The sequence below is a fragment of the Rhizobium gallicum bv. gallicum R602sp genome, assembly GCF_000816845.1.
Taxonomy (GTDB): Bacteria; Pseudomonadota; Alphaproteobacteria; order Rhizobiales; family Rhizobiaceae; genus Rhizobium; species Rhizobium gallicum.
In genome coordinates this window covers 2,001,642-2,058,549 of the sequence record NZ_CP006880.1, presented here as the reverse complement: position 1 = coordinate 2,058,549, position 56,908 = coordinate 2,001,642, and the positions used below count along the sequence as shown (strand labels likewise).

53 protein-coding genes and 1 pseudogene (2 of these 54 only partly in view) are annotated in these 56,908 nt (G+C 59.1%); 17 read left to right on the top strand and 37 right to left on the bottom strand.

Annotated features, from left to right (window positions below; translation table 11 throughout):
• Positions 1-694 carry the 3' portion of a 5-oxoprolinase subunit PxpA gene (locus RGR602_RS32810; protein WP_040116091.1) on the top strand. Its footprint begins 74 nt before the window's first position, so only the last 694 of its 768 coding nucleotides appear in the window; its start codon lies off the left edge, out of view; it ends in the stop codon at positions 692-694.
• A gap of 32 nt (positions 695-726) precedes the next feature.
• Complete coding sequence (locus RGR602_RS32805) at positions 727-1,938, top strand: pyridoxal phosphate-dependent aminotransferase (protein WP_040116090.1); 1,212 nt, start codon at positions 727-729, stop codon at positions 1,936-1,938.
• A gap of 63 nt (positions 1,939-2,001) precedes the next feature.
• On the opposite strand, the gene nac is transcribed toward RGR602_RS32805, so the two are convergent.
• Entirely contained in the window at positions 2,002-2,907 is a 906-nt protein-coding gene (nac, locus tag RGR602_RS32800; protein WP_040116089.1) for a nitrogen assimilation transcriptional regulator NAC, read from the bottom strand.
• Positions 2,908-3,147: 240 nt separating this feature from the next.
• Here nac and RGR602_RS32795 point away from each other — a divergent pair, with 240 nt between their 5' ends.
• The 6 genes from RGR602_RS32795 to RGR602_RS32770 all read left to right on the top strand — a co-directional run bounded on the left by RGR602_RS32795 (position 3,148) and on the right by RGR602_RS32770 (position 7,792).
• Complete coding sequence (locus tag RGR602_RS32795; RefSeq protein WP_040116088.1) at positions 3,148-3,930, top strand: SDR family oxidoreductase; 783 nt, start codon at positions 3,148-3,150, stop codon at positions 3,928-3,930.
• Positions 3,927-4,634, top strand: coding sequence for an amino acid ABC transporter permease (locus RGR602_RS32790; RefSeq protein WP_040116087.1), 708 nt, complete (start codon positions 3,927-3,929; stop codon positions 4,632-4,634). The genes RGR602_RS32795 and RGR602_RS32790 overlap by 4 nt, the downstream gene beginning before the upstream one ends.
• On the top strand, positions 4,631-5,389 hold the full coding sequence (locus tag RGR602_RS32785) for an amino acid ABC transporter permease (protein ID WP_040116086.1): 759 nt from the start codon (positions 4,631-4,633) through the stop codon (positions 5,387-5,389). The genes RGR602_RS32790 and RGR602_RS32785 overlap by 4 nt, the downstream gene beginning before the upstream one ends.
• A complete protein-coding gene (locus tag RGR602_RS32780; protein ID WP_040116085.1) occupies positions 5,386-6,153 on the top strand; it encodes an amino acid ABC transporter ATP-binding protein in 768 nt (255 codons plus the stop codon). Before RGR602_RS32785 ends, RGR602_RS32780 begins: the two co-directional genes overlap by 4 nt.
• Positions 6,154-6,182: 29 nt before the next feature.
• Positions 6,183-7,019: an ABC transporter substrate-binding protein gene (locus RGR602_RS32775; RefSeq protein WP_040116084.1), complete on the top strand. Its 837-nt coding sequence runs from the start codon at positions 6,183-6,185 to the stop codon at positions 7,017-7,019.
• Between the two features lie 98 nt (positions 7,020-7,117).
• Positions 7,118-7,792, top strand: coding sequence for a 4-carboxy-4-hydroxy-2-oxoadipate aldolase/oxaloacetate decarboxylase (locus RGR602_RS32770; protein ID WP_040116083.1), 675 nt, complete (start codon positions 7,118-7,120; stop codon positions 7,790-7,792).
• Between the two features lie 93 nt (positions 7,793-7,885).
• Here RGR602_RS32770 and RGR602_RS32765 read toward each other — a convergent pair whose 3' ends face one another.
• The 7 genes from RGR602_RS32765 to RGR602_RS32735 all read right to left on the bottom strand — a co-directional run bounded on the left by RGR602_RS32765 (position 7,886) and on the right by RGR602_RS32735 (position 12,758).
• The gene (locus tag RGR602_RS32765; RefSeq protein WP_170250231.1) at positions 7,886-8,284 is read right to left on the bottom strand and encodes a hypothetical protein; all 399 of its coding nucleotides are present in this window, start codon (positions 8,282-8,284) and stop codon (positions 7,886-7,888) included.
• A 229-nt stretch (positions 8,285-8,513) separates the two neighbouring features.
• A complete protein-coding gene (locus RGR602_RS32760) occupies positions 8,514-9,323 on the bottom strand; it encodes an IclR family transcriptional regulator (protein ID WP_040116082.1) in 810 nt (269 codons plus the stop codon).
• 20 nt (positions 9,324-9,343) lie between these two features.
• The gene (locus RGR602_RS32755; RefSeq protein ID WP_040116081.1) at positions 9,344-9,733 is read right to left on the bottom strand and encodes a RidA family protein; all 390 of its coding nucleotides are present in this window, start codon (positions 9,731-9,733) and stop codon (positions 9,344-9,346) included.
• A gap of 12 nt (positions 9,734-9,745) precedes the next feature.
• Positions 9,746-10,516 (bottom strand): amino acid ABC transporter ATP-binding protein, encoded by a 771-nt coding sequence (locus RGR602_RS32750; protein ID WP_040116080.1) that lies wholly within the window; start codon positions 10,514-10,516, stop codon positions 9,746-9,748.
• Between the two features lie 13 nt (positions 10,517-10,529).
• Positions 10,530-11,189, bottom strand: coding sequence for an amino acid ABC transporter permease (locus RGR602_RS32745; RefSeq protein WP_040116079.1), 660 nt, complete (start codon positions 11,187-11,189; stop codon positions 10,530-10,532).
• A gap of 6 nt (positions 11,190-11,195) precedes the next feature.
• Positions 11,196-11,858 (bottom strand): amino acid ABC transporter permease, encoded by a 663-nt coding sequence (locus RGR602_RS32740; protein WP_040116078.1) that lies wholly within the window; start codon positions 11,856-11,858, stop codon positions 11,196-11,198.
• Between the two features lie 57 nt (positions 11,859-11,915).
• Positions 11,916-12,758 carry a transporter substrate-binding domain-containing protein gene (locus RGR602_RS32735; RefSeq protein WP_040116077.1) on the bottom strand — a complete coding sequence of 281 codons (843 nt, stop codon included), beginning with the start codon at positions 12,756-12,758 and terminating at the stop codon, positions 11,916-11,918.
• Positions 12,759-12,944: 186 nt separating this feature from the next.
• On the opposite strand from RGR602_RS32735, the gene RGR602_RS32730 reads away from it, so the two are divergent.
• Together RGR602_RS32730 and RGR602_RS32720 are read left to right on the top strand one after the other, a co-directional pair.
• Positions 12,945-14,024 carry a D-TA family PLP-dependent enzyme gene (locus tag RGR602_RS32730; RefSeq protein ID WP_133938767.1) on the top strand — a complete coding sequence of 360 codons (1,080 nt, stop codon included), beginning with the start codon at positions 12,945-12,947 and terminating at the stop codon, positions 14,022-14,024.
• Positions 14,025-14,476: 452 nt separating this feature from the next.
• Complete coding sequence (locus RGR602_RS32720; protein ID WP_040116075.1) at positions 14,477-15,514, top strand: LacI family DNA-binding transcriptional regulator; 1,038 nt, start codon at positions 14,477-14,479, stop codon at positions 15,512-15,514.
• Positions 15,515-15,520: 6 nt separating this feature from the next.
• Here the strand turns inward: RGR602_RS32720 and RGR602_RS32715 are convergent, their stop codons facing one another.
• The 6 genes from RGR602_RS32715 to RGR602_RS32690 are packed head-to-tail and all read right to left on the bottom strand — an operon-like array spanning position 15,521 to position 23,652.
• A complete protein-coding gene (locus RGR602_RS32715) occupies positions 15,521-16,567 on the bottom strand; it encodes a carbohydrate ABC transporter permease (protein ID WP_170250234.1) in 1,047 nt (348 codons plus the stop codon).
• A gap of 13 nt (positions 16,568-16,580) precedes the next feature.
• Positions 16,581-17,576, bottom strand: coding sequence for a carbohydrate ABC transporter permease (locus RGR602_RS32710; RefSeq protein WP_040116690.1), 996 nt, complete (start codon positions 17,574-17,576; stop codon positions 16,581-16,583).
• A 1-nt stretch (position 17,577) separates the two neighbouring features.
• Complete coding sequence (locus RGR602_RS32705; RefSeq protein WP_040116073.1) at positions 17,578-18,684, bottom strand: ABC transporter ATP-binding protein; 1,107 nt, start codon at positions 18,682-18,684, stop codon at positions 17,578-17,580.
• The gene (gene pglB, locus RGR602_RS32700; protein WP_040116072.1) at positions 18,672-20,036 is read right to left on the bottom strand and encodes a polygalacturonase PglB; all 1,365 of its coding nucleotides are present in this window, start codon (positions 20,034-20,036) and stop codon (positions 18,672-18,674) included. The genes RGR602_RS32705 and pglB overlap by 13 nt, the downstream gene beginning before the upstream one ends.
• Complete coding sequence (gene bglB / locus RGR602_RS32695; protein WP_040116071.1) at positions 20,033-21,127, bottom strand: beta-galactosidase BglB; 1,095 nt, start codon at positions 21,125-21,127, stop codon at positions 20,033-20,035. The genes pglB and bglB overlap by 4 nt, the downstream gene beginning before the upstream one ends.
• 14 nt (positions 21,128-21,141) lie before the next feature.
• Positions 21,142-23,652 (bottom strand): hypothetical protein, encoded by a 2,511-nt coding sequence (locus RGR602_RS32690; RefSeq protein ID WP_040116070.1) that lies wholly within the window; start codon positions 23,650-23,652, stop codon positions 21,142-21,144.
• Between the two features lie 193 nt (positions 23,653-23,845).
• On the opposite strand from RGR602_RS32690, the gene RGR602_RS32685 reads away from it, so the two are divergent.
• Positions 23,846-25,129: an ABC transporter substrate-binding protein gene (locus tag RGR602_RS32685; protein WP_040116689.1), complete on the top strand. Its 1,284-nt coding sequence runs from the start codon at positions 23,846-23,848 to the stop codon at positions 25,127-25,129.
• Between the two features lie 301 nt (positions 25,130-25,430).
• Here RGR602_RS32685 and RGR602_RS32680 read toward each other — a convergent pair.
• Together RGR602_RS32680 and RGR602_RS32675 are read right to left on the bottom strand one after the other, a co-directional pair.
• Positions 25,431-25,935 (bottom strand): annotated as a pseudogene (locus RGR602_RS32680) (RES family NAD+ phosphorylase).
• Between the two features lie 9 nt (positions 25,936-25,944).
• Entirely contained in the window at positions 25,945-26,295 is a 351-nt protein-coding gene (locus RGR602_RS32675; protein WP_040116069.1) for an antitoxin Xre/MbcA/ParS toxin-binding domain-containing protein, read from the bottom strand.
• A 974-nt stretch (positions 26,296-27,269) separates the two neighbouring features.
• Between RGR602_RS32675 and RGR602_RS32670 the strand changes: the two genes are divergently transcribed.
• From RGR602_RS32670 to RGR602_RS32660, 3 genes are read left to right on the top strand one after another with little or no spacing between them, the layout of a single operon-like run.
• Positions 27,270-28,628, top strand: a complete 1,359-nt coding sequence (locus RGR602_RS32670) for an NfeD family protein (RefSeq protein WP_040116068.1) — start codon at positions 27,270-27,272, stop codon at positions 28,626-28,628.
• Positions 28,629-28,656: 28 nt separating this feature from the next.
• On the top strand, positions 28,657-29,442 hold the full coding sequence (locus RGR602_RS32665) for a slipin family protein (RefSeq protein WP_040116067.1): 786 nt from the start codon (positions 28,657-28,659) through the stop codon (positions 29,440-29,442).
• 3 nt (positions 29,443-29,445) lie between these two features.
• The gene (locus RGR602_RS32660) at positions 29,446-30,564 is read left to right on the top strand and encodes a site-2 protease family protein (protein ID WP_040116066.1); all 1,119 of its coding nucleotides are present in this window, start codon (positions 29,446-29,448) and stop codon (positions 30,562-30,564) included.
• 123 nt (positions 30,565-30,687) lie between these two features.
• Here RGR602_RS32660 and dhaL read toward each other — a convergent pair whose 3' ends face one another.
• The 12 genes from dhaL to oiaX all read right to left on the bottom strand — a co-directional run bounded on the left by dhaL (position 30,688) and on the right by oiaX (position 43,422).
• A complete protein-coding gene (gene dhaL / locus RGR602_RS32655; protein WP_040116065.1) occupies positions 30,688-31,335 on the bottom strand; it encodes a dihydroxyacetone kinase subunit DhaL in 648 nt (215 codons plus the stop codon).
• Between the two features lie 3 nt (positions 31,336-31,338).
• A complete protein-coding gene (locus tag RGR602_RS32650; protein WP_040116064.1) occupies positions 31,339-32,343 on the bottom strand; it encodes a dihydroxyacetone kinase subunit DhaK in 1,005 nt (334 codons plus the stop codon).
• Positions 32,344-32,399: 56 nt separating this feature from the next.
• The gene (gene apnL, locus RGR602_RS32645; RefSeq protein WP_040116063.1) at positions 32,400-34,265 is read right to left on the bottom strand and encodes a D-apionate lactonase; all 1,866 of its coding nucleotides are present in this window, start codon (positions 34,263-34,265) and stop codon (positions 32,400-32,402) included.
• Entirely contained in the window at positions 34,262-35,296 is a 1,035-nt protein-coding gene (locus RGR602_RS32640; RefSeq protein WP_040116062.1) for a Gfo/Idh/MocA family protein, read from the bottom strand. The genes apnL and RGR602_RS32640 overlap by 4 nt, the downstream gene beginning before the upstream one ends.
• A 1-nt stretch (position 35,297) precedes the next feature.
• Positions 35,298-36,362: an ABC transporter permease gene (locus RGR602_RS32635; protein WP_040116061.1), complete on the bottom strand. Its 1,065-nt coding sequence runs from the start codon at positions 36,360-36,362 to the stop codon at positions 35,298-35,300.
• A complete protein-coding gene (locus RGR602_RS32630; RefSeq protein ID WP_040116060.1) occupies positions 36,359-37,909 on the bottom strand; it encodes a sugar ABC transporter ATP-binding protein in 1,551 nt (516 codons plus the stop codon). Before RGR602_RS32630 ends, RGR602_RS32635 begins: the two co-directional genes overlap by 4 nt.
• A complete protein-coding gene (locus tag RGR602_RS32625; protein WP_040116059.1) occupies positions 37,906-38,550 on the bottom strand; it encodes a DUF2291 family protein in 645 nt (214 codons plus the stop codon). Before RGR602_RS32625 ends, RGR602_RS32630 begins: the two co-directional genes overlap by 4 nt.
• 71 nt (positions 38,551-38,621) lie before the next feature.
• Positions 38,622-39,563: a D-ribose ABC transporter substrate-binding protein gene (locus RGR602_RS32620; RefSeq protein ID WP_040116058.1), complete on the bottom strand. Its 942-nt coding sequence runs from the start codon at positions 39,561-39,563 to the stop codon at positions 38,622-38,624.
• Positions 39,564-39,648: 85 nt separating this feature from the next.
• Entirely contained in the window at positions 39,649-40,476 is an 828-nt protein-coding gene (locus tag RGR602_RS32615) for a phosphogluconate dehydrogenase C-terminal domain-containing protein (protein WP_040116057.1), read from the bottom strand.
• Between the two features lie 129 nt (positions 40,477-40,605).
• Positions 40,606-40,839: a hypothetical protein gene (locus tag RGR602_RS32610; RefSeq protein WP_040116056.1), complete on the bottom strand. Its 234-nt coding sequence runs from the start codon at positions 40,837-40,839 to the stop codon at positions 40,606-40,608.
• Positions 40,823-42,160: a four-carbon acid sugar kinase family protein gene (locus RGR602_RS32605; RefSeq protein ID WP_040116055.1), complete on the bottom strand. Its 1,338-nt coding sequence runs from the start codon at positions 42,158-42,160 to the stop codon at positions 40,823-40,825. Before RGR602_RS32605 ends, RGR602_RS32610 begins: the two co-directional genes overlap by 17 nt.
• 5 nt (positions 42,161-42,165) lie before the next feature.
• Entirely contained in the window at positions 42,166-43,422 is a 1,257-nt protein-coding gene (gene oiaX, locus RGR602_RS32600) for a 3-oxo-isoapionate-4-phosphate decarboxylase OiaX (protein WP_040116054.1), read from the bottom strand.
• 176 nt (positions 43,423-43,598) lie between these two features.
• On the opposite strand from oiaX, the gene RGR602_RS32595 reads away from it, so the two are divergent.
• On the top strand, positions 43,599-44,303 hold the full coding sequence (locus RGR602_RS32595; protein ID WP_040116053.1) for a transcriptional regulator NanR: 705 nt from the start codon (positions 43,599-43,601) through the stop codon (positions 44,301-44,303).
• 86 nt (positions 44,304-44,389) lie between these two features.
• Here the strand turns inward: RGR602_RS32595 and RGR602_RS32590 are convergent, their stop codons facing one another.
• On the bottom strand, positions 44,390-44,935 hold the full coding sequence (locus tag RGR602_RS32590; protein WP_040116052.1) for an RBBP9/YdeN family alpha/beta hydrolase: 546 nt from the start codon (positions 44,933-44,935) through the stop codon (positions 44,390-44,392).
• A 102-nt stretch (positions 44,936-45,037) separates the two neighbouring features.
• On the opposite strand from RGR602_RS32590, the gene RGR602_RS32585 reads away from it, so the two are divergent.
• The gene (locus RGR602_RS32585; protein WP_040116051.1) at positions 45,038-45,514 is read left to right on the top strand and encodes an Lrp/AsnC family transcriptional regulator; all 477 of its coding nucleotides are present in this window, start codon (positions 45,038-45,040) and stop codon (positions 45,512-45,514) included.
• Between the two features lie 93 nt (positions 45,515-45,607).
• Positions 45,608-46,504: an alpha/beta hydrolase gene (locus tag RGR602_RS32580; protein WP_040116050.1), complete on the top strand. Its 897-nt coding sequence runs from the start codon at positions 45,608-45,610 to the stop codon at positions 46,502-46,504.
• A 2-nt stretch (positions 46,505-46,506) separates the two neighbouring features.
• Here the strand turns inward: RGR602_RS32580 and RGR602_RS32575 are convergent, their stop codons facing one another.
• The 8 genes from RGR602_RS32575 to RGR602_RS32540 form a co-directional block, all read right to left on the bottom strand.
• A complete protein-coding gene (locus RGR602_RS32575) occupies positions 46,507-48,510 on the bottom strand; it encodes a CocE/NonD family hydrolase (protein ID WP_040116049.1) in 2,004 nt (667 codons plus the stop codon).
• 63 nt (positions 48,511-48,573) lie between these two features.
• On the bottom strand, positions 48,574-50,205 hold the full coding sequence (locus RGR602_RS32570; protein ID WP_040116048.1) for an ABC transporter ATP-binding protein: 1,632 nt from the start codon (positions 50,203-50,205) through the stop codon (positions 48,574-48,576).
• The gene (locus RGR602_RS32565) at positions 50,198-51,025 is read right to left on the bottom strand and encodes an ABC transporter permease (protein ID WP_040116047.1); all 828 of its coding nucleotides are present in this window, start codon (positions 51,023-51,025) and stop codon (positions 50,198-50,200) included. The genes RGR602_RS32570 and RGR602_RS32565 overlap by 8 nt, the downstream gene beginning before the upstream one ends.
• Positions 51,022-52,029: an ABC transporter permease gene (locus RGR602_RS32560; protein ID WP_040116688.1), complete on the bottom strand. Its 1,008-nt coding sequence runs from the start codon at positions 52,027-52,029 to the stop codon at positions 51,022-51,024. Before RGR602_RS32560 ends, RGR602_RS32565 begins: the two co-directional genes overlap by 4 nt.
• Positions 52,030-52,125: 96 nt before the next feature.
• On the bottom strand, positions 52,126-53,715 hold the full coding sequence (locus tag RGR602_RS32555; protein WP_040116046.1) for an ABC transporter substrate-binding protein: 1,590 nt from the start codon (positions 53,713-53,715) through the stop codon (positions 52,126-52,128).
• A gap of 120 nt (positions 53,716-53,835) precedes the next feature.
• Positions 53,836-54,618, bottom strand: a complete 783-nt coding sequence (locus RGR602_RS32550; RefSeq protein WP_040116045.1) for a carnitinyl-CoA dehydratase — start codon at positions 54,616-54,618, stop codon at positions 53,836-53,838.
• Positions 54,619-54,624: 6 nt separating this feature from the next.
• Positions 54,625-56,679, bottom strand: a complete 2,055-nt coding sequence (locus tag RGR602_RS32545) for an acetate--CoA ligase family protein (protein WP_040116044.1) — start codon at positions 56,677-56,679, stop codon at positions 54,625-54,627.
• Between the two features lie 4 nt (positions 56,680-56,683).
• Positions 56,684-56,908, bottom strand: partial view of an acyl-CoA dehydrogenase family protein gene (locus tag RGR602_RS32540; RefSeq protein WP_040116043.1) — the 3' end only. The gene runs 936 nt beyond the window's last position; the window shows 225 of its 1,161 coding nt (coding positions 937-1,161); its start codon lies beyond the right edge, outside the window; the stop codon is at positions 56,684-56,686.

Genomic DNA, 56,908 nt, shown 5'->3' with positions numbered 1-56,908 from the left:
GAAGATCGTATCATCCGCCAACATCGCCTGCGGCTTTCACGGCGGTGACCCGGACACGATGGCGCGCATGGTGCGTCTTGCGAAACAAAACGGCGTCGGCATCGGTGCGCATCCAGGCCTTCCGGATCGGGCCGGTTTCGGGCGGCGCGAGATTTCATTCCATCCGGATGAACTTCGCCAGCAGATGCTCTACCAGCTCGGCGCGCTGAGCGCGATCGCCAAGAGCGAAGGCGTGACCGTCGGCCATTTCAGCTTTCATGCAGCCATGGGCAATATGGTCAATCGCGATCCCGTGCTCGCCGATCTGATGATGGATGCCATTTCCACTGTAGACTCGCGCCTCGTGGTATTCGTTTCTCCTAAGAGCGAAATCGAAAGGGCGGCGAAACGTGCCGGGCTCAAGACGCTGGCGCTGTTTTTGGCAGACCGCGCCTATGACGGCGGTGGCAAGCTGGTGGCGCGCGGTCTGCCGGGCGCCCTGGTCAAGGACGAGGCCTCCGTGCGGGTGCGCGTTCGCCAGTTCCTGACCGACGGTACCGTCGAGGCCATCGACGGCACTGTCATCGCAATGACGGCCCGATCGATCCTCGTCCATAGCGATACGCCCGGCGCGCTGGAGCTTGCCCGCATCATCCGCAGCGAAATGGAGGCTTCCGGCGCTACCTTCGCGCCTGCGGCCGAACTTGCTTCCTGATTGAGCCCTACGGTTCATCTCACCGAAAGATCATGTCGATGTCTTCCATAGCCGACCGTCTAAAAAACGTTTCCATCTCCGCTTCCGCAGCCATGACCCAACGTGCCAGGGAGCTGGCCGCCAGGGGCATCAAGGTTGTCAGCCTTTCCTCCGGGGAGCCGGACTTTCCGACGCCGGCTCATGCGATCGAGGCGGCCCATGCAGCAGCACTCAGCGGCGACACCAAGTATCCACCGATGGATGGAACGCCGGCGCTCAAGGCCGCGGTCAGCAGGAAGTTCAAGCGGGACAACAATCTTGATTACAATGCCAGCCAGATCGTCGTTTCCGGCGGCGGCAAGCAGGTGATCTTCAATGCGATGCTCGCGACCTGCAATCCGGGCGATGAAGTCGTCATTCCCACACCGTCGTGGGTCAGCTATGCCGATATCGTCAAGTTCGCCGGCGGTATTCCGGTGGCCGTGCCGTGTTTCGAACAGGCCGGTTTCAAGCTGCGCCCCGAGGATCTCGAAGCGGCGATCACGCCGCGCACCAAGTGGCTTATCCTGAACTTCCCGAACAATCCGACAGGGGCGGCCTGCTCGCGTGCAGACATGGCCGCGATCGCGGAGGTCATGCACCGTCATCCGCAGGTCTGGATTCTCACCGACGACATCTACGAGTTTCTGATCTATGGTGAGTTCGAGTTTTGCACAATCGCCGATGCTGACCCCAGTCTCTACGATCGCGTCCTGACGATGAATGGTGTTTCCAAGGCCTATGCTATGACGGGCTGGCGGTTGGGGTATTGCGCCAGCGGTTCGAAGGAACTGATCGCCGCGATCAGCAACGTCAACGGTCAAAATGGTGGCGGGATCACCACCGTCACGCAGGCCGCGGCCATTGCCGCGCTGGACGGGCCTCAAGATCTCCTCAAGGAGCGGGCGGCAATCTACAGGGAAAGACGCGATTTCGTCCTCGGCCAGCTGGCGAAGATCGAAGGGCTGCGCTGCCACAAGCCCGACGGCGCCTTCTACATCTATCCCAACATCTCCGGATTGATCGGCAAGACCACGAAGGGCGGGCGCAAGATCGAGACCGACGTCGATTTCGTCATGGCGCTCGTGGACGAGCATCACGTCGCGACTGTACAGGGTGCCGCCTATGGCATGAGCCCCTATTTCCGCATTTCCTACGCGACAAGCATGGAAATGCTCAATGAGGGCTGCGCACGCATCGCCCAGTTCTGCGGGGATATGCGCTAACTCGTGACCGCAGCCTTCCGGTCCGGTTGCCGGGCCGGAGGGCATTCGTCCTGCTCGCGGGCTCTAAAGTTTCAGCCGCCCGGTCAGTTCGACGAGAATGTCCTTGACGGCGAATGCCGGCTCTGACAGCGAACTCTGATCGGACGTGCAAAGTGACAGCGTTTCCTCGAGCCTGGGAGAGAGCAGCCGGCAAACGAGAGGCTCGCTCGATTCCGACACGATGCGATCGGCAATGGCCTTCGGCATGATGGTCGCTCCGAGGCCCGTTCCTACAGCGCGGGCGAGCGTCCGCACGATTTCGACTTCCGCCACGACCTTGAGATTGATTCGACTGCGCGTGAATGCGGTATCCACCGCGCGGCGCACGAAATTGTAGATCGGCGGCAACAGCATCGGCAATCCGTCGAGCGCTCCAACCGGAATGGGTTTGGAATCCGCTTCGATGGCGAAGTCGCGATGTGCCACGAGGTAGAATTCTTCACTCAGAATCGGTTCGAACCGGACGCCCTTGATCGGGCCGACCCCGTGGATCAGGGCCATTTCCAGCCTGCCGTTCATGATCATCTGACTATAGGTCTGGCCGACGCTTTCGGTCAGGTGAAGCAGAATACCGGGATGCCGTTTTCTTGTCTCGGCCAGGAGTTCGACAGACAGCGTGGCGGCGCTGCTGAACGGCACGAGCCCCACGGAAACGCGCCCTGCAAGCGAATTACCGGCGGCCGCGGCGTCTGCCTGCGCCTGTTCCATCTGACGCAGGATGATCTGGGCATGCCGGTAGACCGCATGGCCTGCGTCGGTCATGGTGACGCCCTGCTGGCTGCGGATCAGCAGTTTCTGGCCGAAATGTTCCTCAAGTGCCGCCAGTTGCTGGCTCAGTGCCGGCTGGGCAAGATGCAGGATGTCCGCCGCACGCGTGATGCTGCCGCTGTCCACGATGACGATGAAGGATTTGAGGCGTCTTATATCCATGGGGAATTGGCATTGTGTGATCTTCGCTGGAGCATGTTTACAGACGCGCCCCTGTTTTGCAAAGCGACCCTGGACGAAAGCCGTCTTCACCCTCAATAAAGGCGATAATTCCGGTGTTTTGGATCGTCCGTCCGTCGCCCGCCGATCTCCATAAAAGTTGCTTATTACTCCAAAAGTAATCGGTCTTAGGCAGGGCGTTAAAGCTCCGTTATTGTCCACAGCAACGACAAGGGGATCAAAATGCCATTCTCCGATTACAGGACCGCATTGGTCACCGGCGCTTCCTCCGGCATTGGTGCCGCAGTCGTAGAGCGGCTTTGCCGAGAGAATCTCGAAGTGCATGCGATCGCTCGCAGCACCGGAGCCCTGAAGGAGCTGGCCGAGCGCACGGGCTGCATTGCGCACGTCATTGATGTGACTGATCGGGCGGCAATTGCCGATCTCGCGAACCGTGTGCAATTCGACATTCTGGTCAACAATGCCGGCGTCGACCGGCCGAAGAAGTTCCTCGAAGCGGACGAAGGAGATATCGATCTCCTGGTCGACGTCAATCTTCGTGCCGTCCTGCACCTTTGCCGTCTGATCGTGCCTGGAATGGTGGCGCGCGATTGCGGACACGTCATCAACATCTCCTCGATCGCCGGCAACTACAATTTCGGCGGCAATTCAACGTATCATGCTGTCAAGGCAGGTGTTGCCATGTTGTCGAACCAGTTGCGGATCGACGCATTCGGCAAGCGCGTGCGGGTGACGGAAATCTGTCCCGGCCGCGTCGCAACGGACATCTTTAACCACGTCCACGGCGATGATCCGAGCGTCCGCGAGCGCTTCATCGACGGTTTCGAATTGCCTCAGGCCGCTGACATCGCGGAGGCGATCGCATTCGCAATCGCCGCGCCTGTCGCGGTGAATATCGGCCACATGGAGATCACGCCGACGCTTCAGGTGATGGGCGGCTTGCAGACGGCCAAGCCGGAAAAGACTTTTCCCGAGGCGGGCAAATCCGGGGAGCCGAAGCGGTGAGCGGCTTCGATCTTTCGGCAATCTTGAGCAATCCGGAATACGTCGAGATGCTTCTGCACGGCATCGAAATGACGTTCGTCATCTATATAGGTTCGTGGCTGCTGGCGATGACGCTCGCGCTTTTGTTTTTGGGCCTGCGTTTTTCACCGCTGCGGTTCGGTGATCCGGTTGTCGCCGCCTATGTGTCCTATCATAGGAACGTTCCTACCCTCGTCCAGCTCATGCTTTGGTATTTCGGCATATTCACGCTGATGCCGCAGGGGTGGATAACCTGGCTCGCCGGCCACAATGCCGAAGCCATCTTTGCGATTATCGGACTGGGACTTTGCCAGGCCGCCTATTTCAGCGAGGATCTGCGTTCTGGCCTGCGCTCCGTCAATCCTGGTCAGATGGAAGCCGCCAAGGCCCTTGGGCACAGTTATATCTCGGCGATGCGTTTCGTGATCATGCCGCAGGGTGTTCGCAATGCGCTGCCGCCGCTCATAAACCACAGCGTTTCCCTCTTCAAGAATAGCAGCCTTGCTCTCGTCATCGGCGCATCGGAGCTCACGCATGCCGTGAAGGAAATTGAGAACTTGAGCTTCAGGACATTCGAAATCTACCTGGTCGGCACGGTTCTCTATCTCTTTTTCTCGCTCCTGATCATGACCGGCGGCGCCTACCTCTCGATGCGCGCAGATCCTGCACGGAGTGCACGCGCATGATCAACGACATCATCGCGATCATCAAAGACTACTGGCTGCTGCTGTTGATCGGCCAGTATCCAAACGGGCCGCTGGGCGGGCTCGCCAATACTCTCATCCTTTCGGCACTCAGCATCGCTCTCGCTTTTCCTGTCAGCATTCTTTTCGCGTTGGCCAGGTTGTCGAAATGGCCGATGCTGCGCTGGCCAGTCACCGCTCTCGTCTATGTCACGCGCGGCGTACCTTTGTTGATGCTCATCCTTTGGAGCTATTTCCTCGTCCCGCTCTGGACTGGGGCGGATGTTCCGAGTTTCGTGACCATGCTCACGACGCTTGTGGTCTATCAGGGCGCCTTCTTGAGTGAAGTGGTCCGTGCGGGGATTGTCGCGCTCGGGCACGGCCAAATGGAAGCCGCTCGAGCGCTTGGACACAGTTACCTTGGTGCGATGCGCTACATCATCCTGCCGCAGGCGCTCTACAACATGATACCGAGCATCATCTCGACGTTTGTCTCCACAATCAAGGACACGACGCTCGGATATGTGATCAACGTGCCGGATCTCACCTTCGCGGCCAGTCAGGTCAACAACCAGCTTCTGACGCAGCCTTTCCAGGTGTTCCTCATTCTCGCGATTGTCTACTACGCAATCTGCTGGAGCCTGACCCACGTCGCAAATCGTCTCGAGCGGCGCATCGCGCGCCGGCGCGCCGGTCCATCCAGCCTGCGCGCAGCACCCTTGGTTGCGACCTCAAAAATCGTATCGGAGCAGCTATGAGCACTTCAATTCCATCGACGCAGGAATTGCAGACGATCCGCCTTTCGAATGTCTGCAAGAGCTATGGCGACTATCCGGTCTTGAAGGACATTGATGCCGAAGTGTCCCAGGGAGAGGTCGTGGTCATATGCGGACCGTCTGGTTCGGGAAAGTCCACGCTGATCCGCACCATCAACCGGCTTGAGGAGATCAGCAGCGGATCGATAACACTCGAGGGGCGCAATATTCACGCGCCAATGCGTGCGAAAGAACTCAATCTTCTTCGTAGCCGCATCGGCTTCGTGTTCCAGAGCTTCAATCTTTTTCCGCATCTGTCGGTGCTCGACAACGTGTCGATGTCGCCGATCAGGGTGAAGGGTGTTGCGCCCGACGCGGCGCGCGACAAGGCGAACAAGCTTCTCGACCGTGTTGGTCTGGCCGACAAGGCCCATTCCTATCCAGGTCAATTGTCTGGCGGACAGCAGCAGCGCGTCGCCATTGCCCGCGCACTCGCCATGGAGCCGCCGGTGATGCTCTTCGATGAACCCACGAGCGCGCTCGATCCGGAAATGGTTGGCGAAGTGCTGAGCGTCATGAAAAGCCTGGCAGCCGAGGGCATGACCATGCTCTGCGTCACCCACGAAATGGGCTTCGCGCGTGATGTCGCAGACCGCATCTGGTTTATCGACGCGGGGCAGATCCTTGAGACGGCGTCTCCCGAAGGCTTCTTCAAGAGCCCGCGCCATCCTCGTGCCCAGCGCTTCCTGGCCGATCTACGGCATTAAACTAATCATCATAACAAAGGAGAACAGCAATGAACTGGAAATATCTTATCATGGGTGTCGTCTTAGCTGGCGCAAATGTGATCTCGCCGGCGAAAGCGGATCAGCTGGAGAAAATCAAATCCGCAGGAACGTTGCGCTGCGCGACCTTTGCCGACGTTCCACCCTTTGCGTCCCCCGATCTGAAGACGCGTCAAATGGCTGGCTTCGACGTCGATCTTTGCAACGCCATCGCCAAGGAACTGGGCGTCAAGGCCGAGATCAAGCCAGTCTCGGTCGAAGCGCGCGTGCCGGAGGTCAAGCTTGGCCGTGTCGACATTACCGTTGCCAATCTCGCTTATACATTGAGCCGGGCCGAGCAAATTCAGTTCAGTGATCCCTACTATCTCGCGAAGGAAATGCTCATCGTCCCGGCCTCCGATCCTGGCAAAAGCAAGGCGGATTTCGCGGGTCAGAGAATTGCCTCGACCAAGGGCTCCACATCCGAAATGTCGATCAAGCTCAACAAGTCCGAGCCCCTGACATTCCAGGACACGGCTTCGGCCTATCTTGCCGTTCAGCAGGGCAAGGCGAGGGGCATGGTGGCCAACACCATGACGACGACCAAGTTCGTCAATGAATCGAAGACCAAGGGCAAAGAAATGCGGATGATCGAGGAGCCGATGTTGTACCAGCCGATCGGCATCGGTATGGCCAAGGACAATCCGGACCTGACCGCCAAGATCAACGAGGTGCTTCGCAAGCTCGATACGTCGGGCGAGCTCAACAAGATCTGGGACAAGTGGCTTGGCCAGAACACCGAATACAAGATGACGCGGACCGACAAGGTCGTATCGCTCTCCGAGCTGAAATTCGATCCGATCCCGTAAATTGCCACTCGCTCGGCGCGGCCAGAACCTAATCGCAAAACACTGAAGACTGCAGGCGGCGCGACGTGCTCGCCGCCGGTCTTATCTAGGGGGTTTTTATGATCCACATCAGAGACATCGCTGAACGGCCAAGCAAGGCTGATGTCGCGGCACTTTCCAAATTCTCGCCGGCAACAATCCATGAAGCTCAAGGACGCAGGGGAGCACTTTCCTCTCGCCTTAAGCCGGTTGATTATCGCATGAAGCTGTGCGGTCCGGCCTTCACCGTGAAATGCGCGCCGCGTGACAACATCATGCTGCAGCTCGCCATCAACTACGCAAAGCCAGGCGACATCATCGTCGTGTCGGCCGGCGAATACGAGGAAGCCGGCTCTTTCGGCGACGTGCTGGCCAATGCCTGCCTTGCCAAGGGCATCGGCGGACTGGTGACCGATACCGGAGTGCGCGATACGCTTCAGCTGAGGGAACTCGGCTTCCCGGTTTTCTCGCTCAGTGTTTGCATCAAGGGCACCGTCAAAGAAACGATCGCCGCCGTGAATGATCCGATCATCGTCGGTGGGGAGATCGTTAATCCCGGCGATATCATCGTAGGGGATGCCGATGGCCTGGTCGTTGTCCGGCGCGCTGAAGTCCAGGAGGCAGCCCGGCTATCGCAGGCCCGCGAGGATGCCGAAGCCGGCTATATCGACGCCTATAAGCAGGGCAGGTCGGTGATCGAAGTCAGCAAGCTTGAAGCCGTCTTGAAAGCCAAGGGGCTGGTCGTCGACATCTGAGACCGGCCCGCGCCGAAGTCCTGCCGTTTGTTGCTGGCTTTATTTTATAGTCAAGCGGCGAACACAATTATTGCCGCGACACACCCCAATCTCCTACGTCAACGGGACATAGGCGCGGCTCCTTCTGTCAAGCCAATCGAGGTCGGTTTTGCCGCCTGCGCGCAGATAGGCTGCGGCCTTTATAAACAGCGGATGACAGAGATCCCGCCTTGTCAGAAGATGATGGTCTTGCCCTTCGATCCGCGCCATCATTGCCGCCTTTTCAGGCTCGTCGCTATATGCACGCGCTAAGAAGGTCACGGACCCATCTGTGAACTCAAACACATCGTACTCGTAATGGTAGTCACAAAACCCATCAGCGTCAGGCTCGGATGCATCGATGTGATGCGATACTTCCACCGTCATGGGCCAAGCGGTGGCCTCCCGCCCCAGGACGGCCCTGGTGCGCCACAAGGCCACTCGCGCTCGGTAAAACAGCTTTTCGATCTGCAACAAATCTACATGTCAGCGAGGTCTTCCTCGCCCTGGGTTTTTTCGCGGGCGCGCGGGGTGCCGCGCTTTTCCAATTCGCGCAATCGGCACGCTTGTGATCGAAACGCATCGTAGTCTCTAGCCCATCTTCCATCTCATCGGCAAGGGTTAGGAACCCGGGAAGGGTATCACACTCTTGAGCGCAACCGGTGCGGCCGTCGCGAAATCGAGGCTGGAGTGCTGTTACTCTTCAAACGCGCGATGTGGAAGCGCGTCTTGAAAGTGAATTGAATCCGAGCTTTTCGGAAATCTCTTGTGCTGCGTTCAACAGGCTATCGAGATAGGCAGCGCGATTGCGCAGCCCGTCTTCGCGCGGGGCAACCAGGCACAGCGTGGCGATGCAGGCACCATCAGCCTGATGAATCGGGACAGCCAAACAATGGGTGAAATTCTCCACTTCACTATTGAAGGTGAAATATCCATCGCGTGCTGCCTGCCTCACTTGGGCGATGAAATCCGCGGGCTCCAGCCGCCGGCCGTTTGGCAAAACGAAATCCTGCGGCGGGATAAGTTCAAGGATTTCCTGATCCGAAAGGTTTGACACCAGGAGGCGGCCTGACGCGGTCCAGGGAATGGAAACGAGTTCACCGACATTCGAGGAGATTCGGAACGGCCGGATGCCCTCGCGCATCATTGCAACCGTATATTTGTTGCCCTCGAGCAGACACATCTGCGCTGTCTCACGCGTTTCCTCGGCGAGATGGACCAGCATACGATCGCACTCGCGCATAAGGTCGAACTGCTCGGCATATGCGGTGCCGAGGAAATAGAGGCGGCGGCCGAGAAAGACCCTGCCGTCGCCGCCCTGATAATCCAACATTCCGTGGTTGAGCAGCAGGTTGACGAGTTCGTAGATTGAGGAGCGCGGCGCGCCGATTTCCGCAGCGATCTCATTCGGGCGCATCGGCCGACGCTTCACACGCAGGAACTCAAGAATCTCGAAGGCACGATCCAGTCCTCGCGTCCGTCGTGAAACCGTGTCGCCGGAGGCTTCCGTCATGTTCTTCTCCGGAGTTGCTGTCAGGTGCGATCGGCGCGATAGGCCACGCAATCGACTTCCACCTTGCAATCGACCATCATCCGCGACTGAACACAAGCACGTGCCGGTGCATTCCCGCCAAAAATTTCAGCATAGACGCCATTGAAGCTCCAGAAATCGCGGGGGTCATCGAGCCATACCCCAACGCGCACGACATCCTCCAGACCGTAGCCGGCTTCGTCGAGAATACGGATCATGTTCTCAATCGCCTTGCGACTCTGTGCGACAATACCGCCGGGCACGATTTCGCCCTTTTCCATGGGAACCTGGCCCGAGACATAGAGCCAGCCTGCTGCTTCCGTCGCCCGGGCAAAGGGCAGGGGTTGTCCGCCGGCCCCGGTTTCGCCAGCACCGTAACGCTTGATTGTCATGGGATCTCTCTTCTAGTTGAAACTTGAGGTTTTGAGAAACTCAGCGAGCCGCTCTGTCTTTGGAGTGACGAACATTTTCTTCGGGTCGCCTTCCTCGCAGATGACGCCTTGGTTCATGAAGATGACACGCGACGAAACTTCGTAGGCGAAGCGCATCTCGTGGGTGACGAGCAGCATGGTCATGCCGTCGGCGGCAAGCCCCTTGATGACCTGAAGCACTTCACCCACTAGTTCAGGGTCGAGCGCAGAGGTCACTTCATCAAACAGCATCAGCCGCGGCGACATGGCGATGGCACGGGCGATCGCGACGCGCTGCTGCTGGCCGCCGGAAAGCTGACCGGGATATTGGTCCATGCGAGCGGCGAGGCCAACGCGGTCGAGCCATTTTTCGGAAATGGCGCGGGCTTCCGGCTTCGTCATTTTCTTCACCTTGACGAGACCAAGCATGATGTTTTCAGCCGCACTCATGTGGGGGAAGAGATTGAACTGCTGAAACGCCATGCCGGTCAGTGCACGCTGGCGTGCGATTTCTTTCTCGCTCTTGCGGCGCCGGGTCACGCCTTCGACGCGATAGCCGATCTCCTCACCGTCCAGACTAATCGTGCCGCTTTGGAATTCTTCGAGCATGTTGATGCAGCGAAGCAAAGTCGTCTTGCCAGAGCCGGACGAGCCGATGATAGAAATGACTTCACCTTCCTGGACGCTACAATCGACGCCCTTGAGGACTTCGTGGGTGCCGTAGGTCTTACGCAGACCCTTGATGTCGAGAATGGTCTTGACCATTGGGGAAGCCTCTTCAGGACGGCAGGGCGGTCTTGCGCTCGACATATTTGCCGAACTGCTCGATGCCGTAGTTGACAATGAAATAAAGCGCGCCAGCCAGGAAATAGAACTGCAGGCTCATGAAATTGCGGGAGATGATCTCCTGCGTGCGCAGGAGAAGCTCCGCCACACCGATGACAGAAAGCAGGGTTGAGGCCTTTACCATCTCGGCCGCCGTGTTCACCCAGGACGGCAAGCACTGGCGCATGGCCTGCGGCCATAGCACGGAGGTGAAGGTCTGAGTGAAGGTCAGGCCGATCGCCTTGGCGGCTTCGGTCTGTCCCTTGGGGATTGCCTGAAGGGCTCCACGCACGATTTCGCCGACATGCGAGGAGCAGAAGATCGCAAGTGCGAGGACACCTGCCGAAAACGGCCCGAGATCAACTCCGGCGGCTGCGGAGACGTAATAGCTCGCCAGTACGAGCACGAGCACCGGCGTGCCGCGAATAACGTCCGTATAGGCGCGGACCACTAAGCGCAAAACAGTGCCGCCGTAGACGAGCGCCAAGCCGACGAAAACGCCGAGTACGGAACCCGCCAGGATGGCCAGCAGAGAGATCGACACAGTCATGGCGAGGCCGTTCATGATGACGTATCGGGCGATCCAGAGTTGCTCGAGAAAGGTGTGGGACATCCGGGCTTACCTCGGCAGGGCCAGGCGGCCCTCGACGAAACGCATCAAGGCGGCGATGAAAAAACAGGTTGCGACATAGAGGGCGGACGTGACCATCCAGGTTTCTACGACGCGGAAGCTCTCGACGTTGATCTTGCGGGCCGCAAATGTCAGCTCGGGCACGGCGATGGCGGCGGCGAGCGAAGTGTCCTTGAAGAGCGAAATGATCGTTGAAGACAGAGACGGCAGCACGTTACGCAGCATCAGTGGAGCAATGATGGAACTGCGGATCTGCAACCCCGTCAGGCCGATGGCGAGCCCGGCTTCCGTCAGACCTGCCGGAATTGACAATAATCCGGCCCGGAATACTTCGGCGAGATAAGCACCCGAGTATAGGGACAAAACCAGCACGAAGCTTTCCAATTTATCGAGGCGGACGCCCATCTGCGGCAGCGCGAAATAGGCAAATAGCACCAGAACGAGGATCGGCAGGTTGCGGATCACCGTGACATAGACCTGCGCTGCTGCGAGCCCGTAGCGGTTCTTCGCCGTCAGTGCGAAGGCCGAAAACAGGCCGATCACCGCTCCAATCACGATCGAGATCACCGCAAGGCCAAGGCTCAGCGCGAGCCCGCTCAACAGAAAATCGAAATTACGCCAAACGGCGGCGAAATTCAGAGTGTAACCCATGGCGTGCCTTCCCCTGAGGCCGAGGGAGCGGGAAACAGGTCCCGCTCCACACGGCTGTTATTTGAATTCGACCGGGAAGCCGATCTGAGGCGGGGTTAGATCTTTGCCGAACCAGGTTTTGAAAGACTTGGCGTAAGCGTCGAACTCAACGCCGGTCATGGCTTCGTGCAGAGCGGTGTTGACGAAGTTCAGCCAATCCTGATCGCCGCGCTTGACGCCGCAGGCGTAGGTTTGCGGGTTCCAGCCGTAGCCGGCATCCTTGTAACGGTCCGGATTCTGCGTCATGTACCAGGCGAGCGAAGACTGGTCTGTCGCAACTGTATCGGCGCGTCCAGATTCCAGCGCCTGATAAATGAGGTCCACGGATTCATACTGGTCTACCTTCGCCTCCGGCAGAGCAGCATGCACCATGGCCTCGGCATAGACATTTTGCAGGACCGAGACGGTGACGGACGAACCAGCCGCCTTCAGTGCGGCATAATCAGCATATTTTCCGTCCGCTTTGAGCATCAGACCCACACCTTCGCGATAGTAAGGAATGGTGAAGGCAACCTGCTGAGCGCGTTCGCCAGTTACGGTCATGAATTGGCAGGTGATGTCGACCTTGCCTGTCGTTATGTTTGGTATGCGGGCGTCGGAGGACTGGTTCACATATTCGATTTTTTCGGGATCGCCGAAGAGTGCCTTGGCGATGATATGACCCATATCGACGTCGAAGCCCTGAAGCTTGTCGTCTGCGCTCTTGAAGTGCCAGGGCGCGTTGGTGCTACCCGTGCCAAGGACAAGATGGCCGCGGGCGAGCACTTCGTCGAGCTTGCTGCCATCGGCGAGGACGGGGGTGGAAAACAGAGCTGTGGCGACGGCCAGCGACATCGTGCCGGCGAGGACGGAATTGGTCATCGTGTTCCCCTTGATTGACCGTTTTTCTGATAATCCAATATATCGGACATGTGTCTGTGTTATTGGATTGACATATCAAGAGGTATGAGGAATGACTTGTCAATAGGTTCTGCCATAAAGATGCAGCGTCGATTGACGACAGGTTTCCGGCAGTGCAGCATTCCCATACGGTTTTCAGAGGCTCCCATGCCCTTCTCGTCTAAAGATTTGACGGCGATCGACACGCCGGCGGTGCTTATCGATCTCGACATCGCGAAGCGGAACATCCAGCGCTTCCAGGATTATGCAGACAGCCACGGTCTGCGTGTGCGCCCTCACATCAAGACACACAAGTTGCCAGCCGTCGCAGAGATGCAGCTTGCAGCGGGCGCGATCGGCATCACCTGCCAGAAGGTTTCGGAAGCCGAGGCGATGGTTTGCGGCAGCAACGCCATACGCGACGTACTGATCACCTACAATATTATGGGTGCGGCCAAGCTGGAGCGCCTGAAGGCGTTGGCCGAAAAAGTAAATCTGTCGGTCGTCGCCGATAGCCGCGCGGTCGTCGACGGGTTGTCGTCGGCCTTCCATGCCGCGCCTGCGCCGCTGGCGGTGCTCGTGGAATGTAATACGGGCGCAAACCGCTGCGGCGTAGCCACGGTCGAGGAGGCCGAGAACTTGGCTGTCGCGATCCAGGCGGCTCCCGGCCTCGTTTTCGGCGGGTTGATGACTTATCCGCCGGCAGGCGGCGAGGCGCAGGTCGAACGTTTCATGCGGCAGGCCACTACTCGCATCAATGCGCGCGGCCTCACCGTTCCGGTTGTTTCCTCAGGCGGTACGCCGTCCATGATGCATGCGGCCGAGTCCCCGATAACGACGGAGTATCGTCCCGGAACCTATGTCTACAATGACCGATCGCTCGTGGCGCGCGGCGTCTGCGGCTGGGAGGACTGTGCACTGAACGTGCTCGCCACCGTCGTCTCCGTTCCCGCACCGGATCGAGCCGTGATCGACGCCGGATCCAAGACGCTGACCTCAGACTTGCTCGGCCTTGCAGGTTACGGTCATGTGCTCGGACGCGACGACGTTACGATCGACCAGCTTTCGGAAGAGCATGGAAGGCTGGTCAGCAGGGGCGCGATCGGCCTTAAGGTCGGGGACAAGGTGCGGATCGTGCCAAATCATGTCTGCGTCGTCACCAATATGGTTGACGCGGTCATGGTGACGAGTGGCGATCGGACTGGACCGGACATCTGGCCCGTCGTCGCACGTGGAAAAATTGTTTGACCAATTGGCGGGGCAGGAAGTCGCCTGATGCGCGCACGCTTCCCGAAGCCAAGCCTCTTGGTCAAGTCCTTACGAGGTCGTCCTTTCCTCTACTCGGGCTCTCGGACGGCATGGGCGCCAATATTGCGGCTCCGAGCGCCACAACACCCTCGTCGGCAGCGCTTCGATCTATGCCATGAACGGTCGTGACGAAAGCAGAGATCGCAGGGCGCCAGGCCTTCCTCGACGTCCTCCGCCAGCCCGAGCAACGACGGAAGACCGACCCACCTCAGCGTTGCGGCGACCGCAAAGATCGCCGCGACCAGATCTCCTTCGGCAGCTTTGCGGTCGATCTTCGTCGGAGAACGGCAAATTATTGGCATAATACACATGGCTTTTTGAAAGTTTTTATGTAAAAACATCGAGTTAGCTCACATGCCTTCGAAGGCGCGATTAGAACTCGTGACGGAAAAGTGGAACGCAAAGTCAATCTCAAAGATGTCGCGCGCGATGCGGATGTGTCCCTCAGCACGGCCTCGCACGCCCTGAACGGAACCGCCCCACTCACGATCGAAGTGCGTGAGAGGGTTTTGAATTCAGCAAAACGTCTGGGTTATCTCGAGCGCCGAAGGAAGAGGGCGACAATTGCCGCGTTGCGCGTCTTGCTTCTTGCAATTCCCGACGATGCCGCTCCGCAAAGTGACCTCAACTTGGTGAGTTGGACGATCCTCAACGGCCTTCGGAAGGAATGTGAGCGACGCGGGATCAGAACCGTACCCTTTGTCAGCACCGGCCGGAGAATCGATGGTAATCAGGTAAGACAGATTGCGCTTTCGGAGCGTGCTGATGGTATCGTGATCTTGAACGACGATCAGCCGGAACTCATCCGAAGTCTTGCTTCTGCCGGCATGCCCGTCGTCATCATAAACGGCGAGGATCCGGCCATGCTGGTCGATACGGTCACGCCGGAAAACCGCTTCGGAGCGCGACTGGCTATCGAACATCTGCTCGCGCTCGGACATCGTCGAATTCTGCACCTGACCTGGAAGGGCCGCACGACGATCCAGCGCAGATATGACGGCTTTTCCGACGCGTTTCTTGCCGCGCAGCTTCCTATTCTGGACGGCATGATCCTTGAGGCTGAAGGATATGAACCCAGACATGGCGAGGCGGCCATCAATGCGCTGCTTGATCAGGATCCTGAAATGCGCGGGGCGACCGCCATCTTTTGCGCCGCCGACAATCTGGCGCTTGGATGCCTGAAGGCATTGGCTGATCGTGACATTCGCGTGCCGGAGGCGATTTCCGTGCTGGGATTCGATGATATCGTCCGAGGCGAGTTCAGTCGTCCGCCATTGTCGACGATCAGTGTACCGGCCGACAGGCTCGGCGCTGCTGCCTTGTCCCTGATCGAACAGCGTCTGATCGCCAATGATCCGCAGCGGCCGGCTCACCGCCTGGAACTGGGATGCCATCTCGTTTTGCGTGGCAGCATTGCGTCGCCACGCTGACCGGGATCACTTCATCCCGGTTCCGGCAATACCTGTGGTGATGTATTTCTGCAGAAACACGAACACGATCGTCACAGGGAGCAGGCTGAGAAAAGTCATCGCAAGGATGTAATGCCACTGGACCGAGAATTCTCCCTGAAATGCATTCAGGCCGACCTGCAGTGTAAAATTCTCTCGACTATTGAGGACAATAAGCGGCCAGAGGAAATCATTCCAGCGCCAAAGGACGGAGAAGATCGCCAGCACCGCCAAGGCAGGTGCCGTCAGCGGCAAAATGATTCGCCAGAAGATGCAAAATTCGCTGGCCGCATCAACGCGTGCAGCCTCAATGAGTTCATCGGGAATTGTCAGCATATATTGTCGCAGCAAAAACACGGCCGTCGGAGAGGCGATCGTCGGAAGGATGACGCCCCACAGGTTATCGGCAAGACCAACGCCAACGACCACCAGATATGCCGGGACCATGACGACGGCGAGTGGGATCATCAAGGTTGAAATGATGATCACGAAAACCGTCTTGTCGCCGCGAAACCGGTATTTCGACAATGCGAAAGCTGCCATGGCGTTGACCAGGAGTGTCAAAACCGTTGCGACGAACGTGACGAACACCGAGTTCTTGAGGAAGGTCAGGAAGTTGAAACGCGTCAATGGATCGGCGTAGTTTTGGGTGGCCACGGTCAACCGCTGCACGGGCGTGATACTCTTTACATCGACGCTGACGGGCTTTTGCGGACTGACAGGGTCAACCATTTGGGCTTTGAGACCGATACGGCGGACCATCGCCATTTCGCGCTTCTCACCGTCAATGGTGACCTGCCAAAGGCTAAGCGGCTTGTCGAATCCCGCTACAGTCTGCTCGACGGCAGCGCGGGGAAGCAGCGTCGGCGGAAACCGGGTGATCTCAGCCGCCGGCTTCAGAGAGGAAAGGCCCGCCCAGACAACGGGAACAAGCACCGCAAGGGTTCCGGCAAATAGCCAGATCCATGACAGTATGTCGGTCATATCGATGCGTCCGGCCCGGCGCGTGCGCGTGAGAAAGCTGATGGGATTCATAAGGCTATTCATTTTATGACTCCATTCGCCGGCCAAGGCGCAGCTGTATCAGCGTCAGTACCAAAAGCACCAATCCCATGAGAACCGATGCCGCGGATGCAAGGCCGAAGAGGCGCAGATCGCTGCTGAAAGCCATCTGGTAGATGTATTGCACGATAAAGCTGTTGGCTGTGCCCGGGCCACCGCCATTCGTAAGAACCCAGGCTTCGTCGAAAATCTGGACGGACCTGATCATCAGAAGTATCAGAACGACCAGAAGGTTCGGCCCCAGCAGGGGCAGCGTGATCCTGAAGAGCGTGCGGCGAGGCGAGGCTGCATCGATTGAGGCGGCTTCATAAAGCTCCTTCGGGATGGCCTGGAGACCGGCAAGGAGGATGAGGGTGTAAAAACCCATGTGAAACCAGACGGAGACGACCACGACGAAGAAGCGCGACCAACCGACATCCAAAAGGAAGATTTCCGGGGGTACGCCGACCATCTGCAGGAAGGCGTTCAGCAGCCCATTCCGATCAAGGAACCATTTCCAGATCAGGCCGATGACGACGGGAGACAGCAATACCGGATAGAAGAAGATTGCTCTAAAGAAGCCTCGCGCGGCGATTGCTCGATTGAGTATCAGTGCTGTTACAAGGGCGACGAGCAATGTTGCGACGACGTTGAATGCCACGAACCAAAGCGTATTCCACACAGCCGTCCAGAAAAGCGATTCCCGGCAAGTTCCGGGCCTCAGATAGTCATCGCAGGCAAGCAGGGTGCGAAAATTGTCCAAGCCGACAAACGGCCGGTCCGACACGAAAAGGTTCGTCCCGCCCGTAAAGGCGTAACCCACGGCGATTGCGATGGGGAGGAACGTGAATATGCCGAACAGAACCAAATTCGGTGCCAGAAACAGCCATGGCATGCGTTTCCGGCCAAGCACGCGCTCCATTCCGTTTACGGGGGCCTCGATCACTCGCATGATCGTTTCGCCTGCCTGATAAAGGACCGCACCTTTCTTGGGCGTCGTCATATCAGCGCCTCCCTTGGCCTTGCCGCCGGCCAAACGCCAGGCCGCTTTCAGGATCGAAGAGATGAACGCGCACAGGCATGGAGTTGATCAGGACGCGGTCACCTGGTGACGGCGCGAAATGACCTGGCTCGTGAATGATGATCTGCTCGTCTTGCCCCTCCAGGTTGCCATAGACATAGGTTTCGGTTCCAAGCCCCTCATGATACTGGACGACGAACGGCAACCCATCTTGACCGGAGCGTGAAAAATGCGCGGGCCTGACGCCGGCAAGCACTGCCTGGCCGACCTGAATCCCGGAAAGGTCCACGTCACTGATCAGCTTGCCGCCGTTGCCGACGTCGACGATAACGCCGCTTTCCCCGATACTGGCGACCTTACCCTTTATGATATTCATGCGTGGAGAACCGAGAAAGCCTGCCACAAAGAGATTTCGCGGGTGATCAAACAATTCCAGCGGGGCGCCCACCTGCTCTACCTGTCCGCTGCGCAGCACGACGATCTTGTCGGCCATCGTCATCGCCTCGACCTGGTCATGGGTGACGTAGATCATCGTGGTTTTGATCTCACGATGGAGTTTTGTGATCTCGGCTCGCGTCTGGACGCGCAGTGCGGCGTCGAGGTTCGAAAGCGGCTCGTCGAAGAGAAAGATGTCGGGTTCGCGCACGATTGCCCGGCCGATCGCCACGCGCTGGCGCTGCCCGCCTGAAAGTTGCTTCGGACGCCGGTCCAGATAGGGTTCGATTGCCAGCATCCTGGCCGCTTCGGCAATCCGCGCCTCGATCTCGACGCGCTTGAACTTGAGGTTCTCCAAGCCGAAAGCGAGGTTCTTGCGAACGCTCATATGCGGATAAAGCGCGTAGGACTGGAAGACCATGGCGATCTTGCGTTCGGCGGGCGAAAGCTGGCCTACATTGCGCCCTCCGATTGAGATTGCGCCGGATGTTATGTCTTCGAGACCCGCGATGATGCGCAGCAAGGTCGACTTGCCGCATCCGGAGGGACCCACAAAAACGACGAACTCGCCATCCTTGATATCAAGTTCCACATCATGCAGGACCTTGATGGCGCCATATGACTTGTTGACGGTGGAAAGCTTCAGTTCTGCCATGTCCTGCTCCCATCAGGTGCCGCCGTTTCGAAGGCGACGTCAATCTTGTTCCATCCCTGCGGCAGGGGTGCTGGCCTTTTGATGAGCACCTCTTCCAGAAAGATACCCGTGACCCCGGAAAGATAGGCGGCTGGCATCCCTCCCGGATAGCGCTCAAGACCGATCACCCGTCCGTCCGAACCGCGCGTCCAGGCATTGGCGCGCCCGCCTCCATCGGCGCGCGGCGCCAAATCCGCATTCGTCGGGCGCAGGTCATAGAATTGCCCTGTGCCCAGTTGCCCGGGCTGCTGGACCAGGTTTATGCGCGCCAGCCGGATGTTTCGAATGCCGGCGGAAGACGTCGAAATCAAAGTGATCGCCCCCTCCATTCGGCCGGTTATATCTTCGACGATCAGGTTCTCGATCGCCCCGGCAGTCCGCGCCGCGACGCGGTCGACAACATTGATCGTCAAGGCTTCTCCCGAACCCCAGAAGCCGTCGAGCGTTTCATGGCACTCTACTCCAATTCTTAAAAATCTGACGTTCGATATCCGACCGCCGTCGCGCGAGAAAACGCCGAGCGCACGGTTGGAGGCCGAGACATTGCAATCCTCGAATACGGCATTTGTGATATCGCCATGCGTTTCCGTTCCGATCTTAAGGGCGCAACTCAAGCTTTGGATCGAGCATCGGCGAACGAGAATATTTTCGCATTGCCCTATGGCGGCACCCGCCGGACCCATACTCGTCTTCAGGCAAATGCCGTCGTCCGCGGTCGATATCAGGCAATCTTCGATGATGGCGCCGCGGCATGCATCGAGAACAATACCGTCCGTATTGGGAAGACGATGGTCGTTCTCGATCCTCACTCCCCTGACCGCAACGTCCGTGCAGTCGACAAAGTGCAGCGTCCACATCGGCGAGCGGCATATATGGATGGAACTGATCTCAACCCCGTCACACGCCTCGAAGACGACAACGCGCGGTCGAAAATCGGCCGGGATGAATGTCCCGACCGTCTTGTCGTCGCCGACGATGAAGCTGTCGCAACCGGCTTCGAGGCGGCCGAAGCCGGTCAGGCTTATCCGCCGCGCATTTTTGGCGACGATCATGCCGCGGTTTGATTTTTCTGCAATGACCGAAACGGTCGTATGTGCATAGGCGTCATAGTCCGCGACCGGACGCAGGATCGCGCCGGCGGCCAGATGAAGATCCACGCCGGATTTGAGCTGGAGCCCCCGGCAAATATGGATGCCGGCCTCAAGCACCACGCGCCCGCCGCCTGAAGCCGACGCTTTGTCGATCGCTGCTTGTAGTCGAGCGGTATCGTCGCTGCCGGCCGCATCAATCGAGATTGGAGATGCCGCGCTCATTGCTGGAGACCGCGCTCCAGAAGGACTTCCGTCAGGAGCAGCATGGTGAGCGCCTGGCCGTAAGGCGTCGGCACATTCGGTATGCGCCGATAGAAATCGAGGTCGTGGCCCATCGGTGTGCCGTCCGAAACACCATGGACCACACCTTCCTCGTCGATGCGCGCCAGCACGGCCGAAAGCGCCCGCTCGGCGTAGATCCGGTCGTTGGTATCCAGAATGCCGGCATCGACGCCACGCAGGATGCCGTAGGCAATTCCGGCGGTGGCTGATGTCTCCAGTGGCGACGAGGGGTCGTCCAACAAGGTTGTGAACATTCCGTCCGGCCTCTGACACGCCTTAAGCGAACGTACCTGGCTGGCAAGAACATTGGAAAGGTAACGCCGGTCCTTTTCCCCCAGCATCGGCACAAGCTCGAACAGCTCCGGGATGGCCACCGTGATCCAGGCATTGCCGCGAGCCCAAAAGGCATTGGCAAAATTGTGCCGTCCATTGAAGGTCCAGCCATGATACCATAGCCCACTCACCGGATCCGACAGGTAGCGCGTGTGGATCACGAACTGATAGACAGCTTCGTCGATCCATTCGCTGCGTTTGCAAAGCACGCCAGCGCGCGCGAGAAAGAGGCAGGCCATGAACAGCGTGTCGTCCCAAAGCTCGCCCTCGTTGAGGCGTTCTTTGACAACGTGTTGAAAGCCACCGTCCTCGGTTTTGGGCAGTTCCTTCACCAACCATTCGGCCCAGTCTTCGACAAGGGCGCGAAAATCGGGACGATCGACATGCTGAACGAGGATGGCAAGCGGCAGCATCGGAGCCGTGCTGTTGATCTGGCGTGGCGGTAGGCCCCGCTCGATCTGGCTGCTGTACCACGCCACAAGGTCCTGGAGCGCTTTTTGATCATTGGTGGAAATCGCGCGTCTTAGGAAGCCGTAAAGACCAACGCCGACTTCCCAATCCCACTCGTCGAACTGGATCCCCGAGGTGGACTCGGCGGTCACCAGGCCTTCCCGAATGCCCTTGAGACGGCTGAAAGCCATCGCGACCCGATCGATGGTCGAAAGGAGGACGGCATTGTCGACAGATGTTGGGTTCATGCTGGCACCTATATTCAAGAGTAGAACGGTCCTTCAGTGCCAGCGTCGGATGCTGCACTGTCGTAGGTAAGGATTGGGTGTGGTTGATCGTAAGCGAAGGGCCTGGCCTGCCCACCGAGCGACAGCCCGTCGGCATAAGACAGACTGATGGCCGGACCGCCCCCTGGCGTCAGCTCAAGACGTCGACGCTCACGGTCGAAGGAGACTCCCGTCTGGCGGATGCGCTCGACGAAGGTCGTGAACGCGTCGCCATCGCCGCATCCGACAATTGCTGCCCAGCCACAAAGCGACCCATAGGAACGCACTTCGCGGCCAGCCGTTGGACCGTCCGAGATCAGGTCCAGTCCGTTCGATGCGTAGATGGCAGAAAAACCGTTGCCCGAGCGCGCCATCAGCCAATTGGCGTCGATGACGAGATCGTCCAGACCGTCGCGGCCGATATAGGCGTGCGTCCATGCATGCCGTGCGTCGCGGGTTTCCTCAATCAGAAGGGCGACGTCACGATACTGGGCGACGCGCGGCAGAATGCCGTTGCCGGCCCAATAGGACGGCCTTTGGTTGCCCCATGGATCATCTTCGCCAGGATGGTTGATCCAGAGCCTTGCCATGGGATGGCCAGCCAGGCGCACATCGATGACATGCTGCTGATGTCCCTTCTGCCCGGTCTTGTGATCGATGACGGTCGAAAGCTGTGCCGCTTCGTTCTTGAAGAGGACGAGCTTTGCGCTCTCCAGGCCCTGACTATAGCGGGCCTCCACGCTTCTGCCCGCAACCAGGTTTGCAAGATCGGCGAGATCGGCAGGCGGTTCGTAGCTGCTCGCGCAAAACAACGGCAACGAGGCCACCCCGCTGTTGAGCCAACCGGTTCCGAAAGCGACTTGTGCAAAGGGGGCGAGCTCGGTCAAAGGGCCGGCGCGCAGCTCCTTGTCATAGGCGCGGCCCTGCGATCCAGCCGGAACACCCGAAAGCGTGTGCAGAGCGATCATCCGGAAAATGAGATCGAGCTGCGCACGTGCGCGGTCGGCAATCGACGCCTCAGCCCAGCGCTCCAGCGCCAGCAGCCCGATGAAGTCGACCGGGTAGTATGCCGCTGAATTCCATTCCGCAAGGCCGTGTGCTTCCACGCTGTCGAACCAGCGCGCCAGACGCGCGGCGGCAAGCTCTGCCTGCTCACTTCCTGTCCTGCCCGAAGCTGAAAAGGTCTCCTCCGGCAAGAACAGCCCTGCCAACAGCTGGCTTGTGTGAAAGCACAGCACGTGGTTTTCGCTCCAAAACCACATTGCGTCATTGCCCGGCTCGTCGACCCAATAGCGGTAGGACAGAACGGAGCGCTTTATGCGATCGACGGTGTCGGCCGGCATTTGAGCGGCATAGGCGCCAAGCAGCCAAAGAAGCGGCACCATGATGAAATCCGAGCAATCTTCACGCGCATCGATTGAGGCGAGCGTTGCTTCCATGATGCGGTCAAAGCTCGCCTGGTCTTGGTAGCCGGTTTCCATCATTGCAATGATGCGCGCCACGCGATCAGCTCCGAAGCGGGCGCTGTATTCGAGCGCTTGCCGCTTGCGATCCTTCAGTTTCGCCTTGAGTGACGATGGAGAAATGTTTGCAAGAAAGGCGGCATCGATGACGCGCGTGACCGATCCCGGCCCGCTGCCGATCGTCAGATGCACGCCGTGATAGCCATCTGCAATGCGGCACACATTATCGGCTATCAGACGGCTTTGATGGGCACGCAGGGTCAAGAGAGAATGTGCGAGAACAGGCCGCTCATGGCCGTGGCCGATGACCTTCAGCTCCACCGGCACGTCGCGCTGGGGTGCGGTATCGAATACCAGTTCCAATGGCTGGTCGACGAAGACGTCGCGTGCAGGGCGCACGCCGCGCGCAAGGTTTTCCAGTTCGCGGATTTCGTCCTGATCCAGCGCCACAGGCAACAGCACGCATAGCGGCTCCTTGTCCAGTACTTCAAGTTCGAAGAACCAGGTCGTGTCGCGTTCGGCAAGATCCTCGGAGTGAACGAGAATCTGGTTGTCGCCGGCTTCCAGCGACAGAGCGATGTCCGTTGAACTTTCCAGATTGCGCCTGAACGGTTCGAAACGCACCGCTTCCTGCCCATTGACCCATATGCGAACCCCGCCGCAGGTCTTGAGCCTGAGATGCAGGAGGCGGGGCGATGCCGTCCTGAAGGTGCCCCTCAGCCATCGACGCAGATGGGTCGGCACGTGCCAGAACCCGGTGAACTCGACGCGGCGGTTTGAGCCCGGTAGGTAGAGGCTCTTTGTCGGCCACGAGGTATCGGCAACGAGTTCCCGCCCGACCATTGTTGACCAGAAAGCCTTGCGGCACGGCAGATCCCCGACGTCGACGAAACCATTGACGAAACGATAGTCGACGCGATCTTCCGCCGGCGCAGCGATACCTGGAAAATAGCTGGCGATGAGGTCAGAAACCGCCCAAGCCGTCACGGTCTGACCTTCACCAACAGAGTATGCAGGCGCCTCGATGCCCGGCCCTTCGTTCACAGATCGCCTCCTCCGCAACCGAATGAAAATGTTTTCATTTCCAATTTTATGCGGGTTTCTTTTTGAGTTTTGCTGTAGTAACCGCATAATTGCCGGAGAAAATAGCTTGACGACAGGAATGTCAAGTATATGAAATTCGTTTATCGACGATCCCAATCGCGATTTATGAAAATGTTTTCATGGGAGGATGGAAATGAAGCACTCTCTTTCGGCAGCATTCGGGCTCGCTCTGACGGCCGGTTCCTTCGCGTGGTCCAGCATGGCCATGGCGGAAACCAAGACGATTACGTTCCTGTTCACCGACGACGACCAGGCTTACGTCGAGCGAATGGAAGGACTGAGCAAAGAATTCGAGGCCGCGCATCCCGACGTCAAGGTCAACTTTGTGTCGTCCGGCTATGACGCCGTTTCCAAGCAGCTGCCTGTGCAGCTTGCCGTCGGCGAGGGCCCGGATGTCGCCAAGATTTCCGACTGGCAGCTCGCGCCATATTACCTCGACATGCGTCCTTACATGAAAGATCCCGAAGGCTTCGCCAAGCTGCATGGCGACAGCCTCAACATTCTTCGCTTCCCGGGCGTCAATGATCCGCAGTCGATCAACGGATATGTCGCGTCGCAGACATTCAATCTGCCGTTTGTAAACAAGACGCTTTTCGAACAGGCAGGCGAACCGCTTCCGAAGTCCGGCGCCACGTTGAAGGAAATCGTGGAAGCGTCCGCGCGTGTTGCCAAGGCCACAGGTGCTCAAATTCCCTTCACGATGGATCGATCGGGGCATCGCTTTTCCGGCGCCGCATTTTCGTATGGAGCGACCTACGTCAAGGACGGCAAGTTCTCGTTTCCCGACGATGCCGCCAAGCGTTACATTGCGGATCTTTACAACTGGACACAGGATGGTTCCTTCCCGAAGGAAATGTGGGGAGCGGCCGGCGGATCCCAGTACAAGAATATGGGCGACGAATTCGTCAACGGTAACGTCGTGACCTATCTTGCCGGCAACTGGATGGTGAACCCGTTCCAGCAGAAGATTGGCGATGCTTTCGATTGGACCGCGATCAGCGCGCCGTGCGGCGATGCCGGCTGCTACGCCATGCCGGGCGGCACCGCGATTGTTGGCTTCAAGCGCACCAAGTATCCGCAGACCGTCGCCGCGTTCATCGAGTTTCTCGGTTCGGAAAAAATTCAGCGTGAGGTCGCCGAGAATTACGTCATTCTGACAGGCGCCGACATCAAGAACCCGCAGTACAAGCTCGCGAGCAACAATGCTAAGGATGCGATGGCCGTCTTCCTGGCGAGCCGCAAGAACGTGCCGCAGGCAGCGCGCGACATGGAGCGCATGAAGGGATCCTCAGCGATCTACCAGTTGATCGTCCAGAGAATGAGCCAGTTGATCGTCGGCGAACTCTCGCTCGACGAAACCTATGCGGCGATGAGCGCCGACGTCGACAAGACCAACCAGGCAATAGCTGCCAAATAGCTGGCCACACTTACTGCTGCAGAATGACAATCATCCACGGCCTTGACCGAAGGCCGTGGATAGCGCGCAAACGGTCGGTGCGGGCTGTGCGAATACTCGACAGTTTGGCGGTGATCCTTCTACAGACTGCGTGCGGGTTTTCGTTGTTTATCAAGCTTTTCACGACTTCGAGCAATTGCCCAAAGATGCCGAAGCGCAACCTGCTCAATCCGAAACGAAGTTCCACCTAAGAAGAGCGACATGTTAGACAGCGCAGGCACGTGGCGGCCGCGTGAGCTTCGCTTCCCATGAGTTGGACGAGCTATTCCGGACGACCTAGGCGGTTCTCGTCGTCGATCAAGATCAGTCGCGCCGGCGCGCGCTCAGTCCATTCCCAAAGGACAAGGTTCAGATCCTCGCCGGTCGCGCCCGCGGCGAAGCTTCGGACGAGCAGACCATGATAGCCGGCGGCGGCGAGCCGCCTGGCGAAGCTCTGCGTTCTAGCCTCGCCGCTGGCCTTCATCTGGTCGCGCCACGTCGGATCTGACATTGCGGCGGCGTCCATCCCTTCGGCCTTGAGCGCATCTTCGTCGCGACTATCGAAGACGCGCTCGGAAAAAAGCGTCATAGGAGACGAGCGTTGTAGGCTGCAGGTTGCCGACCTGATTGGCCTCGCGCAACGCGGTCATCACTGATAGCGACGTGTAGAGTGCCGGCATCCGCTTTGGATTGAACCGGCCACCATAGAGTTCGGCTCCCCGACCCGAGAGTGGCTGGCGAGCATAGATCGGGTTCACCGCCCGGAAGAGCTTGCCTTCATATCGCATTGGCTGGAACTATGCATGTATGCCGGCGTCGACCGCGTCGATATAATCGAGCACCTCATCCGAACGGCCGTCGCGCACCAGCTGCATGGCTGTCTGGCCCGAGAAGCCGGACAGGGGCTCTGAGCGGTACCAGGCATAGGCCATCAGAGGCGAGCCGAAACGCGGCTCGACCTTGTTGACGACTTCGATCATCTCGCGCAGACGCCGCTGCGTCTTGCCGGAGCGGATACGGTCCTTGCGTTGGATTGCGTCCTTGCCGAGACCGGCCGTGCGGGCGATCTCTTCTCTGGTCGTGCGGAAGGCGTCCGCGATCTTGCGCGGTGCAAACAGCCCGTTATCCGCATATTGGGCGAGATCCATCTCCTCACCTCCGTTCAAGTGTGCCAATCTCTCTGACGGTGTATAGCGTCAGAAGCGCCGGCATTCAATCTGCGGAAGGGAACTGATCGCAATCGATAGACTGGCCGATGCTAGACAACGCGAGCTGATCCGGATTGGGCTGCATGGAAACACCCCGTTGAGAGCGGCTGCAAGGGCCTGCGCGCTGTTCGCTCGGGACTTCTGCTTTCAACGTTCTGAGAAAGCCGAACGGTCCTACCGCCCAACGGTTTCCGTTTGAAGCGAGCTCTGGAGCGGGCAACGCGGCAATGCAACCGTCAATTCGCAGCCAAAGGGAAAGCAAATCCCTGTCGACGTTCGCTCGCAGCCTGACGGGATCGTTCGGGCTAGGATTGACCGTTAACCTCAGCGACTGCTGCCCGATGGGCTTCGTGCTTCTTAGCCGTCCCTGCCCACAAGGCCACCAAAATGACAGCAATGATCAGGTAACAAATCTTGCTCGATAAGGTTTGCAACGCACTGTTGCCACGCGTACACTCGAACTCGCTCAATTATTCGCGCTCCTGATTGTTGGGCGTTGTTTGACGCCATACTTAATGCTTTAGAAAGGTTGCATGAACGCCCAAATGTGGGACCCTAATGTGCGTGAGGCGTATGGCTTCAACGTCGCTTCTTGGATGAAGCGGCGTTATCCTGCGTCTCGTGCAGTCCCTTGATGGCGAATGCCACAGCCTCCCGTCATGCGTCCATGGCCGGGATTCGATTTCGGCAATCGGCGTCGGCCTCACCCAGACAATTCCTTGAGCCGATCGGAGTATTCGACGGGTGGTCTTCTCAGCCTAAAGCGATCAAAGACGAACGGAGCCTAGGACCGGTCGTTAGGTTCGTGCTTGGCGGGAAAAGTGGTTCGCCTTACCATTTGGCTGCCCCGCCATATATTCTCGAATATGAATATCCTATGGAAGAGGCCAAGGAGCTTAGGGATTTGGCGGCGAATGTCGCCAATACTCGCCTTGTCGTTGATCCTGATTTCGCCGTTCGCCCCCACAGCTTCTGTGTCTGCGGCAGAGCGCGTTGCCATCGTGCTGAAATTGAACGGTGCTGTCGGACCGGCGATGGCTGACTATGTGAAACGCGGTCTCCAACATGGCGATGAAACCAGTGCGAGCCTGGTCGTCCTGCAGATGGACACGCCCGGTGGCCTTGACACTTCGATGCGCGACATCATCCGCGCGATCATCGCCTCGCCAGTGCCCGTGGCAGGTTTTGTGGCACCGAGCGGCGCACGTGCTGCCAGTGCCGGTACATATATTCTCTACGCCAGCCACATTGCAGCCATGGCCCCGGGCACCAATCTGGGCGCAGCCACACCGATTTCGCTTGGCGGAAGCCCTTTCGATGGCGAGACGGAACCGGGCAAGGATGAACCGGGCGAGCCCGGCAGGCAGCCGCAGTCACCACGTAATGCCAGTGAAGCGAAAGCCGTCAACGACGCAGTCGCCTATATTCGCGGACTTGCCGAACTGCGCGGTCGCAATGCCGACTGGGCAGAACGCGCCGTGCGCGAAGCTGCGAGCCTTTCATCATCCGCCGCTGCACGAGAGCATGTCATCGATTTTACGGCAGCCACCATCGAGGATCTCCTGAGGCAGGCTCAAGGGCGCATGGTGCGGGTCGGCCAAAGGGATATCCCGCTCGAAACCGCAGGGCTTGTTGTTCACGAACTCGAACCGGATTGGCGGACGCGTCTGCTTTCCGTGATAACCGATCCGAACATTGCTCTCATCCTCATGGTGGTTGGCATATACGGGCTGATCTTCGAATTTCTTGCCCCGGGGACACTGATGCCCGGTACAATCGGCAGCATCTGCCTGCTCCTTGGACTTTATGCCCTGGCATTGCTGCCGGTCAGCTACGCCGGCGTTGGATTGCTCGCCCTTGGTGCCGGCTTGACAGTGGCCGAGGCGCATGCGCCCTCTTTTGGTGCCCTCGGTATCAGCGGCGGGATTGCACTGGTGCTCGGTGCGGCTCTTCTGTTCGACACGGATCTCCCCGAGCTCGAAGTCTCCTCGTCCGTACTGGCCGGCATCGCCATTGCCTGTTTTGCTTTCAGCCTCGTCATTGCCCGGCTCGCAATCGTTTCGCATCGGCGCAAAGTCGGCACCGGCACCGAGCAGATGATCGGTATTTCGGGCAAAGTCGACAGTTGGAAGGGCGCCTCGGGATATGTCATCGCGCATGGCGAACGCTGGAGGGCAACCTCCAGCGAACCGCTCATCGCCGGCGATAGCGTCAGGGTGACCGGTCGAAACGGACTGACTTTAGACGTCGTCCGCCGGGCGCAGGAGACTTAGCGGCTTTCAGAAAGCAGGAGCAAGCGTCATGGGCATCTTTGCAGAACTCGCATTTTATCTTGTGGTCATCCTCGTTTTGCTGCTCGTGATCGCATCGGCGATCAAGATCCTGCGCGAATATGAGCGCGGCGTCGTGTTCACGCTCGGCCGCTTCACCGGCGTCAAGGGCCCCGGCTTGATCCTGTTGATCCCCTATGTCCAGCAAATGATCCGCGTGGACTTGCGCACGCGGGTCCTCGACGTGCCGGGTCAGGATGTTATCTCACATGACAATGTCTCTGTCCGCGTCAGCGCTGTCATTTATTTCAGGGTCATCGATCCGGAAAGATCGACGATCCAGGTCGAGGACTTCATGGCGGCGACGAGCCAGCTCGCTCAAACAACGCTGCGTTCGGTCCTCGGCAAGCATGATCTAGACGAGATGCTGGCTGAACGCGACAAGCTCAACAGCGATATTCAGGAAATCCTCGATGCCCAGACCGACGCATGGGGCATCAAGGTCGCCAATGTCGAGATCAAGCATGTCGACATCAATGAATCCATGGTCCGCGCGATCGCCCGGCAGGCGGAGGCTGAACGCGAACGGCGCGCCAAGGTCATCAATGCCGAAGGTGAGCAGCAGGCTGCGGCAAAGCTACTCGAAGCAGCCGAAATCCTCGCAAGGCAGCCGGAGGCCATGCAGCTTCGCTATCTAAGTACGCTGAACGTGATCGCCGGCGAGAAGAGCTCGACAATCATATTTCCCTTTCCGATGGAGTTCGGCAATCTGATGCCTGTAAGATCGGACCCGTCTTCGCAAAGCTCAAGGGGATGATCGATGGGTTGGTCCTTCAAGATCGGAACGATCGCCGGCACGGCTCTGCGCGTTCACATTACCTTTGCGCTGCTGCTGGTCTGGATTTGGATGACGCATTACCGGATCGGGGGCATGCAGGCGGCCTGGGGCGGCATCGCCTTCATTATCGCCGTCTTCGTCTGCGTCGTGCTGCACGAGTTCGGTCACATTGCCGTTGCGCGCTACTTCGGGATCAAGACGCCCGACATCACGCTGCTACCGATCGGCGGCGTCGCCCGTCTTGAACGCATGCCCGACGTGCCTCATCAGGAGCTGCTGATTGCCATCGCCGGCCCGCTCGTCAACGTCGCGATTGCGGCGCTGATCATTCTTGCCATCGGCGCGTCAGCGGGCATCGAGCAGATGACCGATGTCGAGGATCCTGGGGGCGGTTTCCTGGCTAGGCTTGCCGGCGTCAATATCTTCCTCGTGCTTTTCAACATGATCCCCGCCTTTCCGATGGATGGAGGCCGGGTGCTGCGTGCCGCCCTCGCATCGCGCTTCACCTGGTCACGCGCGACGCAGATAGCCGCTACGATCGGCCAAGGCCTTGCCTTTGTTTTTGGTTTCGTCGGTCTTCTTTACAACCCACTGCTGATTTTCATCGGCATCTTCGTCTACCTGGCCGCAACGGCGGAAGCACAAAATGCGCAGATCCGGGAGCTCTCCAGCAGAGTTCTAATCAGCGACGTAATGGTCACCAAATTCGTAGAACTTAAACGCTCGGCGAGTATCGACGAGGCGATTGAGATGCTGCTTGCGACAACCCAGCGCGAATTTCCGGTAACCGATTCCGCCGGCCACTTTGAAGGGCTGCTGACGCGCGACGACATGATACGCGCCTTGAAGGACAAAGGTCCCGACACGTCAGTTGCAAGCGCGATGCGTACCGACATTCCGCGAATCCATCATCGCAAAAGCCTGGAGGACAGCCTGCGTTTGATGCAGCAGGGAAATGTGCCGGCGATCGCGGTCGTGGACGGTGCGGATCATCTCATCGGTCTTCTGACGCATGAAACGATCGGAGAAATGATGATGGTCCGTGCCGCCGTAACCGACGGTTTCCGATTCGGCCGCCTGCGCAGATCCAAGTCCTTGTAGGCTCCGAAAAGCCGACGCGAGCGAAAGAGATGGAACGGGCATTGCCGGCCGTTCGGCTGATGCTGGATGAGTGGCATCTTCCCCTTTTCGGTCAGGATCTCGAGCATCCCGAGCAATAATGAGCTAATCATCACGCCTAGATGCGAACCCCGCCATCGCTTCAATCATGATGACGGCCGACGCCGCGCCCGGATCGACGTGTCCCACTGCCCGATCACCCAACCGGGCTGCGCGACCCTTGCCCGCGATCATGCCGCTCGTCGCCTTACAGCCTTCGCGCGCTGCTTGAACGGCCGCCGCCAGGCACTGAGAAAGGGAAGCTCCCTGACGCCGGGCATCCAGCGCAGCGTTTGCCGCCGGGCTCCAGGCGTCCATCATTGTTTTCTCGCCGAGCTCTGCCTTGCCGCGCTCATGGATGCCTTGAACCATCGCCGCGACAACAGACAGGAAGTCGTCGTCGCTCAATGCCTGCTTGTCCTTCGCCGCAGTTCCAGCGCGCATGAATGCCGTGGCATACAAGGGCCCCGATGAAGCGCCGACCGCGTTCAAAAATGCCTTTGCGGCGGAGTTGAACACAGTCGTCGGCGCCGTCTGGGTGGAGTCGAGTGCGCCAACGGCCTTCGCGACCGCCAGACAACCAGCGTCCATCGCGAGACCATGGTCCCCATCGCCGATGACACCGTCCAACTCGCAAAGACGGTCGCGGTTCTTCGTCATCTCCTCGGCGATGAGCGCAAACAGGAGCTGCAGATCCCTGGTTGTGATCGCCATTGGTCACCTCGCAAACATAGCGCAATCGCAGGGGTGATCGATCAAGCGCTGAAGCTCCTGATCGAGGTGGATAACGGTGATCGACGCGCCGGCCATCTCAAGCGACGTGCAGTAATTTCCCACGAGTGACGTGTGGATGACAAGTCCGGTATCATCAAGCCGGGACTTCACGCGACGCATCATGATGTAGAGTTCCATCATCGGCGTCGAACCCAAAGAGTTGACCAGGACGGCGACACGATCGCCGGGACTCGCATTCATCTCCCGAAGAATACTGTCCATGAGTTCGTCAGTCACCTCGTCGGCCGTTTTCAGCGGCCCGCGAGCCACGCCGGGCTCGCCGTGAATTCCCATCCCGATCTCCATCTCGTCTTCGCCGATCAGGAAGTTCGGTCTGAGCGTCTGAGGCAGCGAGCACGGCGAGAGCGCGACGCCCATCGTGTAGGTTCGCGAATTCCCGTGTCGAGCGGCGCGCTCGACGTCGTCGAGGGAATACAGGAGATCGCATGCCGCACCAGCGACCTTGAATATGAAAACGTTGCCCGCCACGCCGCGTCGCTTGTGCATTTGATCCGAAGGGGCCGAAGCAACGTCGTCCGTCGTCAGAACGGTCCGCACTTCTATGTCGTCCAGGGCAAGCATTTCGGCGGCCATATCGAAGTTCATGACGTCGCCGGCATAATTGCCATACATGAACAGAACACCGGCACCGCCGTCGACGGCTTTGGCACACGCGATAATGGGATCGGGCGGCGGCGATGCGAATACGTTGCCTATCGCAGCGGCGTCTGCGAGCCCTTTGCCGACAAAACCGAGGAATGTCGGTTCGTGCCCGGATCCGCCGCCGATGACCAGCCCGACCTTGCCCTTGCGAGGCCCGTTCTTGGCAATGATCGCCCGTGGCATGTCCTCGGCCGCATAAAGATGGTCCGGATGAGCCGCCAGGACACCTTGCAGCATCTCATCGACGACGTTTGCACCGGAATTGATAAGCTTCTTGGTCTTCACGCCGATCCTCCCCTGATCCAGGCACGATGTCATAGATGCAGTTGCGACGCTGAAGGTCAATCGGCGAGTGGAAAGACCGCTGTCGCGAGGGGGGCGAGTTGAAGGATTGCGCTCGCATCCCCTGATACTCTCGTGCACGCGCCACGATCGATGGTTTGTTCGCTGCCCGTCAGGTTGACAATGTGAAGCCTTGCCCCTGTGGTGCCGTTAACGACAAACGCCAGGACCTCGGAGGGGGAGGAGGACAGGCACTCTTGCCAGGATGAACCAGCCAATGCAGACAGCGTCCGCACCGTATTGAACAGCGGGCGCCGGCCGCCTTCCTCGATCGGTTCAGTCGGACCGGCGATCAAACCAAACGGACCGGTCAACGCCGATAGCGTCAGGCATTCGAGATCGGCATCCAGCACGCGGATGGCGTAACCAAGGGCAAAGGCCTCCGCGAAACGTCCGTTATGGCGCGGGTCGCGGTTGGCCATGGGGATGCGTGCACCCGACGGATTATCCATCGTGCGGCTGCCATAGGGGTTCTGTCGCATTGCGATGGTCGATGGGCCGATCCGGTAGGGCTTCCGGCCGTAGATGGCCCGCACGGAACGGGTAATGAAAGGCAGGGCCTCCAATGTCTGCATGACGCTGAGATCGTCGGCCGCATGCACGATCGGGTTGGTGCAGTGGCTGATGAAGTCAAGCGGTCCCTCCGGTACCTGTTTGCGGTTGAGTTCCGTAAAATAGCTGAGCATGCCGCCGCCGAGGCGAATGCCTGAAAAGGCGGAGCGGGCTCCCGCGTAGACCTCTTCAAGAGGCGGGCAGTCCGGCCATTTGCTGCCGGGCGGCGTTGATTGCCGGTCGACCGAGGGCGAGATCATGATCGCATCCGGTTTGAATTCCGCCGACTCAACCTGCCGGGCAATCTTGGCCGCCTCGAAGGCAGGAGATTGCTTGCAGGCAAGTGCGATCTCCAGCGTCGAGCGTCCGCGGTGAATGGCGGCGATTGCGGCGAACCGGTTGAGCGCTTCGACGCCGTGTCCGGAACCGGGATCGAAATGGAAGAGGAGTTCCTGGGGCGCGATTTCCGATAGTATCGCCTTTGACGACAGCGTCGCATCGGCTTCCTCGGGTGTAATGATTAGACCGATTGCCGGCATCGTACCGGTCCGCAGCCCGAGGTTGAGTTTTATAATTTTGTCGAAGGCCGCAGCCGAGGGGTGTCGCGCGCGGCGGCCATCCCTGATGATGAGCGATGCTTTCTGCCGGACGGGCTGATTTTCCGGAATTGCATAAGGCCACGGAAGGGCGAGTGGCCTGACGTAAGTCTTGAATGACGCATCCGACCAGTTTCTCTGGTCTTCCATTTCAAAGGTGTCGCCCTCCATCCTGCATTCAGCCATGACGTCGGGCCTGACGTCATGGCTGATGGCGCGCATCTCCTTGAACGGTTGCCACGGCTCGATCAAATCAGGAAACCTTGTCGCGACGATCCTGCCGTCGACGTGCTCGATGGCAGCCCGCGTTCCGGCTATTCCAACGATCGGATGCAGGATACAGAAGCCGCAGCGGTTGGTCTCGAAGCCTGTTTCCGAGACAGCTTCGGCCTCGAAGTCGAGGCCGTCGGTGCTTCCAAGGATGCGAACGTCGATGACGAGAGTCGAGTTCTGCGGTCCGTCGCACAGTGCCCGGTAGCCGACCTCGAAATGATCGTCCTTCTGGCTGATCTTGAGGTCGGAGATCTCCGGGCTGTAGGTGCCCCAGTCACGGTCGCGCACAAGGTAGGAGACTGCTCTCAGCACCTCGGTTCCGTCATAGCGAATGGTGCGGAGGCTGCCATTGGCAAGATCGGCCTCCAGTTTTCCGGCACGCAGTCGGACCGGCTTCGGTTCGACGAAATGCGTGCCGTAGAGCAGAAATGGATCGACAGTCATTGCAGCATCGCTCCGACATCGATCGTCTGACCCTTCGCCGCGCTTTCATAGGCTCCCTCGACGAGTGCGAATGTCCTTAAATTGTCGGCGCCGGAGGTCGAGTGTTCCATGCCGCGCTTCAACTGGTCGACCCAGTGCTGCTGGATCGCGTACACGCTCTCCTGAATGTTATGCCAGGGCCGTGACGCCCAGGGCAGCAGCTTCGGAGACACGTTCGTGGTGGTGGTGCCCTCAGCATTGGTCACTTTGAGGCCGTAACCTTGGGTGAGCCGGATTGTGCCTTCGGAGCCATCAAGCTCGACCAACGTCTCGGGGAACGGTTCGGTCAAGAGTCTCGTGGCATAGCTGACGTCGACGACCGATGTGGCGCCGTTTTTGTGGTCAAGCAGGATAGTCGCGACGTCCTCGCCCTTGATTTTGGGGTTGACCCGCTTCGTGCGGGCCGTGACTGCCGAGACGTCGCCGAGGATGTAACGCGCAATGTCGAGTACATGGATGCCGAGGTCCTCGATGATGAATCTCTCACCTTCTGCCAGATACGGCTGTCCCGAGAAGACGTCATAGCCGGAGCGAAAGGAGAAACGTCCCCAGAAGGGCGTGCCGATTGCGCCCACCTCCAGCGCCTTTCGAACCGCCTGGATCGGCGTCTGCCAGCGGAAATTCTCGTGCACCATCAGCGCTACGCCGGCATTGCGGCACGTCTCGACCATGATCTTTGCGTCTGACAGCGTCTTGGCAAATGGCTTCTGGCAGATGGCCGGCACCTTGTGCCGGGCCGCCATTTCCACCAGGGCGCGATGGCTCTCTACCGTCGTGGCAATATCGACGAAATCGAAACCGCCGTCTGCAAACAGTGCTTCGGCATCGCGGTAGCGACGATCGATGCCGAACTGATCTCCGACGACCTTCAACCTTGCCGGATCGCGGTCACAGATCGCGACGATCCTGGCTCCTTCGACATCGTTCCATGCGTGCATCTGGTTGATCGCGAAAAAGCCGCAGCCGATCAATGCACCTTGCAATTCGGTCATTTCAACCCGCCTTTGCCATCTGCATGAGGGTAACGCGTTGCTGCAGTCGACGCTGGGCCTGATCGACAACCACGGCAATGATAATCACCAGTCCCTTGATGACCATCTGCCAGAAGGACGAGACGCCCATCATGACCAGCCCGTCCGACAGGATGCCTATGACGAAGGCGCCAATAATCGTTCCGCCGATCGTCCCGCGGCCGCCCGACATCGATGTTCCGCCAAGAACCGCCGCAGCGATCGCGTTGAGTTCGAAGCTCTCACCAGTCGCCGGGTGCGAGGCCATGAGTTCCGATGAGATGACGACGCCGACGATGGCCGCGCAAAGGCCGGAGAACATATAGACGAAGATCTTTACGAGATCGACGCGGATCCCCGACATGCGCGCTGCGCGCTCGTTGCCACCGACGGCGAAGATATGACGCCCGATCGGCGTCGAGCGCGCGACATAAGCTGCAAGCAAGGCGAGCGCGATGAGGATCCAGATCGATACCGGCAAGCCGAGCACCCGACCTGCGCCAAAGAAGTCGAAGCCGGTCGTGGCATAATCAGGCCGGCCGACGAGGTTCGGAAAGGTCTGACCGTCTGAGGAAAGCAGCGCGAGACCGCGGGCGATATACAGGGTGCCGAGCGTCGCAATGAACGGGGCAACGTTGAGCTTCGTGATGAGCAGCCCGTTGATCAGCCCGATTGCGAGACCAATCGAGAGCGTGATCAATACGATCTCGAACAGGTTGAAATAGATGGTGTAGCCGATTGGCAGCTCGATCCCGTAAAGGATCAAACCGCCGGCGACCATGCCGCAAAGCCCGACGATCGATCCGACCGACAGGTCGATGCCGCCGGTGATGATGACGAACGTCATGCCCATCGCCAGGAAGGCATTGAGCGCGACGTGTTTTGACATCAGGATCATGTTCGCAGTCGAGGTGAAGTTCGGTGCGAAGATCGCGAAGAAGACGATGACGGCGAAGAGCGCGATGAAGGTTCTGAGCTTCATCAGCGTCAGAAGGAAAGAGCCGTTCGCGCTCGCCGGCGATGAGGTGGATGAAGTAGCGGCCGTCATGAGGCGAGTTTCCCTTGATGTCCATGTCCCTTGGCCGAAGCCTGGACAATGGCTTCTTCCTTTGCCTCACTGCGATCGAAAACGGCCACCAGTTGGCCGTTGCTCAACACCGCGATGCGATCGGAAAGCGCCATGACCTCTTCGAGGTCAGAAGTCGAAAACAGAATGGCGAGCCCGTTTGCCGCCAGCCGGCGCATGGTGCGGAAGACATCGGCCTTGGCGCCTACATCGATGCCGCGGCTTGGCTCGTCCATCAAAAGCACTTTTGGGTTGGTCATCAGCGCCTTGCCGATGACCACCTTTTGCTGGTTGCCGCCCGACATCGAGGTCACTTCGAAATCCGGGTTGGGCGCCTTGATCGAGAGGTCCCGGATCGCATCGCGAATGGCGTTCTTCTCGGCGCCGCTGTCGATGTGGAAGAGGCGGGTAAAGCGACCAAGGCTTGCCAAGGTCAGGTTGGAGGCGATGGAGAGCACCTGGACCAGTCCCTCCCGCTGCCGGTCTTCCGGAATGAGCGCAAGGCCGCGGCGGATGCGCCTGGTGGTATCGCGGGCGCGTACTTCCTTGCCTTCGATGAAGATCTTGCCCGTAGAGTGCAGGTGACGTCCGATCACGCATTCGAAGAATTCGCTGCGCCCGGCGCCCATGAGACCATAGATGCCGAGAATTTCACCCGCTTTGACCGATAGCGAGACGTTGTCGACCGCAAGTCCGCCCGTCGGTCGCGGCAGGCTGATGTTTTCGGCGCGGAACACCTCGTCTCCGACGGCGTGATCTGCCGACTTTGCGAAATCCTTGGCATCAGAGCCGATCATGGAGCGCACGATCCAGCGTGTATCGATATCGCGAACCATCGCCTGGCCGGTGATCTGGCCGTCGCGCAGGACAGTGATGTAATCGCCGATGCGCATCAGCTCTTCAAGCCGGTGTGAAATGTAGATGATCGCCACCCCTTGAGCCTTCAACTCGGCAATCACCTTAAAGAGGACTTCAACTTCGGCGGCCGAGAGGGCAGAGGTTGGTTCATCCATGATCAGGATGCGGGCATTCAGCGACATCGCCTTGGCGATTTCGACGAGCTGCTGCTGGCCAATCGGCAGATCCTCGACCATCGCTTCGGCCTCGATTCCGGCATCCAGACGCTTCAGAAATTCATTGGCTTTCGCGGCCTGTGCCTTGTGGTCGATGCCGAATAGGCCGCGTGTGATCTCGCGAGTGGCGAAGATGTTCTCCGCGACCGACATGTTGGCGAAGAGATTGAGCTCTTGAAAGATCATGCCGATTCCGTAGGCTTGCGCATCGGCCGGGCTGGCGAACGAGACCGGCTCACCATCCAGGATGATGCGGCCGAGTGTGGGGCGCTCGACGCCTGCGATAATCTTCATCAGCGTCGATTTGCCCGCGCCGTTTTCGCCGACCAGGACGTTAACGGCACCTTGGTGCAGCTCGAGATTGGCGCGCTTGACCGCGACGATGCCGGAATAGACCTTCGACACGTCGTCGAGGCGCAGGATAATGTCGTCCTTCGGTGTGGCGGTCGCCGTCATGATGCCACCGTCAGTTGGCAAGGCGTAACAAGTGGAAGCTGTCCGCTGTTTGGCAGAGGGAAGGCCCCGATGACGGTCACTGTCTTGCCGGCTAGGCCGTCGCGTGGGATAGCGGACAGGAAGGCGGTATTGGCCTTCTCGTTGAACGCCTTGCCAAACTGCGCCCACTCGATCTGGTTCTTGAATTCGTTGAAATTGACGAAGTCGAGGGTGTCGCGCAACGCCGTGCCGCGCAGAGCCGGCCCGATCTGGACCTTTGCATCGGCTTTTCCGTCGCCATCGGCGTCGACATCGAGCGTTGCTGCACGCGATGCCGTGTCGGCCGCAATGACCTTGCCGGTGAATTTCACCGCATAGGTCCACGGCGAGCTGCTCTGCTTGCGCGGGTTGCCATACCTCCCTCCCGCCTGGTCTGGGCTGGAGGTGGCCAGCTGCAAGACTTCTTTCAGTTCGCCTGCGCGCTTCTCGAAATAGGGTACGACCTGGGGCTGCCAGATCGCCTCGACCCTTGCATTCGGATCGAAGGCGGTCTTGGCCGCTGCCGCCGCCTTTTCCTCTGCGGTCGGTGTCTTGATGATCTTGCAACCGGGCAAGGCCGCCGCCACGACTGCAGCGAGCAGAGCGCCCTTCATTCTCAACATGCAATGAACCTCGACATACAATATGCACTGCAGAGGGCGCAGTGCTGCGCCCTCTGCAAGACTCGGTGCGGTTAGTTCGTGAGCGCGAAGGTCTCGAGCTTGTCAGCATTGTCTGCGTTAACGAGAACGCAGTCCATGAGCTGCTTTTCTTCTTTGGGTGTCGTCCTGTTCTTGATGTAGGCGTCTGCCTGTTCGACGGCCAATTGCGCCTGGGCATAGGCCGGCTGCAGGACGGTCGCCTTGATGCCGCCGGATTTGATGGAGTCGCGGACATCGTTGGAACCGTCAAAGCCGACGACGATCACGTCCTTGCGACCGGCAGCCTGGAGGGCTGCGATCGCCCCCATGGCCATCGTGTCGTTGCCCGAAATCACGCCGTTGATGTCGGGATTGGCCTGGAGGATTGTCTCCATCTTCGAATAGGCTTCCGTCTGGCTCCAGTTCGCCGACTGCTTGGCGACAAGTTTCAGGTCCGGATAGTCGTCGATAACGTCATGGTATCCCTGGGAGCGGATGCCGGCATTGGTGTCGGACTCCTTGCCCACCAGCTCGACATAATTTCCCTTTTCACCCATCAACTTGACGAACTCCTGCGCACCAAGCTGGGCACCCTGGTAGTTGTTGGAAACGATCTGGGCAACGGCGACGCCCGTCGCATTGATTTCGCGGTCAATCAGGAAAGAGGGGATGCCCGCATCCTTGGCCTTCTTGACGGCCGCGACAGAGGCGTCTGCACCGGCATTATCGAGGATGATGGCCTTGGCACCCCTTCCGATTGCGGTGTCGATCATTTCGGACTGCTTGTTGGCGTCATCGTCATGCGTCATGACGAGGGCTTCGTAGCCAAGTTCCTTTGCCTTGGCCTCAGCACCGACGGCTTCGGCCTTGAAGAAGGGATTATCATGGGCCGGCGTGATGATGGCGATAAGGTCGGCCGAATATGCCGGAATGGCCGTTGCGAGCGCCATTGCGCCGGCGAAGGCCGCAATTGTCAATTTACGTGTCAGTCTCATTTTCTCCTCCCGGGTGTGAATGTGAATAGCGCGCCCCGTCTCCCTTGGGGCGGTTGAGGGGAGGCGTTGCCTCCCCAGGCCAGTATCAGGTGATACGCCGGATGCTTTCGGCGATCTCCTGTGGTTCGAAAACCTTCTTCCAATCTTCGCGCATCAGCGCAGGAATGCCGAACTCGATCGCCTTGTTGCAGGCATCTGAAAACACGCCGTCAACTTCCTTGAAGATGACCGCGCCAAGCACGTTCATATGGCCGAGCAGGAAGTCGCGGGCAGCTTCTTCGGGCACGCCGCGCGCGACGCATTCGTCCATGGCCTGTCGCATGACGACGAGGAGCGATGCGCAGACGGTTTCGGACAAGCCAGGTTCGAGCATTGCAAGTTGGTCGACTGTAACCCGGTGCGAGCGCATGACGGGCGCCCAGATGACCTTGGCGATCTCCTCGCCGAGCGCGTATGCGCTTTCTGGTCCTTGCATCAGCGCCGAAACAATGTGCTGCTTGGCGAATAACCCCCCGAAATGGTCCTTCTTCGCCTGCATCTCCGTCTCGTCATTGAATATTGGCGGATGGCAGGGATGGGTAACAAAATAGGTGAGATCGTCGCGCTTTGGCAGATGACCGGCAAAGGGAGCCGCAGCGTCCAGGGCCATGACCATGGTTCCGGGCTTGAGCTTGTCGACGATGCCTGCCGCGACTTTTCCGATCGCCGAGTCCGGCACGGCAAGGATGACCACTTGCGCGCCATCAAGGGCGGCATCAACCGGCATGCATTCGAGGTTGAGGTCATTCTTCAGTCGGACTTTGCCGGCGTCGCTAACCTCAACATGGCGCACATCGAAACGTGAACCCTTGAGGTTCTTGGCAAGCCGATATCCCATTTTTCCGCCTGCGCCGAATAGGGCAATTCTAGTCATGTTTCCCTCACCTTCTTCTCAGTCCGATAGGACCATATACTGGTATAATGAGTCAATCACCATATCATCAATAAAGTATCACGATGCGTGGTTTTCTTCGTCGAGCCGATTAATTGGCGGTCCTTCAGCCTAAGGACGGCCAGAAGTATCGAAGCCCGACGTTTTATCCGCCCCACCAAAATGCTCGCGCTGGAACTCCTTCCACATCATTGGCAAGACTTCGCCCGACCACGCGCCGGATGCGAATACAAGTTCACGGTCCGCATCGGCAAGGCGGTTCGCGAAGGCGAGCGCTTCGTCTACGATCTTGTTCATCTTGAAGCTGGTGCGGACCCGGAAGCTTATCTCAGTTCTTCCTTCCATCGCGGATCTGCGCGAAATAGCCGTCGGATCCAACCTGGCCGCCCTTAAGAGCGATCTGCAGGCCATTCGTCGGCCCATAGCTGCCATGCGCGAGGCAAAGCGGAGAACCCGGTGTGTGGGGAAGCGGAAGTAGCGTCGTCAGAGCATCGATCTTCAACTGCCTGAGTGCATGACTGGAGGTATCGCCACCGGCAATGACGGCACGTGAAAGCCCTTCGCTCTCGATCAAACGGCGCAAGACCGAGCCGAGCACATTTCCGAGCTTGTGACGAGCGCCCGCGACCATGTCGATGTGGACGCCAACGTCTGCCGACGGGCCAAGGGCGGTATAGAAAATGACGCTCTTTCCCTGCTTCAGCTTTCGGGTGCCGGACTGTACCGCCTCATCCGCACAGCGTTCGCTATCCTCCGACACCAGTGCAAGAGGGTCGATTGCAATGGTTTCAAAGCCGTCATGGACCGCATTTCGGATTTGACGCTCGGTCGTCGGAGATACGCTGCCGGAGACGACGGCGAGGCGGTCGACCGGGCCCACATCGGCAAACTCGATGCTGCCTTGGCCGATAACGCCGTTTTGCCGCCAGGCACTGAGAAGCGCGTATTCGACCCCCGACGAGCCGGCAACGAAACTTGAGGATTTGCTGGTCAGACGGAGTAGCTGTTTACCTGCAGCCACCTGCGTCGCCTCGGATTCGACATCGATGAGCACAATCCCTTCTGAATTCGACGCGAGTTCGTCAATACGCGCGTCGGCGTTTGCCGATGTGAGTGCAACAAGATCGGCGACGGCAACGGGAAGGCGGGTCTGCTTTGCCAGGTGGGCGGCAAGGTCGGCCTCATCCATCGGAGTTACCGGATGACAGCGCATCACCGGGTGCCGGTCGATGCGATAGATATGGCCCTGGTAGGCGGCAAAAAGGTTGCCGAAGGCGGTATAACGCTTCAATTGCGGCGCACCAACGATGACAGGCACAATGGGCTGAGCGAAGGTCGTCCGGCCGATTTCGATCGCCTTGCCGATGCTGCCGATCTCAGCACTGGAATCGAAGGTCGAGCAGACCTTGTAGTGGCATATCTCGGCGCCCAGCGACTTCAGCCATTCGAAAGCGGGCGTCAGGTGCTGTTGCATCCATGCGGTTGTCTCGCTGCGACTTGTTCCCGCAATACCGATCGCCTGGCAACCCTTGAAGCGGGCGAGAATATCGGCCGTAGGGATGTCGAGAAAGAGCGCAGTCGCTATGCCGTTCGACGCCAAGGCCTCCATGACATCGGTGGAGCCGGTAAAGTCATCGCCGTAGTAGCTGATGAGAAGCTTGTCCATCGCGATCAGGCGCCTTTTCCGTCGCTGAACTTTGCAATGGAAGCCGCAAGCTCGGGATGATCTTTTGCGTAGGCCTCCAATGGTATGTCGGCGACTGCGGCCTGCCAGGCCTGCTGTACCGCCCGAACGCCGGCTGCCGGTCCGCCGGGATGACTGACGATGCCGCCGCCGCAAAGGTAGAGAAGGTCGGTGGTACGGCCGGTTCGTTGGTAGGTCTCCGGCGCCTGTCCTCCCCACTGACCGGATCCAGCAACCGGAAGCGGGCAGTCGGAGGCGTCGAAGAGGGGCGTGGTGACGGCCTTGAACGATGCGATGAAGCTTTCGTCCGGTTCCCAGTATTTTACCCGGATGCCGTTGATCTGGAACTGGTCGACGCCGAGCAGTCGCCAAAACTGCTGGTAGACCTTGAAGTCCATGCCGGCGCCCGGGTCGCGCGTCAGGACGTCCCAACCGTTGCGATGCGCATGCAGCACCAGATTGGAACGCTTTCGAAGAAAACTCATGCCGCCGAAGCCGATCGAGTTGATGTTGACGACGGCGCAGTTGCCGCCGGCCTTGGCGACGATGTCGTGGTTGCGCATCATTTCGTCGGGGTCGGCATGCGAGATGCCGAACGCATACATGACCTTCTTGCCGGTCTTCTGTTCATGGTCCAGAATACGCGGCATGATCGCCGCGACACGCTCCTTGAGTGGCGAATAGGCCGGGCTCATCAGCTTCTCGTCATCCTTGATGAAGTCGACGCCGGATTTGATGAGTTCGCCGACAAGCTCCGCCGTTTCCAGCGGCCGCAGGCCAAGGGCCGGCTTGACGATCGTTCCGATGATCGGACGGGCCTCTACCCCGGTCAGGCGGCGACTTCCGGGAATGCCGAACTGCGGTCCAGGATGGGCACCCCTGAAGGCGTCCGGCAGTTTCATGTCGACGATGCGAATGCCGGTCATGCCCTTGATGGAATAGACGCCGCTAATCGCGATGGTCATCAGCGCCGAAAGATCTGTGCCGATCGCGTCCAGCGGAAAGGCGATGTCGACCTCGGCGCGGTGGAGCAGAGTGCCGGGCCCAACCTCCGGCCATGTTGGGCGGCCTGCATCGCCGAGGCGGCGGATCGCCAGAACTCGGGCGGCGACACGCGATTTCAGCTCCTCGGTTTCACCCGGAACGGGCACGAAGGTTCCGGTCGACTGGTCGCTTGCGATCTTGTCCGCCATTGATTCGACGCTCCCAGGCGTCTCGATGCGGTAGGTGAGCGTAATCATCATGGCGGGCGGTTTGCTCCTGTCGCCACGAAAGTTTGGCATGGCGTCAACTTATGATCTGGTATAATCAGTATTCCAATCGATGAAAAGTGGAATCTTTCAATACGCGAATTTCGGGCTGAGCTTTGTTCTCGGCATGGAAGATGGTAGGAGGAGACATTTTGAGCCAGCGAGATCTTATGACACATCCCATCGAACAAATCGTCCGCCGGAAACTGTCCGACGAAGTGTTTGATCGACTCGAGCGGATGATTACGTCAGGCGAACTACAGCCTGGGGATGAAATGCCGTCCGAACGCGTTCTCATGGAGCGCTTTGGCGTTGGTCGTCCTGCAATCCGCGAAGCGATGCAGTCACTTGCCAATAAGGGGCTCGTGAACATTTCCCATGGTGAACGAGCCAAGGTACTGCAACTGACGGCGCAATCAATCTTCCGTCAGGTCGATTTGACAGCGAAGATCATGCTGTCCCAGTCGGCCGATTCTCTGGAGCATCTGAAGAGCGCCCGAATTTTCTTCGAACGGGGCATGGCGCGGGAGGCCGCTCAACGTACCAAGCAGAGCGACGTCGACGCGCTTCGCGACATTATCGACCGCCAGCGCCGCGCGTTGGGACACGCAGAAGAGTTCATTGCCGCGGATATGCATTTTCATACGCGCATCGCTCAGATTTCCGGCAATCCGATATTCGTCGCAGTGAGTGAGGCAATGCTCGCATGGCTGAAGGAATATCACACCGAAATGCTCATCTGGACCGGCAAGGAAAAGCTTACACTGGTCGAGCACGAGGAAATTCTTGAGCGGCTTGCCGCAAACGACGCCGATGGTGCCGAGGCAGCGGTTCTGAAGCATCTCGAACGCTCGCGGGCCCTCTACACGAAGTAGTTCACTCACGTGGCTCCATCACTATGGTCTGCGAGGCCTTGCGGATGAAGTTTCGCTCGAGCCGCCAATCGGCAGCAGTCGCTTGCTCATGCTCTCTTGGGAATGCTTTCGGCAAATGCCTGGAACAAGGCTTGCCCATTCGGCCAGTCCTCAAGCCCACTGCGGCCGTTGATATGGCCGAGTGCTCCGACCTCGACAATGTGGCTGCCCCATTCGGCCGCCCGCATGCGGGCATGTTCAATCTTGCCATAAGGATCGTCGGAACTTGCAATGACGAGAGAGGGGAAACGGAGCCTGCCTTCCGGTGGGTTGGTGAAATCGGCAGCCTCCGCTGGAAAGGCATCGGACTGCGGATCGGGAACCGCCACAAGGAAGGCGCCTGCTACGGGAAGAGAAGAAACGCGCTGCCAATGGACGACCAGAAGGCACGCCAGGCTGTGCGCCACCAGCAGCGGCGCATTTTTCGTGGCGGCGACGGTTCGCTCCAGCGCCGCGGCCCAGTCCGGTAAATCCGGCCTATCCCAGCTCCTCGGTTGAAAACGGATCGCTCGGGGATTTGTCCGCTCCCAATGCGTTTGCCAATGTGTCTCCCCTGATCCTCCAATACCGGGCAGAATGATGATGTCGGCCATGATTTCTCCTTTCACGTCGGGAAGATGGCGTCTTCCATCTGTCTCTGGAATAGGCAATCATCGGAAAACACATCCGATTTCCGATGAACTAACGGTCAAAGCATGCCACCTGCCCAAAACGGACGCTTCCTGCTCGATCCGACCGATATCGCCATCATTGAAGCATTGCAGGAGGACGGACGGATTGCGATTTCGGAACTTGGGCGCAAGATTGGATTGTCTCAACCGGCGACGTCGGAGAGGGTAAAGCGGCTGGAAGAACGTGGCATCATCGCTGGGTACGGAGCACGTATCGATGCCGCCCGGCTAGGATTGGGAATGATGGCGGTCGTACGCCTTCGTACGACGCACGAGCACATCCGCGCATGTTTGAAGCAATTTTCCGAAATGCCACATATTATAGAAGTGCTGCGGCTGACGGGAGAGGACTGCTTTTTCTTGAAGGTTCTGGTCCCGTCACCGGGAGACCTCGCAACGATTGTGGATTCGATCGCGCGGTTCGGAGCGGTCACAACGTCCCTCGTTTTGCGCGACGAGCCGCCGAAATTCATCGGGCGCACACTGATCCAGCAGGTTTAGGAATTCCAGCACAAAGCCGATCAGGCGTATTTCGCGAGTGCAAAAAAACGAACGCAACGTCGACCAAGAAGAGGTACGCCCGTGCATCAACCGATGCCGACAGAGAAAGGGATTACGCAGTTCCTTGCAATCTGTGACAGCTTCTATCCCGCTGATGCGGTGGCTGCTCCCATTTCCCAGCAAAGGCAATGGTACGATGCTCTTTGTGTGGGTTTCGACCAGCCCCTGCCGGAGGGCCTGACGACTGAGGATGCCCGCGTTCTCGACCGGATTGCGATACGGCATTATCGGCCGAAGGCGATCAGGACAGAGACCGTCCTGCTTTATCTGCATGGCGGCGGCTTTGTGGTGGGATCGCTTGAGAGCCATCATGCGATCTGCGCAGAGATTGCCGATTTTGCCGGTGCCGAGCTAATTTCGGTCGATTATCGCCTTGCGCCCGAATATCGATGGCCGGCGCAAACGGATGATTGTTTCGAGGTGTTGAAACACCTGCTCGTCTCAGACAGGCAGGTCGTGCTGATCGGCGACAGTGCTGGCGGCAATCTCGCCGCTGGATTGGCGATCAGGGCGCAGCAGCAGCGATTGCTCGGCATTGCCGGCCAGGTGCTGATCTATCCGACGCTTGGTGGAGACCTTGTATCCGGTTCCTTCATTGAAATGGAAAATGCACCGGGGCTGAGAACGTCGGACGTCGCCTATTACCGCGCAAGCCTGAAGGCTCCGCCAGGCGATCCCGTCGCCGAACCCCTTGCCGCCGCCTCATTTGCGGAGCTGCCGCCCGCCTTCATCACCGTCGCTCATTTCGATCCGCTGCGCGACGATGGCCGCCACTACGCGGCCAAGCTTGCAATGGCCGGTGTGGAGGTCTGGTTCCGCGAAGAGCCGCAATTGGTACACGCCTGGCTAAGAGCGCGTCATATGAGCGATGGAGCCCGCATCGGCTTTCGGGCAGTGTGCGAGGCCGCCAGCCGCTTTGCTGCAGCATGACATTACATCAGGTCCCGCGGGATCTGCTTTTCTGCGAAGATCTTTTCGAAGACCTGAGCCTCGCCTTCATAGGCCGTGACAACGGCGCTGATCATCCAACTCGTCTTAGTGCAGGAGATCCTGGCCGTCGACACGGTGCGGATCGACCAGCCGGGGCGCTGCATGTCGCATGTCCATGTGGAAGTGCCGGTCATCGAGAGAGGATCGTCGGGCGCGATCGACCAGACTTCTTGCCTCAGCTGCCGTGTCGAAAGCCCAGTCTCGGGATGCTCGAAAAGACCGGTGTCCTCATGGATCTGATAATGGGTAAAATTGCCGGACAGATCACGGACGACCTGTCTTTTCGTGGCAGCAGGAGCGTGCTCGATATACTTCGGCAGTGGATCAGGATCCTCAGGCGCCTTCATCTCGATCTGTTGATGGTCGCCGAGTTTGGGAAGCGCAAGGCCGATCGAAGCTGTATCGATGCTCACGCCAGCGTCTTCCGGAGGCGGCAGTATCAGCGGCCAATAGGCAGTCGAGAGTGAAAGGCGGATGCGGTGACCGCGGCCGACGCGATAGCCCAAGGCATCAAGGACGACGCGCACCGTGGTCGGTTCTCCCGTCTTCAGCGGTTCCGGCTCGGCATTGCCGTCACGATGAGCAAGGTTGAGCACGCCGAACGAGATGCGTGTCGCTGTCCCATCGGGATGAACATCGACCAGACGCACGCAAAGATTGGCGGTCGCCGCCTCTGAGCGAAGAGACAGAGTAACTTCCGGCCGGCCGAGATAGTCATGGTCTTCGGCAATCGGCACGGTCTCGAAAACGAGTGACCCCGCATCGTCGCCGCGCTGGTCGAGAGCCATCTCCGCATCCGGCTTCAGCGTGAAATATTCGCCTGACGCAGTGCCGGTATCGAGCGGTGAACGGAGATGGAGGCGATGCTCCGGCGCCTGGGGGATCGGCATCCCCTCAGTCAGCCGGCCGAACTGCTCGACATAAAAACACTGCATCTTTGGCGGCTCCCAGACATCCTTGGCGATCCAGAAGCCAGGGTCGAAATCGCGGCGCGGCGCCGGCCGGATGGCGTCGAGGATATAGGCGCGCACCTGCGGCAGCGCATCGGCGCCGTTTTTGTCGCCACGCAGCCAGCGGTTCCACCAGGCGATTGCCTCCCCGTGAAAGTCGGCGCGTGGCTTTGGCCAGGCGAAATGCGGGTATTTGTGAACCCAGGGCCCGATGAGCGCCTTCGCCTTGCCGCCCAGACCTTCCACCGCCATCAGCGGCGTATTGCGGTAGCCATCGGCCCAACCGGCGATGACCAGTGCGGGAATGTCGACGCGGGAAAAATCTTCCGAGATCGAGCCATGACGCCAGAAGTCATCCTTGCGCTGATGCTTGAGCCACTCGTCCATGAAGAAGGGTTCGCGCTTAAGGCGCTGCAGCCACATTTCCTTCCAGCGGTCGCCGACGATTGCAGGATCCGGCGGGCGCGATTGATAACCGAGCATGGTTGCCGCCCAGGAAAGCTGAGCCGAAAGATGGCATCCGTTTTTGTAATGTATGTCATCGTTAAAACGATCGACCGTCGAAGCGATGGAGATGATCGCTTTAAGAGCCGGCGGGCGAAGGGCTGCGACCTGGAGACTGTTGAAACCGCCCCAGGAGATACCCATCATGCCGACAGAACCATTCGACCATGGCTGAGCAGCGATCCAAGCGATCAGTTCGCAGGCGTTGGCGAGTTCGAGCTCAGTATATTCGCCGTCGATGACATCGTCGGATTCGCCTGACCCTCTGATGTCGACGCGTACCCCAGCAATCCCCGCAGCGGCGAAGACGGGATAGGTCGATTCATCACGAAGGCTGGTTCCGTCGCGCTTGCGGTAAGGCAGGAACTCGAAGACTGCCGGAACGGGATCGGCCACCGCGTCGTCAGGCATCCAGATGCGCGCGGCAAGCTGCGTGCCGTCCTTGAGGGCGATCCAATGGTTTTCGATGGTCGTGAAGCCGCGTTCGGTCATGGTGTCCTGGTCAGCAAATGCGGGGGAATGGTGAACCTAGAAGAACAACCCGCCCCCCTGAATTCAGTTGCCGGCGCTCTCCATCCTGCGTGTGGTGAGCACCCGCTCAAGCCAGCCGATTTCCATCTCGGGTACGGATTTGAGCAAGAGATCGGTATAGTCGTCGAATGGCGGGGAGAGCACCTTGGATTTTGGTCCGAAGCGGACGAGCTTGCCGCGATGCATCACTGCAACGCTGTCGGCGATCGCCCGCACGATGGCGATATCGTGGGTGATGAAGATGTAGGAAAGCTGCGTATCTTCCTGCAGCCGCAGAAGAAGGTTCAAGATGCCTTCTGCGACCAGCGGATCGAGCGCTGAAGTGGGCTCGTCACAGAGTATGAGTTGCGGTTTTGCGGCAAGTGCCCGCGCAATGGCGACACGTTGCTTCTGCCCCCCTGAAAGCTCTGCCGGGTAGCGATCGATGAAGCCGCTGCCCATCTCGATCTGCTCGAGCAGTTCCTTGACCCGAGCGGTCTTGGCTGCCCCGCGCAGGCCGTAATAGAACGCTAGTGGCCGGCCGATGATGTCGCGCACGGTCTGGCGCGGGTTCATCGCCGTGTCGGCCATCTGGTAGATCAGCTGGATGCGCCTCAGGTCGTCATGCGAGCGACTTTTGACATTCGGCGTCAAAGCATTGCCGTTGAAATACACCTTGCCCTCGCTTGGCGGCAGAAGACCGGTGATGACGCGCGCAAGCGTCGACTTTCCGGAACCGGATTCGCCGACGACGGCAAGCGTCTGGCCCCTTGGAACATGCAGCGAGACATCGTGCAGTACCTTGAAGCCGTTGGAATATTCAGCGCTGACATGGTCGACCTTCAAGAGCGTATCTGACTGGTCGGGTGCTTCTTCTCGAACAGCCTGCCGCACATTGACGAGGGCACGCGTATACTCTTGCCGCGGCGCCTCGATGATCTGCTGCACGCTGCCATACTCGACCTGCTTTCCATGGCGCAGCACCATGATGTCGTCGGAAATCTGAGCAACCACGGCGAGGTCGTGGGTGATATAGAGTGCTGCCGTGCGGGTCTTTTCGATCGCATGCTTGATAGCGGCAAGGACATCGATCTGGGTCGTGACGTCGAGCGCTGTCGTCGGCTCGTCAAAGACGATGAGTTCGGGATTGGGGCAGAGCGCCATGGCCGTCATGGCGCGCTGCAGCTGGCCGCCGGAGACCTGATGGGGAAAGCGATCCCCAAAGGTCTGCGGGTTCGGCAGGCCAAGCACCCGAAACAGGTACATTGCCCTTTCCTTCGCTTCCTCTTTGGTCACGAGCCCATGTTTCACCGCGGCCTCGATCACCTGATCGCCAAGCCGGTGTGCGGGATTGAAAGCGGCCGCCGCCGACTGTGCGACATAGCAGACACGCGCTCCGCGGATCCGGCGGATACCGTCCGTGTTGAGTGCAAGAATATTCTGGCCGTCGAGACGAACCTCGCCGCCTGTAATTTCTGCACCGCCTCGACCATAGGCCAGGGCAGAAAGCCCGATCGTCGATTTGCCCGCGCCGGATTCGCCGATGAGGCCAAGAACCTTGCCCCTTTTCAGGTCGAAGGACACGTCATCGACGATCGTCACGCGCTTCGGCGGCTCGCCGGGGGGATAGCTGGTCGCTTCGATTTTCAGATTGCGGACGCAAAGAAGCTCAGGCATCGCCGCGCCCTCCCTTGAGGCTGGACGTACGTTTCAACAGCCAGTCCACGACGAGATTGACGCAGACGGCAAGGGCCGCGATCGCCGAACCGGGAACAAGGGCTGCAGATATTCCGAAGATGATGCCGTCCTTGTTATCCTTGACCATGCCGCCCCAATCGGCCGCTGGCGGTTGAATGCCGAGACCGAGGAAAGAAAGCGTCGACAAGAACAGGATCGAGAAGGCGAAACGCAAGCCAAATTCGGCAAGCAGTGGTGTCAGCGTATTTGGCAGGATCTCGCGGAAGATGATCCAGGTCTTGCCTTCGCCACGCAGTTTCGCGGCTTCGACGAAGTCCATGACGGCGACATCAAGCGCGACCGCCCGACCGAGCCGGTAAACGCGGGTGGAATCGAGAATCGCCATCACGACAATCAGCACGATCAGGTTCTGTGGCAACACGGCGAGAACGACGAGCGCGAAGATCAGCGTCGGGATCGACATCATCAGATCGTTGAATCGTGAGAAGACCATATCGATCCATCCGCGCGAGACGGCCGCTGTGAAGCTCAAGATGATGCCGAGCGAAAAGGAGATGATCGTCGCGGCAAGGGCGACAAACAGCGTCGTGCGGGCGCCAAAGATCAGACGTGAGAGGATGTCACGTCCGAGGTTGTCGAGCCCAAAGAAATACTGGCCATCGGCTATCTGCCAGACGTTGCCGACCACTTCCGTTTCGCCATAGGGGGCGAGCAAGGGCGCAAAGATCGCGCAGATGAAGGCGGCGGCAATGCCGAACATACCGATCCAGGCCGTGATGGGAACATTTCGCAATCTCATCGCGGGTGCCTCAGTCGCGGATTGGCGATGATGGCGAGGATGTCGGCCACCATGTTCAGGAAGATATAGACGGCAGCGAAGATGAGGCCGCAGGCCTGCACGACCGGCATGTCGCGAACCGTGACAGCGTCGACCATATACTGACCCATGCCGGGATAGACGAAGACGACCTCGACAACCACGACGCCAACGACGAGATAGGCAAGATTGAGCGCCACGACATTGATGATCGGCGCCAGCGCGTTGGGGGCTGCGTGCTTGACGATTGATCGGAAGGCACCGAGCCCCTTGAGCTCGGCAGTTTCCATATAGGCTGAAGACATAACGGAAAGGATGGCAGCGCGCGTCATTCGCATCATATGGGCCAGAACGACGAGAACGAGGGTCGCCGTGGGCAGGGCGATCGCCTTAAGTCGGTCGACGAGGCCCATGCTTTCATAGACGGTCGCCGGAAAGGTCGCGACGCCGAATTTGACGGCGAAGAAAAGGATAAGGAGATAGCCGATGAAGAATTCAGGCAGCGAAATCGCCGCCAGCGAGATGATGTTTATGATCTTGTCCGGCAGACGGTTGCGGAAATGGACGGCGAGCATACCGAGACCGACGGCAAGCGGTACCGAGATGACGGCAGCGAAGCCTGCAAGGAAGAGTGAATTGCCAAGCCGCTTGCCGATCTGCTCGCCGACGGAATTTTTACTGGCCCACGACGAGCCGAAGTCACCCCGCAAGGCATCCCCGAGCCACTCGAAATAGCGCGTCGTTACCGGACGGTTCAGCCCGAGTTCCTGACGGATATTGGCGACGGCTTGAGGGGTTGCGGACTGGCCGAGATAGGTTGTCGCGAAATCGCCGGGCAGTGCTTCCAGGCCTCCGAAGATCACGACGGAGACGGCAAAGAGCAGGATGATGCTGAGCACGAAGCGCTCGAGAATAAGGGCAAGCAGAGGAAAACGCTGCTTGAACCTCAGGCCGGGTAAGATGTGACCTGACGGAGGATTGGACATGGCGATGGCCTCGTGCTGAAACGTCGGGTGGACCGCGGGGTGCATTCCCACGGTCCTGGCTGCGTTAGAGATGAGGGGCGTTAACCCCTTCACGCGCTAGGCGTCCAGCCAGACGCGGGTCGCGACGTAACCGTTCGACATGTCGTTGCCGATATCGTGAACATAGCCCTTTACCTGCTTGGTGGAAGCATTCACGAAGTCGTTGAACATCGGCAGGATGAGCCCGCCTTCGTCACGCACCATCATCGCCATCGTCCGGTACATGTCCTTGCGCTTGGTCTCATCGAGTTCGGCGCGCGCCTGTAACAGCAGCTTGTCGAAATCCGCCCGCTTGAAGCGTGTGTCGTTCCAGTCAGCTGTCGACAGATAGGCGGTGGAATACATCTGGTCCTGCGTCGGCCGCCCGCCCCAATAAGACGTCGAGAAGGGCTGGACGTTCCAGACGTTGGTCCAATAACCGTCGCCGGGCTCGCGCTTGACCTCGATCTCGATGCCCGCCTTCTTGCAGCTTTCCTGATAGAGAACGGCCGCATCGACTCCACCGGGGAAGGCCACCTCGGAGGTGCGCAACAGAACAGAGCCGCTGTGACCGGACTTCTTGTAATGGAATGCCGCCTTGTCGGGATCATACGCACGTTGCTCGATGCCCTCGGGAAACAGCGCATAGGTATTGTTGATCGGGAAATCATTGCCGAGCTTGCCATAACCACCAAGGATCTTCTTGACCATGGCTTCTCGATCCATGGCGTATTTCAGGGCAAGGCGCAGGTCATTGTTGTCGAACGGCGCGGTATCGCAATGCATGATGAAGACGTAGTGGCCGCGGCCGGAGGTCGACAAAATCTCCACGTTCGGTGCGCGCTTCAAAAGATCGACCGTCTTCGGATCGACGCGATTGATGTAGTGTACCTGGCCGGATGACAGCGCTGCGATACGGGCGGTAGCATCATTCATGCCGATGATTTCGATAGAATCGACATAACCGCGGTCGGAACGCCAGTCGTCCTTGTTCTTCTCGAAAGTTGCGCGAACACCCGGCTCGAAGCTCGTCAGCCTGTAGGGGCCGGTGCCGATCGAGGCGAGCGGATCGTCATTGCCGCCATTTGGCTGGATCACCAGGTGATAGTCGGTGAGCAGCAGAGGCATATCGGCATTGCCTTCGCTCAGCGTCAATACGAGATTGCCGCCATCCGCCTTGATATCCTTGATCGATCCCAGCACGCCAAGGGCGCCGGATTCGGACTTGGCGTCCGTGTGGCGCTTCAGCGTCGCGACGACGTCGTCGATTGTCAATTCCTTGCCGTCGTGGAATTTGACGCCCTTGCGGATCTTGAAGGTCCAGGTCGCCGCATCCTTCGACGGCTCCCAGGATTCGGCAAGCGCAGGGACTGCAGCCCCCGTCAGCGGATCGGATTCAACCAGCATATCGCCCCAGCAGCGGCCGACGCAGAACATGAACTGCGACAGGAATTTTGCGGGATCCTTGGAATCGGTTGCCGCCCCACCTTCGAGGCCGAGCTTCAGATGACCGCCACGCTTCGGCTCCGCTGCATGTGCGCTTTCAGTAAAAAGCTTATCGGCAACAGCCAGCGTAATGCCTGCTGCCATGGCACGTCCGATGAATTCGCGGCGGCTCAGTCCACCGGAGGTTACGCGACTTGTGAGATATTTCGTATAGCGGTTCATTCCCCTGTTCCTTCTTCTTGATCCGTTGACAGAACTTTCGGGCAATTGGCGGCATGCGGTTTCCTCTTCCGCCTGCGCTGCCCGAGATCATGCGGGAAAATGGCGGTTGCCGCCGCCTCGTCACTTTCCTTTCCACATTGGGGTTCGCTTCTCCGCGAAAGCCCGCGCGCCTTCCAATTGGTCTTCGCTCGAATAGAGGGCATCGACTGTTGCAAGCTGCCGTTTCGTGATCTTGTTCATGGCAGTCTGAAACGTTGTTCCCTCCGCTTCGCGCACGATTTCCTTGATTGCGGCATAGACAAGCGGCGGTCCGCTTTCGAGTAGGCGGCCAAGTGCCCATGCACGGTCCATCAATTTGTCGGCCGCGACGACCTCGTTAACGAAGCCCCAGCGATGGGCCTCGTGGACATCGAGCCAGCGTCCCGTCAGGAGCATGTCCATTGCGATATGGTAGGGAATGCGCTTGGGAAGCTTGACGGAAGCTGCATCCGCAACCGTTCCCGAGCGGATTTCCGGCAGCGCGAAGGTCGCATGTTCAGCCGCGACGATCAGATCCGCCGAAAGGGCAATCTCCAGTCCGCCGCCGCAACAGATGCCGTTGACCGCACAGATGATCGGCTTGTTAAGATCGCGCAGTTCCTGGATCCCGCCGAAGCCTCCGATGCCGTAGTCGCCATCGACGGCATCGCCTGCCGCTGCCGCCTTGAGATCCCAGCCTGCGGAAAAGAATTTTTCGCCGGCTCCGGAAATGATTGCTACGCGCAGGGCTGAATCGTCTCGAAAATCGCGGAAAAGAACGCCCATCTCGCGGCTCGTTGCAAGATCGATGGCGTTCGCTTTCGGCCGGTCTATGATGACCTCGAAAATCCCGCCGTCGCGTCTCGTGCGAATGGAGCTGCTCAACTTCTGCTACCTCCTTCGCCGTATGAGGGCGTCGACCGCGACAGCGCCCTTGTTTTCAGGAAGAACCATCAATGGATTAATGTCCAGTTCCTCCAGACGCGCGGCATTCTTTACGACATAATCTGCCGCTGCTGCGACAGCGAAGACAACCGCTTCGAGGTCGCCTTTTGGCCGGCCACGATAGCCGTTGATCAATTTTCCGATCCTCAGGCGCGAAATCGTCTCCGTTATCGCCGTTCTGGTCGTTGGAAGTGACAAAATGGCGGAATCTTCAAGCAATTCCACTAAAATTCCGCCCGAACCGACTGTGAGTGTCAATCCGAAGACAGGATCGCGTATTGCTCCAATGATCAGCTCTGCGACGCTGTGCTCCACCATCTTTTCGACCAGGAATGCCTTGGTGCCGTTCATTGATGTGGCTGCGTCGAATACCGCCTTCGCGTCCTTTAAGTTGAGCGCCACCGCACCCGCCTCGGTCTTGTGCTCAATGGCGAGCCCCTTGAGCGCGACGGGATAGCCGAGCCCTTGCGAGCATTCCATCGCCTCTTGCGGAGAATTCGCAACGACACCGGCAGGGACGGGAACGCCAAAGGCCGAGAGCGCGGCCTTTGCATCGGCCTCATCCAACGTTTCGATCTCGCCTTCGACTTGCGGCACGTCGAGAAGGCATGGCTCTGGCGGAACGCTCCATTCCCGACCGATTCGGCTTGCGATCTCGGTTGCCGCAAGCATTTCGAAAATGCCGCAAAAAGGTATGACGCCCCTCGCCATCAGGCTGACGGCACGATCTTCAGGCATGTTCTCGGGAAGCGTCGCGACAACGCCTGCAAGTCCACCGGTGGAGGCTGAAGCGGCAACGATCGCATCGACCGTCGTCGTCCAGTCGGTAGCATCGCATCGGTCGGTCCGCGGGAAATCAAGCACGACGAGATTGAGCGCATAGCCGCCGTCAAACATTGCCGTAAAAGCGTCCGTCTGGCGACCGAGATCGCCCCACGCAAAGGTGTGGTAGTCCAAGGGATTGGAAAGGGTGACCATTTGGCCGAGCGCGAGGCGAAGGGGCGCCAGCTGCCAAGGCCGCAAGGGGCGAAATTCTAAGGCGCGACCGACGGCGGCATCCGCCATCAGCGACGCTTCGCCACCTGAACAGCTCATCGCGGAAATCGCATTGCCGGTAAGCGGTCCGGCGACATGCAGGAGTTTTAGCGTTTCCAGCAATTCCGGCAATGAGCCGACACGGCCGATCCCCAGACGGCCAAGAACGGCATCGGCGACCGCGTCGCTGCCGGAAAGCGAAGCGGTATGTGAAACCGTCGCTCGTTTCGCCTGCTCGGATTTCCCGACCTTTAGCGCGACGACCGGTTTTTTCAGCTCGCGTGCTCGGAGCGCGAGGTCCTGGAGCACCGGCAGATTTCCGAAACCCTCTACGTAAAGCCCGACTGCGGTGACGCGAGGGTCCTCGAGCAGCGCGTAGGCGACGTCTGAAAGTGACGTCTGCGCCTGGTTGCCGACCGTGACCAGATAGGCGATAGGCAGGCCGCGCGTCTGCATGGTCAGGTTGAGCGCGATATTTGAAGACTGGGTAAGAATTGCAACGCCGCGGTCGACACGTTGCATCCCATGCTGGTCGGGCCAGAGCAATGCGCCATCAAGACCGTTGATCAAACCATAGCAGTTCGGCCCGAGGATCGGCATGTCGCCCGCCGCGTCCAGCAGGCGCCTTTGAAGATCGGCACCGTCGGCCAATTCGCCGGCCGCCTCGCTAAAGCCCGACGCGTAACAGACCGCACCGCCTGCTCCTCTTGCAGCAAGATCTCTGACAACGTCGAGTGTCAGGATTCTGTTGACGCCGACGAAAGCGGCATCGGGCGCGGCGGGCAGTTCCAGGATCGAACGATAACAGCGCCGTCCATGAACCTCTTCGAGTTTCGGATGGACCGGCCAGACGTCTCCACCGAACCCCATTCGGTCGCACTGCTCGATAACCCGATGCGCCTCGCGACCGCCGAAGACAGCGATCGTTTGAGGTCTGAGCAGGCGGTCGAGCGAGCGCTGGGTCATCGTTTCATGCTCCGAATGGCCGCAGCAGCTCACGGCTGATGATGTGGCGCTGGATCTCGGAAGTGCCGTCCCAGATGCGCTCGACCCGCGCATCCCGCCAGAAACGGGCAATCGGCAGATCGTCCATCAGACCCATCCCGCCGAAGATCTGGATGGCCTCGTCCGTTACGCGCGCAAGCATTTCGGAAGCGTAGAGCTTTGCCGAGGCGATCTCGCGGTTGGCGCCAAA

Bases quoted from the DNA above. Each gene is read 5' to 3' on its own strand.
- RGR602_RS32805 (WP_040116090.1), top strand. From the start codon at position 727: ATGTCGATGTCTTCCATAGCCGACCGTCTAAAAAACGTTTCCATCTCC.
- nac (WP_040116089.1), bottom strand. From the start codon at position 2,907: ATGGATATAAGACGCCTCAAATCCTTCATCGTCATCGTGGACAGCGGC.
- RGR602_RS32795 (WP_040116088.1), top strand. From the start codon at position 3,148: ATGCCATTCTCCGATTACAGGACCGCATTGGTCACCGGCGCTTCCTCC.
- RGR602_RS32785 (WP_040116086.1), top strand. From the start codon at position 4,631: ATGATCAACGACATCATCGCGATCATCAAAGACTACTGGCTGCTGCTG.
- RGR602_RS32780 (WP_040116085.1), top strand. From the start codon at position 5,386: ATGAGCACTTCAATTCCATCGACGCAGGAATTGCAGACGATCCGCCTT.
- RGR602_RS32775 (WP_040116084.1), top strand. From the start codon at position 6,183: ATGAACTGGAAATATCTTATCATGGGTGTCGTCTTAGCTGGCGCAAAT.
- RGR602_RS32770 (WP_040116083.1), top strand. From the start codon at position 7,118: ATGATCCACATCAGAGACATCGCTGAACGGCCAAGCAAGGCTGATGTC.
- RGR602_RS32760 (WP_040116082.1), bottom strand. From the start codon at position 9,323: ATGACGGAAGCCTCCGGCGACACGGTTTCACGACGGACGCGAGGACTG.
- RGR602_RS32755 (WP_040116081.1), bottom strand. From the start codon at position 9,733: ATGACAATCAAGCGTTACGGTGCTGGCGAAACCGGGGCCGGCGGACAA.
- RGR602_RS32750 (WP_040116080.1), bottom strand. From the start codon at position 10,516: ATGGTCAAGACCATTCTCGACATCAAGGGTCTGCGTAAGACCTACGGC.
- RGR602_RS32745 (WP_040116079.1), bottom strand. From the start codon at position 11,189: ATGTCCCACACCTTTCTCGAGCAACTCTGGATCGCCCGATACGTCATC.
- RGR602_RS32740 (WP_040116078.1), bottom strand. From the start codon at position 11,858: ATGGGTTACACTCTGAATTTCGCCGCCGTTTGGCGTAATTTCGATTTT.
- RGR602_RS32735 (WP_040116077.1), bottom strand. From the start codon at position 12,758: ATGACCAATTCCGTCCTCGCCGGCACGATGTCGCTGGCCGTCGCCACA.
- RGR602_RS32730 (WP_133938767.1), top strand. From the start codon at position 12,945: ATGCCCTTCTCGTCTAAAGATTTGACGGCGATCGACACGCCGGCGGTG.
- RGR602_RS32715 (WP_170250234.1), bottom strand. From the start codon at position 16,567: ATGAATCCCATCAGCTTTCTCACGCGCACGCGCCGGGCCGGACGCATC.
- RGR602_RS32710 (WP_040116690.1), bottom strand. From the start codon at position 17,576: ATGACGACGCCCAAGAAAGGTGCGGTCCTTTATCAGGCAGGCGAAACG.
- RGR602_RS32705 (WP_040116073.1), bottom strand. From the start codon at position 18,684: ATGGCAGAACTGAAGCTTTCCACCGTCAACAAGTCATATGGCGCCATC.
- pglB (WP_040116072.1), bottom strand. From the start codon at position 20,036: ATGAGCGCGGCATCTCCAATCTCGATTGATGCGGCCGGCAGCGACGAT.
- bglB (WP_040116071.1), bottom strand. From the start codon at position 21,127: ATGAACCCAACATCTGTCGACAATGCCGTCCTCCTTTCGACCATCGAT.
- RGR602_RS32685 (WP_040116689.1), top strand. From the start codon at position 23,846: ATGAAGCACTCTCTTTCGGCAGCATTCGGGCTCGCTCTGACGGCCGGT.
- RGR602_RS32675 (WP_040116069.1), bottom strand. From the start codon at position 26,295: ATGGATCTCGCCCAATATGCGGATAACGGGCTGTTTGCACCGCGCAAG.
- RGR602_RS32670 (WP_040116068.1), top strand. From the start codon at position 27,270: ATGTCGCCAATACTCGCCTTGTCGTTGATCCTGATTTCGCCGTTCGCC.
- RGR602_RS32665 (WP_040116067.1), top strand. From the start codon at position 28,657: ATGGGCATCTTTGCAGAACTCGCATTTTATCTTGTGGTCATCCTCGTT.
- RGR602_RS32660 (WP_040116066.1), top strand. From the start codon at position 29,446: ATGGGTTGGTCCTTCAAGATCGGAACGATCGCCGGCACGGCTCTGCGC.
- dhaL (WP_040116065.1), bottom strand. From the start codon at position 31,335: ATGGCGATCACAACCAGGGATCTGCAGCTCCTGTTTGCGCTCATCGCC.
- apnL (WP_040116063.1), bottom strand. From the start codon at position 34,265: ATGACTGTCGATCCATTTCTGCTCTACGGCACGCATTTCGTCGAACCG.
- RGR602_RS32640 (WP_040116062.1), bottom strand. From the start codon at position 35,296: ATGACCGAATTGCAAGGTGCATTGATCGGCTGCGGCTTTTTCGCGATC.
- RGR602_RS32635 (WP_040116061.1), bottom strand. From the start codon at position 36,362: ATGACGGCCGCTACTTCATCCACCTCATCGCCGGCGAGCGCGAACGGC.
- RGR602_RS32630 (WP_040116060.1), bottom strand. From the start codon at position 37,909: ATGACGGCGACCGCCACACCGAAGGACGACATTATCCTGCGCCTCGAC.
- RGR602_RS32625 (WP_040116059.1), bottom strand. From the start codon at position 38,550: ATGTTGAGAATGAAGGGCGCTCTGCTCGCTGCAGTCGTGGCGGCGGCC.
- RGR602_RS32620 (WP_040116058.1), bottom strand. From the start codon at position 39,563: ATGAGACTGACACGTAAATTGACAATTGCGGCCTTCGCCGGCGCAATG.
- RGR602_RS32615 (WP_040116057.1), bottom strand. From the start codon at position 40,476: ATGACTAGAATTGCCCTATTCGGCGCAGGCGGAAAAATGGGATATCGG.
- RGR602_RS32610 (WP_040116056.1), bottom strand. From the start codon at position 40,839: ATGGAAGGAAGAACTGAGATAAGCTTCCGGGTCCGCACCAGCTTCAAG.
- RGR602_RS32605 (WP_040116055.1), bottom strand. From the start codon at position 42,160: ATGGACAAGCTTCTCATCAGCTACTACGGCGATGACTTTACCGGCTCC.
- oiaX (WP_040116054.1), bottom strand. From the start codon at position 43,422: ATGATGATTACGCTCACCTACCGCATCGAGACGCCTGGGAGCGTCGAA.
- RGR602_RS32595 (WP_040116053.1), top strand. From the start codon at position 43,599: ATGACACATCCCATCGAACAAATCGTCCGCCGGAAACTGTCCGACGAA.
- RGR602_RS32590 (WP_040116052.1), bottom strand. From the start codon at position 44,935: ATGGCCGACATCATCATTCTGCCCGGTATTGGAGGATCAGGGGAGACA.
- RGR602_RS32585 (WP_040116051.1), top strand. From the start codon at position 45,038: ATGCCACCTGCCCAAAACGGACGCTTCCTGCTCGATCCGACCGATATC.
- RGR602_RS32580 (WP_040116050.1), top strand. From the start codon at position 45,608: ATGCCGACAGAGAAAGGGATTACGCAGTTCCTTGCAATCTGTGACAGC.
- RGR602_RS32575 (WP_040116049.1), bottom strand. From the start codon at position 48,510: ATGACCGAACGCGGCTTCACGACCATCGAAAACCATTGGATCGCCCTC.
- RGR602_RS32570 (WP_040116048.1), bottom strand. From the start codon at position 50,205: ATGCCTGAGCTTCTTTGCGTCCGCAATCTGAAAATCGAAGCGACCAGC.
- RGR602_RS32565 (WP_040116047.1), bottom strand. From the start codon at position 51,025: ATGAGATTGCGAAATGTTCCCATCACGGCCTGGATCGGTATGTTCGGC.
- RGR602_RS32560 (WP_040116688.1), bottom strand. From the start codon at position 52,029: ATGTCCAATCCTCCGTCAGGTCACATCTTACCCGGCCTGAGGTTCAAG.
- RGR602_RS32555 (WP_040116046.1), bottom strand. From the start codon at position 53,715: ATGAACCGCTATACGAAATATCTCACAAGTCGCGTAACCTCCGGTGGA.
- RGR602_RS32545 (WP_040116044.1), bottom strand. From the start codon at position 56,679: ATGACCCAGCGCTCGCTCGACCGCCTGCTCAGACCTCAAACGATCGCT.